Consider the following 57,671-nt stretch of genomic DNA (forward strand, 5'->3'; position numbering starts at 1 on the left):
TTATACGATTCAATTAGGCGTTCAACGACTTGTACAAGGAAAGCCCCCTCTCCAGTAGCTGGTTCTAACAATGAATATTCAAAGAGGGGTTTTTCTGACGTATAACCTAAAATGTCGAGAATTAGCGAAACAATTTCAGGTTTTGTATAGTACGAACCGCTACGTTTCTTTTGGTCTAATTCAATCATAGTCATATCCTCTCCATTTATAGGTCTGAACATAGCTCTGGGTAGTAGTTAACGCAATGGATAGCATATCAGAACGATTTTCACTCAGCAATATTATCATAGGAACGTAGGTTCGTCCATTTTAAGCGAATCAGGTTCTGGATTTATAGCGTATGTTTTAGGTGAATCGGCAGGGTCAAATACAATAACATACAGACAAAACGTCAGCAGAAAGCTATATCATAACTACACAATTTTTGCGCTGAATTTAGAGTTTTTGCTCTGTTTAGTAAACCCCTTCCTATCAATAACTCAATGAAGGACAAATATGAAGGTCTGATAGGGGAGGAGCTTTACTGCTCTTGTAAATGAAATGGAGATTTCATTGGCGGTGAAGGAAAATGAATCGAACTTCGAATAACTAAAATTATCATACTGTAAGAAACATTATGTACAAATGAGGAATGATTATATATAATTTTATAGTGGTTATATTTGACATGTTATTTACTCTTCGACATAGAAATTTGTAATAGGGGGTCATTGTTATGACTACGATTGAACATACAGCTACTGCTACAATCGGTAAAATTCCGATTGGGAGACGAATATTAGAGTTAATGCAAGAAAGAGGGGATGCGTTCTCGATTCGAGCCTTTGCGGAGAGATTAGGGGAAAATCGTGAGACATTCAGACAAACACTTTTGGGTAATCGGCCGATTTCACTGTCCCTGATCGAACGAATTGCGGATGGTTTAGGTGTCACAGAAGAACGTTTGCGGCAATTAGACACGTTTAAGAGGGAAGAAGAATTGGTTTCGCTGCTGACTTCAAACAGTCGCACCAAGGTCATGTTGGTGCGAGCGAACTCTATTGCGCTTGAACTCGTTCATGTGGCAATTGGTGATACGGAACGGGGGTTCGCATACAACAACTTGGGTAGGTCACAACTACTCTTAAAACAGTATGAGGAAGCACGAGCAACTTGGAAAAAGGCTTTGGTTCACGCTAGAAACATCCATAAAAACTTTGATGATGCCCGGCTGTTGAAGATTGCATATGCCAACTTCTTCATGACATGTGCTGAACTCAAAGACTATGAAGGTGCAGATGAGTTACTACATTTTGTTGAAGAAATTTCCAGTGATGATCATAAGGTATTAGGTGTGATTGCTTATTCAAGAATGGCCATGTATGGAGATTACGGCAATCTTGAATATGCAAGAAAGTACGCATATCAATCGCTTGGGCATTTTATTTTGTCAAATGATCAAAAACAAATTGGTCATGGTCGAATCAACGTGGCAAGAGCCGAATATCTATTAGGGAATTTTAAAGCTTCTGCTGAGGTATTGGCAACTGCTTTGGAACATGTGGGCGAATTCGATCATATTCTTGTTCGAGTAGTAAAGGACTACGTACGGTCACTTCTGAAACTCCAGAACTATGAAACAGCAATTAAAGTGGTGGAGAGACACGAAACTATATTAAAGCAATTCCCGGAGTACTGGGACAAAATCAAGATCATGAAAACAGTAATAAAGGACGACCCTTCCTACGCAAACGAAGTGATTCATGACTTACAAGTGAGTGCAGCAATTAGAGCCCTAGCTTGTAAATGTCTTTTCGAGTATTACGCTAAACGTGGTGACTCTGAAACATCATTACGGTACTATGAACTTGAGCGTAAATATTCGCGAGACAATTCAGAGTTTATTGATAAGGAGGGATTCTAAGATGAAGCGTAGGTTGGCATTTGCTCTATTAATAATATGCGCACTAGTTAGTTTGACTGCAAAGAGCTCAGCGATTACACATTCGGCAAGTTGGTCTACTCCCGAACCGTTGGGTATAATTGCTAACGCCAAATAGTACTTAACTCCCTCGTAATTAGGTTACGAGGGCTTTTTTATGTCATATAATGAATTGACATCACGATTTGTTGTAAATCTCACGACAAGTTAATTATTTTGTAAATCACCTCTGGTTGGTTTTGTTGGTTTATTGTGATTACAAACATAACTATTTGGAGGTGGCCTATATGAATTCTCTTGGTCAACGCATTCGTGAATTTCGATTGAAAAAGGGTCTCACTCAAATTGAGCTTGCTTCTGGCTTATGCACAGCAAGCTTAATCTCGCAAATTGAAAGCGACCGGGCGCGTCCTTCATACAAAACATTAGTTGCTCTAGCATCTCGTCTTGATGTTCCGCTTGAACATCTCTTAAAAGAGGTAAATTTTGATTTGGAGTCTTCGAGTAAATCCAAAATGGCGAGAAGCATGGTTCGAGCGAGAGAGTATCAAGCTGCCATTCCACTGCTGAATGATCTCTTGGAAATTCAACAGCAACGGATTCCGAAAGAGGGATTGTTTTTGGAACTTGTGCAATGTCACATTGAGTTGGGAAATGCGCTGGAAGCAGAAAGCTTGCTGAACCAGTTGTATCAAATTTGCAACACGGAACGGAACGATTTTTTGCTGGCTGATGTGCTGTATTATCTTGGAAAAGTCGCTGCGTTGAAAAATGATTACCCAATTGCACTTTTCCATACGAATCGTGCTTGGGAAGAGCTAAAAACGGTAGAGGAGATCGACGCAGATTTTCAAGCAAAGGTTCTCATGCAATTGGCTTCTCTCCATGAGCGGGTTGGAAAGGTAGCAGAGGCGGCGAAGTTGTACGAGAGGGCGTTGTTGCTCAATCAGTGTAATGGTGAAGAGCGAGGGAAGGCATACCTTCGTTTGGCAGAAGTTTATGATCGGCAAAAGAAGCATGAGCAAGCACAAGAATTTGCAATGAAGGCAACTATTCTTTTGGAGGAAGAATCTACGAAAGAGCACATGCAGGAAATGCAACGCCGTTTGCTTATGCTTCAGCGCGATTCGAGCGATTGGAACAAGTCTGTTCAAACTCTTATGTCAATGGCGGAACAGTTTGAGCAAGATGGTAAGAAACAGAAGGCTGGTGAAGTATACGCCGACCTTGCTCTAATCTGTTTGGAAAATCAAGAATATGATGAAGCATGGGCGTATGCTGAAAAAGCGAGAATGGCTCTCTCTGATACGGATTCTATGATGGGGGAAGTTCACCGCGTGCTATCATTTGTCTATTTTCGTCGCGAAGATGAGAATAAAGGGAAGAAGCATCTCGAGAACGCGGTCAAGATTTTCGAGCAGCACGGCAAAATTGCGGAACTTGAAACTGTTACATTACACATGTGCCGATACCTGAGCGACAAAGGGGATCACCGGGAAGCATACGAGCGGATGGAAGCGTTTCACCACTACATGATCAAGCAGTTAGAACAACGTGGGATCATTTTGTGAAAATAAAACTGATGACTCCCTACGAAAGACATAATTGGGAGTGTTATTCTCGAACGAAGGTGAGGATCGGTAACCAAATAGGTTGTCGGTTCATCCACCAAAAACATCGTGATCGTTGGTATTTTCGCGGTTATCGAGTGGAAGCAGATGGGTTTTATGAAGCCATGACCAAACTAGAGGAGAGAATTTTCGGCGTAGAAGGATTGTCAGACCGGGCTCTATGGGAAAGAGTTGGCGCGATGATCGGTGTGAATGGTATCTGGGGTTATCTGTATAAGAGCAAAACGAAGCAAGGTACTTGGGTGTGGTGCGGGCATGAATTTGAAGCGGAGACAGAGAAGAAAGCAAGGGAGCATTTGCAAAGTTTGAGCAAGGACTCGTGAGCGTTGAATTGGGCGACCCGAAGGGGTTGCCTTTTCTATTTTTGCGGGGTGGTGATCAGATTAGAGGTCAAAAGTAGCAAAAGAACACTCCTGTTTGAAGTAATTTGTTTTATACCGATTCCAATAATTTGGGGTATTTTTAGGCTGTTTTGGGCTTAGAACGTAGTGAAATGGGGAATCTACCGAACGCGATTTCATAAGTACGTCAGAGATCGAATGTAACACAGTAGACAAAGAGTTACATTCGGAAAAGTGCCGCCACCCCTTGATATATAAGTGTTTTAAGCAGATATAGAAATATTAGTTATAGCATGATCCTGTTACATTAGAAGTAACAAAGCGTTTAACAAAAGGAGGAAAGAAATGTAATTCGTACACCCTATTCGAGACAAAAAGCAGATCGACGAGATGAAGAAGGTACTCAGAAAACAATCGTTTCGTGATTGGTTTCTGTTTGTCCTTGGTATCAATACAGGATTACGGGTAAGCGACGAACTCACTTTGAAGGTTAAGAATGTACGCAATCAAACACACATCACCATCAAAGAGAGCAAGACCGAAAAGGACAAGAGGTTTAGAATCAACGGGACTCTGCGTGAATGCATCGATGAATATATAGAAGGGATGGAGGATGAAGCGTGGTTATTCCCTTCTAGGAAGGGCGATAAACCAATTTCGAGGGTGCAGGCCTACCGAATCCTGAACGCTGCTGCAGAGAAGGTCGGGGTGGATGAGATCGGGACTCATACCATGAGGAAGACATTCGGCTACCACCACTACAAACAGAACAAAGATGTTGCCATACTACAGAAGCTCTTTAATCACTCTGCTCCGTCCGTCACGCTTCGCTACATAGGTATCGAGCAAGATGAAATGGACGCATCAATTGAAGATTTCAGCCTATAACCACCCGGGAGGGTGGTTTTTATGTAGGGGGGTAGGAAAACATAGGTATAGGAATTTTCTGATTATGATAAAAGTATAGGACTTCTATTACTATTCTATTATAATAATTATATAATATTATTATGGATGCATTCGGAGGGGATAAGCATGGGTAAAGAAAATTACCGCATATATAAGTTGGAGTCAAAAGAGGATTTCATAATATACTTGTGGTCATTGATTGTAAGTGTTGATAGGCATCTAGTGCAATATAAGAAATACCTCGACCAACTTGAAGCTCTGATTAAAGAAAACAACATTATTGACAAGCCAGGTATAAAAGTTCCAAAAGATTACTATGAAGAAATGAATGATAAGATTCAGAAACGTAGCGGACATCTTCTTAATTTGATCGGCGATTACACAATAGAAGGTTTGTCTTATAAAAGATTTAGAAATATTGTTGCTTCGAATAAAAAAAGGGGAATTGATTACGGATTACCTGAGTTGGACTTAGAAATAACAAAAGCAATTACTGATTTTCATAATTCAAGAAACTGGGGCATGCATGAGCCTGCATCGTTATTGAATGCGCAATTAGAGGAAATACGAGAACAAACAGGGGAGGATCCAAAAAGTTATTTACTTAGTAGAATTGTGCCGGAGATCAGTTGGCATGATTTTACGAACTATGAAGGGTATTGGTTAATTGATTTATTTACTGAATCGCAACATATTTATGGTGGATTTAGGATGGTACACCAACAGATGAAAAAAGATTACTCTATCCTTATAGGAGAGAGAGTAAGAATTAGAAGAATCAAGACAGAGGTCAGACCATTCCAATCAGAGTTTACCTTGCCAAAGACGTCAATGGCGATGCAAACACAAGTTTATAAAAAAGAAATTGAATCCGAAGAGTAAGTCAACGACCCGTATTTGACACAATTTTATATAGTAAGTGTTAGTGTAGACGGGAATTGCTTCGAGTAGTTTTTATTCTTAATAAAACTAGAGGTGATAGATATGGATGTAAAGAAAATAACTAGAGATTTTTTCGACGGATACAACAGGATTAGAAAAAAGTCACTTTGGAAAGGTTGTTTTATCGAAGGTAAGGATTGCTCAACTGATATTATTCACGCACATTCAATTCAAAATAATAAAATTCTATCAAAGATTTCTGAGAATGGAGAGGTACTTCAATTTGGACAAACGTTAGATGATGATCTTGACTTTATGATCACGATGAAAAAAGAGGGACGTAAAAAAGCAACGACTTTTACTGGATTCTGTGGTTATCATGATGGAAAAGTTTTTTCTCCTATCGAAAATCATGATTACATTATTGGCAATAAAGAACAAGAATTTCTCTATGCTTACAGAGCATTAGCAAAAGAATATCACTCCAAAAGAAGTGTAAAGAAAATATCGGAGAATATAAAAGGATTATTGGAAGAGGGGGAGTTTACGAAGATTAATAATATTTTCAAGGAGATTGGAGATCCCTCTGAAGAACATAAACAATTCATGGAGTCGATAGTGGCAGGGCATATTTGGGGTTCAGAAGATGCACTTGATAGATTGGAAAGTTACCGAATAGCAATGAATATTAACCTGAATAAAGGAAGGTACTATAAGGTACTTACCGATGTAATTGAGTTTGATGAGGAATATCATATTGCAGTATCTTCGTTATTAAATATCGAGAGAGATTTAGAAGGGAATATCGTGAATGATTTAGAGGACTTCAAGTCACATTTGACACCCCTGTTTTTCACAGTGTTCCCTCAAAGTGGTAAAACATATGTATTAATGAGCTATTTTAAGGTTGATGAGCACCGTTATGCTTTTATAAAAGAACAAATATTATCGAAAGATACTGAAACACAAAAAAGAATAATTTCAAACCTAATCGTGAAGTATGTTGAAAACTTTGCTGCTTCACCTATTCGTTGGGCTCAACTTACCATGGAACAGCAAGAAAAAATTAATCAAGCCTTTCTAAACACTATTTTTGAGAAAGGTAAGAAGCTCGATACATTAGATATTAATGTTTTTGTTTAAAAGTAACACAACGATAGGATATGTGCATTTCGTAAAGTAACCGTATCATTATGGGTACGGTTTTTTTTTGTTTTGTCTTATAGGGGACAAATTTTCTGAGGGTTGATCATCAATTTAATAGACATATAATACTCTATGGAGACCGCAAGGCTACTCCACATACCAAATCACCCATACAACGACATATCCGCGTGATAACAGGCTTTCCAAAGAGAGGTACCGAAGTGCTCATAACGGGTCGGTCTTGAAAACCGTTAGGGTCATACTCGATATATAAATAAGAAACCGCATCCATGGTGGGAGGCGGTTTTTTGTTAGAATGTGATCGAGTTTATAGGCTTTGAGATTGCTTGAGTTTTACAAAACTAGTAAAGTTGTAGTAATCCAACCAAGTTTTGAAAAACCACCTACTAACTAAACAGTGAGATTGAAGAAGTTCCTTCTAAACAAGCTAAAACCCTTGCAAAATCCTCCCCCAACGTCGACTCGATCCGCAACCTTTTCGGCAACACGGTCAACGTGGGCAAGGCGAAACCGACCAACTCGGAGTTCATTGCTAATGTCGCGAAAAAGTTGTGCATCGAGTCGAAATGTTATAGCCGATACTAGATAACCAAAAGTTGAAGCTATGGCCTATTCAAAGGTTGAAGGAAAAGATACCGTTCGCTTCTAGTTCGAATTCATCAGATATTACATTCGAATCTTACTGTGTAGGTCATCCAAGCGATAAAAAATATATAGGAAACGGGGATTAATCTTGATAAACGGCGCAACTCATAGTAAATTTGTAATAGAGTTCGCTAGGGCTTTACGCACGATACGCCATGACTAACAAGTCCAAAACGCCAAAAATCCTTGCTACATCTGACCTCTCGCCACTACCACATGGAGAGGTACCGAAGTGGTCATAACGGGGCGGTCTTGATAACCGTTAGGGTTCATGCATTAAAATCCACAAACAAGAACCAGCTTACGATTCTTGCAAGAGTCCGCTCTTAGAGGTATAATGAGTTAAACCAAATGGACTTTCGGCGTTGTGAAATAGTGGACGAACCTTTATATAATAAGGATTCTTTCTCTCACTTAACCTTAAATATAGCGCAGCCTGGTAGCGCGCACCCTTGGGGTGGGTGAGGTCGTGGGTTCGAATCCCGCTATTCCGACCATATTGTAAGAAAGCGTGTCGGGACTTAGTTCCGGCACGCTTTTTTGTTTTAGGGGATGCAGGAGAAGAGTCGAAAGGCGAGGTTCTTCGTTCAGCAGGGGGTTCCTCCTATACAACGCTCTTCTATTCGGTGACGACTTGCGCGGCGAGGATGGAGGTTGCTGCCGCAAGCGATACGCCGACCGCTTCGGCTGGCAGGGCACAGTGCGCGGCGTTGCCGATCAGCAGCAAACCGTCTTGCGTCCACTCTTTGACAAAATGCAGGAGGGCTAGCAAGATGTGGAACGGTTTGAAGTCGCTCAATGTCTCGGCGAAATCGGCCAGCGTAGGTGTGGCCGCGTGCAATTCGTCCGCGCCGCGATCGGTGATCTGCTTCCACTGCCTTATTGGCAGCATGATCCCGGCTTGCAACTGGCCGCGGTGGCGATTGTGAACTGGGTGGACTGGAAGAAGCTGATGCAGGAGAGACAGGGGCGGAAGGATCGGAGTTTCGTGAGCTGAGTTACAGTTGTGGGGGAAGGGGTATATATGCTATTCTGTTGCTGGTTGCAACATTCTCGTACGACAAAGGAGCGTTTCGCACATGTCTAACGAACTGGAAGCGAAAAAAGGCACCCATTATACACTGATCGATGCAGGTCCGTTTACGGAGCTGGGAAAGTACAAGTTCGAAGTCGGTCCCTATCAGTTCCCAGGTAAGCTGTTTTTGAACGAGCTGCTCGGGTTGACAGGAATGGAAGTCAGCTTCGGGAAGATGTTCCCCGGCACGGGATTACCATATTCGCATAAGCATGTGGAGAATGAAGAGCTTTATATTTTTATCAAAGGCCAAGGGCAGTTCTTGATCGATGGCGAAGTGATTGACGTTCGCGAAGGGACTGCGATTCGCGTAGGCACGGAAGGCGTGCGGACGTGGCGGAACAACTCGACGGAGGAATTGCACTATATTGTGATTCAAGCGAAGCAAGGCAGCTTGGGGCAGTATACGCTGCAGGATGGGAAGATCGTCGAGCCGAAGGTGACGTGGCCAGGCGAAGAGGCGTAGTGTTTTCATGATCTTTGGGGGAGGGGTGTCATTTCATTCCTCTCGCTGAATACGGTCTGTTCGTAACTCTCTATGATAATCATGGGGGGTTATTTTTATGTTTGGAGCTAAGACAAAACGTAAGGGCGCAAGAAATTCAACTAGCATCAATGGCCGTTCTTTCGTGGGAGGGTGATCGCTGGTCGAAATGTTCGGAAGGTATATGTTGCAGGAAAAGGCGGATGGCTTGGCACGGAAAACCCATAAAGACTATGAAGTACATTTAAGATACTTGTTAGACTCTAAAAGGCGGTGACATCGCGGGGGAAGACATCACTGCCGATTTGTTAAGAGCCAATATTGACTGGATGATCCATGACAAGGGACTTTCCCCAGTAACGACAAATGTGAGGATCAGAACGATGAGGGCTTATATTCGTTTCGCATTTAATATGGCGTTCTGAGAGGGGATTGAACAACAGCCTCATTCTTATAAATGAAAAGAGGATTTTATAGGAAACAAAAATGCACCCATCGGGGTGCAAGGATAAATCAGTTACGAGGATTGGAGATAACTCCATGCGGTTTTGGGTCGAGGTCAGCTACAACGTTTGAAAGGTTACTTCCGTTGCTGACGAGAACAACAAATGCACACAGCGCTAACAGTGCTAGGATCTTTTTCATTTCGACTCTCTACTCCCTTGCTAAGGATTCAAAAAGATCACTTCGTTTGCTTTGCAAGTCAAGAGCTTCTTCCAAATTCCCTGTCTTACGAGAAGATTCCACGGCAATTTGGAGGGCAGCAGCTTGATCTCTCATAAAACCTATTATAGCAAATATGTTAGAAGATTTTAAAGCGAGTTCGTGGGCTTGAATATAATTCTGAATTTTAAAGTGGTATTTAGCGAAAACAGCATATAGTTCTCCTAATTCTAGCGTTGTAGATAGTTCGGTTAATGATGCCATGTTTTGCGCTTTGCAAAGGTACTCATATGCTTCTTCGACTTGCTCAGTAAGTAGAAGAATTTCTGCGATTTTAGCATAAACAAAAACCACTCCTGCAGGATAGTTGTCCAATTCAAATTGGTTGGCACACTGAATCAGATCTTGAATTGCTTGAACAGGATTCTCTTTGTATGTAATGGATGCGGCCATCGTCACCTGAACACGACTAAATAATGAGTTGTTGTTCAGAGTTTGATATAAGGTCTTTGCTTGATCAAAGAATTCAGATGCTCTTTGAAAGTCATCTGTGTTTTTGTATGCAATACCTAACACATATAATGCATCGGCTAGTTTCCTTATGTCATTTATTTTTTTGTAATATGCCCCTGCCTTTTCAATATACGGGAGAGATTCACGAATACACCCTTTTCTGCGTAAGGTTAACCCAACATTGAATGAAATATAGGCTGCGAGATGATCGAATTCAATGAATCGGTTTATATAATCATAAGCGCGTTTGTAGTTGTAAAGCGCTTCCTCGGTTTCTTGCAATTCTGTATAGTTATTTCCGATCTTGTTTCTGATCCAAGCCAGTACATACGCATCGTGAAAATTGGAAGATTCAAGACTTAGAATCATTGGTTGCAAAATCGACAGAGCTTGGTCCGACAAGAGAGGAAGAAAGAGGGAAACGAGCGAAATACACGATAATTGGGGGAAATTACTCAGGCATCGTATGGGCGGTACTCTTACAATTACGAGCCAACCTACTCATCGGCAGGTGGATGAACCGCTATATGGCATTCGAAGACACAATGAGTGGCTACACGTAAAATTTGGACGGAGTGTCAGGCGTTCAAGCGAAATATTGAGCCTTGTACGAAGGATTAGTAATTTCGGGAGGGAAAAACATGCGGCCGCTGGCGAATAAAATTGTGCTTTCCTGCTGTCTGATTGCTGGCATTGGGTTATCAGTGTTCGCTGTGATCTCGTTACTTGCGACTGACTTCGAAATAAATAGAATAGCAATGATTGATTCTGTTGCACCAGACTTCGAGTTCGTCAAGGAGTCGGAGTACCTTACGACAGCAAATCAAGCAAGTATGGAAACCTACGGAACGTTAGCTGAAATGAATGATCGAGCGGTAATGATAGCTGAAGTGCAAATCATTGATCAACAGATCGAGAACATTTTGGAGGCTCCACCACTACCAGTAACATGGTCGGTGGCTGAGGTTAGAGAAGTTTATAAAGGGGATAACACGACTAAGTCAATTGTGATTGGCGAAATTGGAGGTATGGTGGATAGAGCGACTTCTAAAACGATTGAAAAAGAGTCCAATGGCATACCAATAAATAGCGAAAACGTTTATGAATATACAATTCAAGGTTCTCCTGTAATGAAAAAAGGTAACACGTACATTGTATTATTGGAACAAGGGACGAAAGAAAACACATATGCGATAGTTGGAACGGTGCAAGGGAAACTTCGGATCAGCGATACAACGAACAAAGGGGTTGTCACAATTGATCCGGAGATTTTTGCAAAACAGATGAATGAATTGTTCTGGTTCCAACGAAAGTTTGCAGGCAAAGATAAAGCGGATATTGCCGCAGCATTGAAGAATTATTGACAAAAGGTATCGGCAAAAGCCGAGGCCTTATTCGTGTGAATATCGGTTGTAATATCCTCAATATTAACGGTTGATATTTCCCCACTTCGAACGGACAATCTCTCCTAGAGGAGAGAAATCATGGTCAAGATTGGGGCGAGTTTCGTGTGGATTGGAACGGGAAGAAAAAACGTCGCTATGCGTTTGTCATGGTTTTGGGACTCTACCGCTCAATGTTCGTGGAATTCACAAAAGATCAACGGTTAGAAACTCTAATACGAAATTGGTGAATCTCAAGTGATCGTCGCTGGGACAGTATAAGAAACCTGGCCGAGCAAATGGTTCAATCCGAACTTTGAGCGCGGACAAAATATTTCCAATGTGATTCAGAGTGATGTTATAATTAATGTTGCAAAAGATATAAGGGGTTAACCTTACAGAACGAAAGAAGAGACTGTTGACATTGACAAAGGTCAAGTCGGTAACGCCGTTTGAAAATTAGAAGATTTTCCTGAATTTAACTACTTCCGTCGGAAATACCTGAGGAACTAAAAAATACTTGAAACTACCGAAAATGGCTGATCCGAAAAATCAACCTTAACACGTTGATTCTAATCAATATGCTTTGAAGACGTAGTTGTATCTACGTTGCATTGAGTATTGATCTTAACAGACTTTAGCCGCCCAATTCGAAACTCTGGGAAACGGGCGGTGTTTATTTTATAAAAAAGTAAGGAGAAGCATGATGGAAACGTCTTATTATGTCATTGGTGGTTTGATTGTACTGTCTATTTTGCTGGAAAGAGCATCGAAAAAGAAAAAGCGAAAAGGAAAACGCAGCAACAGCAATCGAAACGTTGCACCTAAAGTCAAAGCAACTTCCAGCCCTTCAACTGAAGTACGCGCAGATTCGGTCATTCTTCAAACCCCGCTGCAAGAACTTTCAGGATTCGAGTTTGAACGGCTGCTCGCGCTCTATTTTCGCGACCAAGGCTACAAAGTGGAGGAGACTGGTGTAGGTGGGAACGACGGTGGGGTTGATTTGGTTTTGATTGATCGAAGGGGGAGCGTACGGCGGTTCAGGCTAAGCGGTATGCGGATCATAATAAGGTACCAGTACAAACTGTGCGCGAATTGGTGGGAGCTAAGCGCAATCATAATTGTATCCTCACCCTTCTGATCACCACATCTGACTTGACAGAGCCTGCCAAGAAGGAGGCGGAGCAACTTCATGTGGATTTCTGGCACGGTGCTCATGTCGAACGAAAATTGGCCATATGGGGGAAATACAAGCCCAAAAAACAGAAGCAAAGAACGGCTCGTCAAGAAGTGGCCATTGCACGGGAAGTAATTTGTAAGTGCGGTCATTCGATGGTGATCCGCCAGAACAAGCAAGGTGTATCCTTTTATGGTTGCTCCCGTTTCCCGAATTGCCGGCATACAAAGTCAATCTAATTCGAGCAGCCTGTTTGCGTGAATCCTCTGATTAGCTAGTGCCGCGGGAGAGGTATGATCCCGTGATGCCAATCGGATTTTAACAGCTATCTTCGGTTTGACGAAATGACGAATCGAGGGTGCGTTCTTGTGTGATTACTAGGGGAGGAAGTTGAATGCGCAACTTTGCTGAAGAATTAGCCTACTGGTATTTTCGATTAAATGGCTTTTTCTTGATCGAGAACTACGTACTACATCGGCAGGGACATGAAATGCCTTACAACGCTGATATTGACTTACTAGGAGTTAGGCATAAATATTCCTATGAAGCAGTTGAGAGACGACAATTTGACCCAGACCCCAATCTGATGCGGCACTTTCAGCCGAATAAACACATCGGTATTCTGTGTGAGGTCAAGTCGGGAAATGCAACGCCAGCCAATATCAATCTCAGCAAAAAAGAACGATTGCTGTCGGCAGTTGAAAGGATTGGGTTCTTCTCACGTGATAAGTCTGATGCGATCGCCAGCGACCTCGTGCATAAAAAAACGTCAGCGGGTACCTATCATCAAGTTGGAAAAATATTACTTACAAAAGATGGTATCCAACGTGATGACTTTATCTGTTTGAAGCTTCTGGATGTTGAGCAGTTTCTCATTGCACATTTGCAAAAGAATTTGCGAGAAAAGGCGGGAGGGAAATTATTCTTTCCTGCAGGATTGATTCAGTATTTGATGTGGAAAGTGGAGGAAGGGCTAGGATAGAAGTTCGTCCAAGATCCATGAGTAGTGAATAGTTAGCATGGGCGAACCGAGGGATTGCCTTTTTTGCTTCCGTTCGACCACAGTCGTGGGAGAGATCAATATCATTCGAACTTTTCGAGTGAATCGATAACGAAATTTTTATAATTTATATATTTATATTACTATTGGGATGAGGGCGAGTACATGTTCCAACCACCAGTCCAGACGCAAAGCAGCTCTGTTCCCATCTCGACCCCGATTCAGGGGCAATCGGAAAGGCCAGCACAAAGCGGGCTTGAGCGGAGATCGCCAGGTGCTGACGGGGCACCGCTGTCAGCGGCTCATATCTTGCAACTGCAAAGAACGCACGGGAACCGAGCCGTCGCACAGATGCTACAAAAGCAAGATGATTTGCGTCAGAAGCAAGGGAACAGCTCTGACACACTGCAACCTAGATAGACTGTTACAGCCGATTCTAAATGACCGAAAGCTGACGCTATTGCCTGTCCTAAGGCTGACGGATATAATGACCACCATACCTATCCTAAAAAAGGAAAAGGACGCCTCCGAAAGATGTGCCACTGCTCCAACAGTAGCACCAGAGTCGTCCCCCAAATAACCATATGGTTATTGTATCAATTTATCAACTACAAGAAAAGCATGGTGTTTTTCGCACGGAGTGCAGAACAACATATTTGCCCAATATGTGAAGATGAATTGTACACAATCGGGAGCCTACATCTCACGCCATTTAGAATATGCAGGCGTTAACCGGGATCTTTTCACGAACGGTGCCATCGATGAGATTTATCGTTATTCGAGCGGTACGGTTCGCTTGGTGAACAAAGCGGCGACACATAGTCTGATCTACGGCGCAGCGAACAAGCACCGAATCATTGACGACCACATGATAAAGCGGGTGATTGCGGGAGAGTTGACTTGACTCTCTCGTTTTTCTTATTCTAATCGCTAGGCCATTTTATCCCTCAACCCTTGGACATTTGATGCAGTCAGTTCTCGGACATTACATGGCAGTAGTAACAGTAGGCATACGAAGTCAATCGATAAGGGTTCTTATCTCATTACAGAGAAACTTGCTCCATGATCAGTAACGCTTTTCTTCTTGCAGAAATCTGCATCTCCTGAAACATGTGATATCCTAGGTTAGGAATTGTATACATAAATTTGCAGAATAATTTGATCAAGACGACCGAACGAAAGGCCCCTGTAAACGAACTTCACAGGTGCTTGCCTATTTGCATCGGTGTCAATTTTTCCATCGTCGAATATAAAGTGTGAAGAAATACACATCCTATCAAGGCGTGGACTGAGCACTTGTGTTTACCCGTGACCGATGAAGGCAGACAAATCATTCGTAAAAGGAGATTGATTATGAGTTATCAAAAGATTATGGTAGCTGGTAGCGGCGTGCTTGGAAGCCAAATTGCCTATCAAACTGCCTTTAAGGGATTTTCTGTTACTGTGTATGATATAAACGACGAGGCGTTGGAGCGTGCAAAAGACAGAATCACGAAATTGAAACCCCTTTACCAAGCGGATTTGGGGACGACCGAGGAAGAAGTGAACGAAGCGTACGGTCGCATTTCCTTTTTTAATGATTTGTCAAAAGCAGTTGCTGATGCCGATCTGGTCATTGAAGCGATTCCTGAGATTGTTCAAGTCAAATTGGATTTTTACAAGGAATTAGGAAATGTAGCTCCTGACAAAACAGTTTTTGCGACGAATTCCTCTACTCTGTTACCCAGTCAATTTGCGGACGCGACAGGACGACCGGAAAAATTCTTAGCACTACACTTCGCCAATACAATTTGGAAAAACAACACTGCTGAAGTGATGAAACATCCTAGTACAGATCCGAAAGTGTTTGACGCTGTGATTGCATTCGCAAGAGCAATTGGAATGGTACCTTTACCGTTGTACAAAGAGCAGCCTGGTTACATTTTGAATTCGCTACTCGTTCCTTTTCTGGATGCGGCTCAGATGCTACTCGTAAATGAGATAGCAGATGCTGAAACGATCGACAAAACCTGGATGATCGCTACCGGAGCACCGCAGGGTCCGTTTGCCATCCTGGATGTCGTAGGCATTCGAACCGCTTATAACATCACACTTGCAAAAGCGAAGGCTACAGGCAACCAAGTGTATGAAAAAGTGGCGGAGATGCTCAAAACAGACTATCTCGATAAAGGGAAACTCGGCATCGAATCGGGACAAGGATTTTATAGCTATCCGAACCCAAGTTTTATGAAACCTGATTTTCTAAAGTCGTAATTACCTTTGCGTCCGCATCCATCGTGTCTGGGCTGAGCAATTGACGGTCGAGAATCGCTTGGAAGAAGCAAGACAGGGCGTTTTCGTAGGTAATAAGCATATCTTAGATCCTCGACTTCGGATCGGCGGTTGAGGTATAGTGGGTATCAATAAGCAGGAAAAAACCAACGATCTGATCGATCGTTGGTTTTTTTTTGGTTAAATCGCCAGTTTACTTCCTTTTTCCAACCGCAGAATGGTCTGTTCTCCAGTGTCAGCAAGCTCTCGAAACTGATTGATCGTTTCGCGCATTTTGGGAAGAGCTTCTTGCTTATAGGTACTGATCGAGTCAAGAGCCGAGAGGACATCGCTGAAGGCTTGCTTGAGAGTTTCAGCGGACACGCCGGTCTCGATCGCCTGTTTCTGGATAGCAACACCTTGATCTTTTAATAATCGCGACGTGCTGGCGATCAGGTCATTGGTGGTTTGATTCAACAGTTCGATCTTTTTCAGGACGACTTTTTGATTATATAACGCACTTGCGACCGTCACTGCGATTTTCAAGGCTGAGATGGTGACCGTCTTTGCACGTTCAACCCCACGGATCAACTCACGGTTGTTGCGGATGACCACCTCAAAGGCCATGACTCCCTGTTGGTTGATAACCATCATCTGCTGCATATCCATGACGCGTTGGCGTAGTGGAAACAAGACTTCCTCGGTGATGAACCGGATCTTGTCAGGGTCTTCATCCCGCACTTTTGCTGCTTCAATTTGAGCTTCAACGGCCTCATCCATAAACGCACCAAGTTGAATCTCTTGTTTCAGTTTTTTGGTGAGGGTACGAAGCGAATGCTGCTCGATCTCTAACGTCGTGTTGTCGTTTTTGAGAATTGTTTTGCCTTTGTCCAGGGACAAGACGATGTCGGAAATTACATCGTCTGCTTTTTGGTACTTCAGGAAGTAAGCACGAAGGGGATTGAAGAGTTTCCCGAGAAACCCCGTCTTAGTAAAATCGATGACACTCGGGTCCAAATCCTTCAGTTGTGTATGCAGATCTGTCAATCCTTTGGCCACTTGCCCGCCTTCATCACCTTTCTGAGAAAGCACACCAACCGATACCTGGAGCAGAGAGTTTTTCTCAGAAGACGTTCTCATTGTCTGCATCCCAAAGCTTTCAATCGAGGACAGAATCTCTTTACGTTTATCAAGTGAATCTACATCTAATTCCATGATTGAGACAACGTTGGAGGTGGCGAGCTCCTTGAGCTTGATCAGCTCTTCCGGAACTGGTTTGATCTGCTCCTCAATCACAACCTTGATTTCTTCTTGACTCGGAACTTCCATCGAGAAAGACATGCGAAGCTCCCTCCTTTATTTAGAATAAAAGTCTACATTTGAACATTGAAGAGATTTCCAAGTTTGTATACCACATCATCTGTGTCTGCGTTGATGCTTGCCGCTTCATTGATGCTGGAAATGTTTTGGAGTGCCTGAATGTTTGCATTGTACCCGACCGTGTAGACGGGAACCTTAAACGCTTCGATCAATCCTTTGACATCTTTGAGTGAATGGCCTTTGTTGGTTTCACCATCGCTCAGAACGAAAATCAAAGGCTTTTGATCAGGGCGCTCTTCCAACTCATCTTGCAACATTTTTAAGGCTACGACAATTCCGTCAAATGTTGCGGTTCCTCCGCTGGCCTGCAGGGAGTTTACAGCCCCGACAAACATCGATTGCTGGTTGGTATCGTATTTTCCGAGCGGCAGGTTGATCGTGACATCGTCCGAATAGGAAACGAGACCAATGCTGTTCCCTTTTCCGAGGTACTTTTGAGCGGTGAGAAGAGACTCTTTCAAGCGATTGAGCGGAGTGCCATTCATACTTCCCGAAGTGTCTGCTACAAAAATCGCCGCAATTGATTTATTTCCGTCTTTCTTCGCTTTCCAAACTTTCTGTGCAGAAGTTAACAGGTTGCCGTCAATTGTGCCGAGTTCGGACTGGTAGTCGTCAAGACCATTAAATCCTTTTTCTTGAGCTAAGTTTTGGTATTTCTCTTGTGTTGCAAAATCAGAGAACTTTTTTAGAATTTCGAGCTTATTTTGAGGGAGATCACCGAGCGCATACAAAGGACTGTCGTGTCGAACCCCAAATGGAGTGAAAACATATTCACTCTTCAAGTCCGGGATGTTGGCAAAGGTTTGATACTCAAGAACGAATCCATCAAGCGCCCCCGATTTAGCTGCCTCACGCATTTGAATGGTGGTGGATGCTGTGAACGGGACATTTGCTTGGAACTTCTCAAAGCCTTGGACCGCTTTTTCTCCCAAGATGTTGGAGCTATCGAAGGTGTTCAGCGCAGTGACAAGGAAGTTCAAACCTGTAGAGCTTGCGAACGGATCGGTATAACCCATTGCCATTTCGTTATTGGAAATCGCATCAGTTATCGTTTTGACATTCACCGCACCGTACTTCGAAATCAACTGGTCGTACTTGGCCTTTGACATCACAATCCCTGGCACGTTTCCGGTAAGTCGTTTCGTCACAAGCTGAGTCTTCATCCCATGCGACTTTACCATCTCGCCCCATAGTTCATTGGAGGGGGTGTAGGCGTCAGGTTTGTACTTTCCAGAAATGATGTAATCGGCTGCAGTACCCGAAGCGATATTTCTGATTTTCAGCGAAACAGGTCGTCCATCTACCAGGATTCCTGCTTTGTTAAATTCTGTTGCTACTTCATTGAGCCAACCGTCAACACCAGTACCCGATTTTTCTGTTGACGAGAAGATCTCGACAAAATTGTCGGTCGAATTCTCTACAGAAACAGGAAACTTAGAAATGTCGGGTAGAGACTCTCCGATGTTCACTGGATCAAGATCAATTTGACCTTTGGGAGCGGAGACTTCATTTACATTGATGTCGTAGTAAAGATCCACTAAATTCTGACTTGCTTTTTCAGACGTAATCTGCTCGTTTGACTTACCGAAGTTCTTTGTCAAAATCACGCCGATATAGACGAGCAAGAAAACGATGACCAAGATTCCCCCCATGTAGAGAAACGATTTGCTCTTCTTTGCCATTCAAAATCACCCTTTCACTTGTACAGCTTAGTTTGCTTGATCAGAGAGTCAATCTCTTGTATGCAAGCCATGTTTTCAATATCTTCGTGTTCAAGGCTATCCAAGTTCGATATTTCTAATAGGAGCTTATCGAGGCGCAGCATGATTTCTTCATTTGTTTGCAAAGACTCATGGATGAATTTCAAATATTCATTATGAACGCTCGCTTTTTCATTCTGTAGTTCCCGAGAAAAAGAAGAAGAAGTGCGTGCGCTGCTCTTTGAAATATCGGTTGAATGAAACACAGTGAGCCTGTTCAGCATGCTCTTCATATTACGGTAGAAGAGGTTCTCGACAGATGTGATTACAGAGGCAAACTTCATGAAACTCATTTCAGACTCATCGAATCTTTGCTTCAACACTTCGAACAAGGTGGTAGTTTTCATTTCGATTCGTTCAAGTTGATCCAGCGCAAGATCGATATCTTTTTCCAAACCTTTTACACGTTTGAAACGGCCCAACGCATCTACAAAATCTTCTCTGGTCTTCAATTCTTTTGTAGAGGGGAGCGGTGTTGGCTTGAACAAAAGATTGTAGCTAACAGTCAACAGAATCAACAGACTGGCAACGATGAATGTTACCCCGAATGCTGTTTGTAAAGCGCCTTCTCCCGTTAATTTCAGCCCTAGTAAACCGGGCGAGAAAACAAAAATATTTGCTACCGTTACTCCTACAATAAGCCCCCCTAGTTTAGCGAGGTTATAAAAAGTAAACTCTTGCAATCTTCTCTCCCTCCTCAGTGAAGATTAACCTTACGTTATAGCATGATTTTTGAAATCCTCATCTTACATAATAACTTTGTTTGGAGAAAATAGTCTATCCCAATTTAACAATAAGGCTTGGAACAATTGCCATGATCAGGGAGGGGAGGCACGGAAACGAAAAGATCGAGGCTCGCTGAGCTGTGGCTGGATGCGAGCTTGCGGGTGTAATGATGAAGAATAGGGAAGTTGACCACGCGGACATTGCGCACTCGGTTGCCAGTATATTTTATGGAAGCGTACTCATTGTGGTTCGTTTTGTTACGTAGACGGTGGTTTGGGTAAGTAGAGGTGTCCTAGGCAGATCGGTTGCTCAAATCATGACGAAAGCGGTAGTCAACAAGTAAGGTCATGGCAAGGTGCAAAAAAAACAGAACCTAAATGACGGCACGGCTGCTGTCCTCAAAGTTCTGTTTTTCTGTTGTCACAGGATGTGGCGACTTGGCAGACCTATTTAAGGATTCCTTTTGCTCGTGCTTCTTTCAGCCAGAGCGGGAACTCATCTAACAGCCGATCATAGAGCTCATCATCGGATACTTGCTCGATGTCATCAAAATGGAAGAAGTTTGCGTTATCTACAAATCGGCCTTCCATCGTATCTAACTTTTGTAATACATCAAAATTAGAGTCGCCAATACCGACGAATTGCCAAAAAATTGGCTGAATTGACGAGTTTACGATGAATTTTTTAATACCTGATTTGCAGCCGCCATCGTTGATAAAAACTAAGAAGACAGGCAATTCGCTGGGTTCTTCGGTCAAATATTTCTGCAACACGTCTTTCATCACTTTTGGTTCGTCATTTCTTCCATATTTGTGGATCGAGTCGTCAGCCAGAATGCGTTGGTTTACATAGTCAACAAAATCTTTTTCGGTCACGGCTGGCAAGCGAGAAAATTCATTGTCATAGACCCAAACATCTAATGCACCATCATCATCGAATTGACTGGCCACCGCTAAAATTCGCTCAACCACTTTCTGCACGGTTCCATTTTTATAGAGGGCGCGCATTGAACCACTAATGTCTAATACCAACCCTACTTTGGCCACAACATTGTGCAGTTGCTTTTTCTCAAGCACGACCCGAACCGTGTCTTTCATTAAAGAAATTGTACTCATGCGATCTGCTCCTATCCATTCGTTATTGAACTAAAAACATTGATGACAAGATATGTTTAGTCTATCAAAAGTGTCTCTTTAATTGAATAGAGAAAGGAAAAGATGGAAATGAAAGTGAGGAAGATCACCAGCTTGCACCTTTTTACGCAGTGGACTTGGCATGCCCTAGCGTGAAATCGACCGATTGAAGAGAAATAGGCGCATCTTGACGCGATAAGTGAGAATCGATACAAAAGCCTCTTGGGAAAACGCCCAAGAGGCTTTTGGTGTGTGAACAGCAGGAGCGAAGCGTTGCAGATTCGCTCCGTTTCTTGCTCGTGGATTGGTTAGCGAGAGGTGATTTTTAGGGGGGACCCGTGTTTGATTTGCAAGAGCTCAGATACGGTCAGAAAACGATACCCTTTCTTCACGAGCTCGGGCATGATCTTTTCCAATGCGCTGACTGTCTGCGAGCGGTCTCCTCCCATGTCATGAAAGAGTACGATCCCTCCATTGTGCACATTGGACAGCACTCGATCCACGATCTTATCGACGCCAGGGTTACTCCAGTCGCGCGTATCCTGGTTCCAGGACCACATGACAACAAGGTAGCCGGCCGTTTTGGCGGTGTTCACCACCGTGTCATTATATACACCGCCTGGGGGACGGAAGGTGCTCGGCTTGGTACCTGTGACCGTTGTCACGACCGCTTCCGCTTTGTCGATTTCCTCCCGTAGACTTTCCGCTGAAATTTTCGTCATCGTCGGATGACCATAGGTGTGATTGGCCAGTTCATGTCCTTCTTTAACTTCCCGTTTGGCGATCTCGGGAAATTTTTCGACCCTTGATCCGACGACGAAAAAGGTTGCTTTGGCATGATATTTCTTTAAGATCTCTAAGATTTGTGGGGTATATCTTGGATCGGGTCCATCATCAAACGTCAAAGCGATCACTTTTTGCTCAGTTGGAACTTCCCACACCACTTCTCCGCGCCGTTCATAATAAAAACGTCCTCTTTTCTGAGCCAGGGCGGAGTTGCGATCGGAAATCAAGAGTGCGATGAGACAGCAACTGATCAAAAGTACGATTCCGACTGATCGTCTACTCATACGTACCATCCCTCCTATGCAATGGTTAGTCTGCCCAACTAAAAAAAAGCCACCCCATCTCCAGGCAAAGGAAATGGGGCGGCTAAAGAAAATCGTCAGCTGCTGAGCGTTCAGGATGATATTGATACTGCGCCAAATTGATGAAGCTTTCGTTTGTAATTTCTACACCTTCGATCTGTAGCAGCAGTTTTTGCTCTTGAAAACCTGCTTCCTCACGCAAGCCGATCTGACCTTTTGAATTGATGACGCGATGCCAAGGCAGATTGTGCTTTTGGCTCATCGCATGAAGAATTCGGACAACCTGTCGGGCCGCCCTCGGACTGCCGGCCACTTTGGCGATTTGGCCGTAGGTCATCACTTTGCCCGCGGGTATGCTTTGGATAATTTCGATGGTTCGCTTCGTAAAAGGGTTCATGGGATTTATTATGACACATCACAGGAGTATAGCCAGCCAATTATTGGAGAATATTTTTCTTGGAGGTGTAACCATGAAGGAGTCAGCAAATGGGAACAACGAACAGGATAAAATTTTGACCAATCGACAGGGGCATCCGGTCACAGATAATCAAAATGTTCGAACGGTAGGTAATCGAGGACCGGTAACTCTCGAGAATTATGATTTTCTGGAGAAGATTTCACACTTTGACCGAGAGAAGATTCCGGAGCGGGTCGTGCATGCAAGGGGTGCCGGGGCGCACGGTTATTTTGAATCCTATGGCAAGGTGGGAGACGAGCATGTGTCCACCTACACTCGCGCCAAGCTTTTCCAAAAAGCGGGGAAACGGACACCGGTCTTTGTGCGTTTTTCGACGGTCGTGCATGGTGGACATTCATCAGAGTCGGAGCGAGACCCGCGCGGATTTGCGGTGAAGTTTTATACGGAAGATGGCAACTGGGATCTGGTCGGGAACAATTTGAAAATCTTCTTTATTCGCGATCCGTTGAAATTTCCCGACATGGTGCACTCGTTCCGTCCTGACCCAGTCACGAACTTGAGCAATCCGGAGCGGATGTTTGATTTCTTGTCGCTCAGCCCTGAAGCGACACACATGGTGACCTTCCTGTTCTCACCGTGGGGCATTCCGGCCAACTATCGCCAGATGCAGGGATCGGGTGTCAATACCTACAAGTGGGTCAATCAAAATGGGGAAGCGGTGCTGATCAAATATCATTGGGAACCGCTGAAGCAGGGCATTCGCAACTTGAAGCAACATGAGGCGAGCGAAATTCAAGGCAAGACCACCACCCATGCTACACAAGACCTTTATGAAGCGATTGAGCGCGGTGAGCATCCCGAGTGGGAGCTGTGCGTGCAGATCATGAGCGATGGTGAGCATCCGGAATTGGATTTTGATCCGCTCGACCCGACCAAACTTTGGCCGCAGGATCAGTTTCCGTTCCGAAAGGTCGGCAAGATGGTGCTGAACAAGAATCCGGAAGACTATTTTAATGAAGTGGAACAGGTTGCTTTTGGCACAGGTGTGCTCGTCGATGGGCTGGACTTCTCCGACGATAAATTGCTCCAAGGTCGGACTTTCTCCTACTCGGACACGCAAAGGCACCGTGTGGGGACGAACTATTTGCAATTGCCGATCAATGCTCCGAAAAATCGGGTCGCGACCAATCAGCGCGGTGGGCAGATGGAGTATCATGTGGACAAAGCGCCAGGACAGAATCCGCATGTCAATTACGAGCCATCCTCGCTGGGTGGCTTAAAAGAAGCGTCACAGTCAGGGGACCTACATCAGCCGCACTATGATGCGAAATTGGTGCGGGAGAAAATTGACCGCCCAAACGACTTTCAACAGGCGGGAGAGACGTATCGCGCTTTTGAGGATTGGGAGCGTGACGAACTGGTCGCCAACCTCGGCCAGGTCCTGTCGATCTGCCAACAGCAGATTCAAGATCGCATGATCGGCTACTTCACAGAGGCCGACTCGGAATATGGCAACCGCGTTCGGGCGGAGCTGGAGAAAGTTCTCGCTGCGAAGCAGGACATAGATCACACCAGTAGCAAGACGGCAGATGAAATGACCGAACAAGCGCGGAAAATGGGTCATACGACGGACGGCTACTAAACGGTTCGCATGAGTGTTGCACTTGCTGCACTTGTTCTTGAGACAAGAGCAAACGCTGAGTGGTAAGTCGGCAGATGTGAGGATCGAGCGAGCAAATACAATAGGTCACAAGTATGAGAAAATCCCCTCCGGTCAACAAGAGTAGGCCCATCTACAAGATGATCCTTTCTCTTGCTACACAGGAGGGGATATTTTCATTGAAAACGTATCGATTGTTCTAAGTCCCGATTAGAGGGTCGAGATGCCGCGAGCTGCCCAGATTGCAGTGATTGTCGTAGCGTTTGCACCACCGTTGAGCAGAGCGTCTGCAGCTTTGATCGCAGCAGCGCCGTTGTTAAAGCCGGAGCTCGGGGTGAGGGAGAAGTGAGATTGCAGGATGATCTTCGTAGCGACATCTACGCCAAGCTGCTGCGCCATTTCGTATGCACCTTGCGACCAGATTTCGCCGTCTGCATGAACTTGGCCTTTCCAGCTACCCGGCATGACTTTGTTGTTATCGAGACGACGCAGGCACGGAGGGTTGCTGGAGCTATCATAGGTTACAGCATCCCACTCGCCGACGCATGCGGTGCCGAAAGAGGACGGAGCGAGCTTGTCTTCCCAGATCGCGCCGAGGTAGTCGCCAAAGCCTTCGCCCATCGCGCCGCCTTGCAAGGTGTTGCCAAAGCCCGGCACTTGGTTGTCATGGATGGAGTGGCCGTATTCATGCGCGATGATACCTGCGTCCTCTGCATCGTCAACGCCGCCGGTGCCGAAGGTCAGTTGTTTGGTGGACGGGGAGTAGAAAGAGTTGTCTGCCGTCGTCCCGTTTACGTTTACATAGATCTGACGGTTGTTGATGTTGGTGAAGCCAAGCGATTGGATGTAACGTTGCAGTTCGTCGATATGGTAGTACACCATTACGTTTTCAAAGTGCTTGCTGTTGCGGGTGTAGTTGAATGTGTTGGTTGCCGAGAACGAGTTGAAACCCGATTGGTTGGTGCGAACATATTGACCGCGCAGGTAGCCAGAACCGTCCAGACCTCTCAGTGTGACCGTTTTCAGTTGATTGGTCAATGCGGTGGAGTCTGCATCGTTGTTGTCAGCGAAGCCGACTTTGGTGCCAGCAGATTCGAGCGGATTCGGCAGGAACACTTTACCGGTGCCGTCTACTTTTCGGTTGACGTCTTTGTTCTTGAGGATTGTGCCGTCTTCTGCACTGACGAACGTTTCCCAAGTAGCGAGCGACTCATCATCTACTGCAGTTACTTTATAGGCCGGAACTGCTTTACTGCCTTCCACATAATAACCAAAGATCCGGGAAACCAATTCTTTGGTCTTTTTCACTTTGTTATGGCCTAATGCTTTGCCTTCCGCATCATTTTCGTTCAGTTTGCTTTTCGTCTTCAGGCCAGTCAGGTTCGGCACGTAGTCGGATACGATCAGCACCGGTGTGCCTTTTGCATCCAAGGTGACGGTCACTTGATGATAGAACACATCAGAGCCTTCTACCGTCTGCTGATAGCGAACGTATGAAGCTACGTCCGTCTTGGTCGTGGATACGTGTTTCAGGTCAGACAGATTTGCTTTGAACCCGTATTGGTCAGCGTTTTGCTTGAGGTAATTGTCTGCAGCTCCTTTAAAATCGATCTTTACGGCTGCTGCTGCGGCCTGTGCCGGTTTCGATTGTACCGTTTCTGCCATCGTTTGCGGTGCAAGCATCGTTAACATCATGGCAGTTGCAACTGCTGTTACAAAAGTTTTGCGATTTTTCATGACCATTTAAACCTCCCTATTTTTGTTTTCATAATTATCTTATTATTGCTCCGAAAGAAATGCAAGTGTTTTTTATCAACAAAATATGATTATTTCAAAACAAATATTTATATATAGTATATACCGCTAATAAAAGGAGGCATAAAAAAACCGCATACCCAATGCGGGTATACGGTAGAGCGATCTTTCTTATTGGTTGTCCATCAACGGTCGTTGTCAGCCATTCCTCGGTCGCCCCGGAACAAGAGCGAGAGGCCGTACAAGCCGGAAATACCAACCAACGTGTAAATGAGTCGGCTGAGCCAAGCTGATTCACCGCCAAATAATGCGGCAACCAGGTCCCATTGGAACAGGCCGACCAACAGCCAGTTGAGAGCACCGATGATGATCAGCGTCAGTGCGGTTCGATCGAGTGTGCTTAAGCGGTTCATATGCGCCTCCTCCTTTCGACTCCGACTTATCCGTTAAGATTCCCTACAGGAAATCCTGTATTAGCGGAAGTTACTGGAGTGTGGCAGGGATGGGGGAGGCGCGTGGTCGATCTCATCCGCTTTGGGATTGGCGGTGGGCAGATAGCCTTTGGCATATTCGTAGTGCAGCGGCGTCGTCTCTTTTGTTGCTTCGGGTCGCTGGCGGTGTTCGGCTGCCGATGTTTCTTCTGGTCTCATCATTCGACACCTCCGCTCCTGTTGATGATCTAGTGGTGATTTGGCCTAGACTTTCGAAAATAGTATGTTCAGTTGATCGATGAATAACATTGCAAGTTCTTACCACAAGATGGTATACTAAATAACGAAATTTTGGAGGGCGGGGATTAGATGTCTAACGAGTATTTCGTCATTAAAGCCCAAGATAATGGAGTTCAGGTGATCGGTTTAACACGCGGTCAAGATACAAGATTTCACCATGCGGAGAAGTTGGACAAAGGTGAAGTGATGATCGCAGAATTTACCGATCACACTTCGGCTGTGAAAGTGCGCGGCCGCGCAACGATCTGGACCAAATTTGGCAAAATTGAAGCAGGCGAGACCGATTCAGAATAATGTGTAGCAAAGAGGCGAGTCAGGTGACACACAAGCACCTGGCTCGTCTTTTTTTGTGCGATTGCGCATATCTTCCTAGTAATGAGCACGATGGGAGAGGGGGAGAGCCTGATGTCGAAAGGTTTGATCACGGCACTGTTGATCTCAACGGTGCTCGCACTCGCCCTGTCGTTCTTGCCGGCACAAGCGCTGGAACGTTGGGGAGGACAGCAGTTCGAAGCTCGAACCAGCGGGGATGTGACAGTGATGAGTATGGACAAGGTCGTCGATGAACTGGGCACGCTACAACTTGGCAGCCATCTGCAACAAGTGGTATGGGAACAAGACCGCTTGGTGATCATGCTGGCCGTCCCAGCCTCCAAACTGCGCCAAAATCAACACAAACCGTGGAGCGACATCTATAAAATTGCACACCGCTTTTTAGTAGAAGTACCGCAACATCGGGCGGTGGAAGTGCGGGTAGTCACGTATGAACATCCGGAGCTGGTGCAGTTGTCAGTTTCAGCCGATCGCTCCGACATGGTGGGAGCACCAAAACCAGATTCACAGGCAATCGCTACCTTTGTGCAACAAAAGTTGGATGTAATTGAAAAAAATATGCAGTCAAAATGACGCGGCGACTGCCTGCGTCTTTTTTCTCTTCCTAGATAGAAATTGTGTATGCTATACTTAGTCTAATGAATACTGTCAGGGACTTTCATATTTCCTGTCGAAAAAGCTCATGTTAAACTTGGTTTAGTAGCTTTGTATCCTAGGGCTGGTCGGGCCTTTTTCTTTTGTAATGGGGTTTGGCAGCCAGTCTGAGTAGGAGATGGAACCATTGCAAGTACAACAACGCATCGAAGAGACCTGCTTGCAGGACATCCGGTTGAAGATTTCTGCCGAAATGGATCATACGTACTTATCTGCGATCATTATGCGACCAACCCCGGAAAGACTGCAGCTGTTGCTCGGTGAAGCGATCTGCAAGGCGGCCGGTCTTTGCAAAGAGGAAACGGAAACGATCGTTTCCACCTTACTGCTGATCTACGAGGGTTTGGCCATTCATGAAGAGATTGAAACGCTGGCTGCGCACTCGGATGAGCGCTACCGTCAACTCGGTGTGCTTGCCGGCGCCTACTATTCCAGCAAATATTACCGACTCTTGGCCAAAAGCGGACAGATCAGACTGCTCGGTCAGTTTGCGCTCGCCATCCAGTCGATCAATGAAGCGAAAGCAGAACTTGTCCGTGTTCCGGGTGATTTTACGCTCAATGTGGAACGATATCTGCAACTGCAGGAGACGATTCATGGCACACTGCTTCACGCTTTGCGGGCGACGCTGTTGCCGCAGGGTGATGAGTGGGAGCAGCTCGTTTCGCATCTCATTCGCACAAGCGTCCTCAAGTCCGAACTGGACAAGATGACCGACCCGATTTGGCAACGCCAAGCGGTCAATCTCTCGGTGTGGCAGAAAGCGAACAACGAGGAGAAGAAGTGGCTGAAAGTGCTGAAGTCAAGTGGTGGAACAGATCATCGACTCCAGTCGCTCTATGTGAAATATGGCGTATCGACGTACTTGTTCTCCTTGCTGGAAGAAGCGGCTTCCCTCGCCGAGATGGTGATGATGTCGTTGAATGGGCTACGCGATGAGCTGCGCGCCATTCCCGGTCATCTGATCATCTGATCACGCCTGGGGCATACCCGCGTCGAGTTTGCGAAGAAGGTTGAGGGGAATTTTATGGATAAGTTCGCATCAAAAGAAGAGAAAGTTCATTATGTCTTTGAACACATTGCTAAGCGTTACGATCTGATGAATTCTGTGTTGAGTGCTGGTTTTCATAAGCGCTGGCGTAAAATTACGATGAAGCGCATGAATATACAGCCAGGACAATCGGCGATCGACGTGTGCGCAGGTACCGGCGACTGGACGATTGCTTTGGCCGAGAAGGTCGGTCCGACGGGCAAAGTGGTTGGACTTGATTTCTCACAAGAGATGCTCAAATACTCGTATCCGAAGATCGAGAAGGCGGGCGTGGAGAAACAGACATCGATGATCTACGGCAACGCGATGGAACTGCCTTATGAAGACGATACGTTCCAACATGCGACGATCGGGTTTGCGCTGCGCAACGTGCCGGACATCAAAAAAGTGTTGTCCGAGATGATGCGCGTGGTCAAGCCGGGTGGACAAGTGGTGTCGCTCGAGCTGTCCAAACCGGTCTGGAAGCCGTTTCGAGCCCTCTATTTCTTCTATTTTTACAAAATCTTGCCGGCGATCGGCAACTTGGCATCCCGCGACAGTATTTCCTATTCGTGGTTGCCTGAGTCGCTGACCAATTTCCCGGATCAACAAGAACTGAAGAAGATCATGGAAGATGCCGGCATGACCGACGTGAAGGTATGGAACTTCTTTGGCGGCATCTGCGCTTTGCATATCGGCAAAAAGCCGGTTGCTAAGGATTCACGCCATGACTAAGGAATATGTCGTCGGAATGACGGGAGCAAGCGGTGCGGTGTATGCGATTCGTCTGGTACAGGAGCTATGCCGGGCCGGACATCGCGTACACCTTTTGCTCTCCGAGTCGGTCTGGCAGGTCTTTACGTTGGAGATGGGGTGGAAGGTGGAGCATGGCGATCTTGCAGCGGTGCCCACATTGTTCGGACTGCCGGAAGATGCTGACTTACAGATCCATGGCAGCCGCGATTACGGAGCGCCTGTGGCGTCCGGTTCGCACCTCACGGCCGGTATGGTCGTGATCCCCTGTTCGATGGGAACGCTTTCAGCTATTGCGAACGGTTCCTCTGACAACCTGCTGGAACGGGCAGCGGACACGCACCTCAAAGAGGGGCGTCCGCTCGTTCTTGTGCCTCGGGAAACACCGTTTAATAAGATTCACCTGAAAAACATGCTTGCGACTGCCGATGCTGGTGCCAAGATCGTTCCGGCGATGCCGGGCTTTTATCACCGCCCGGAGACGATGGACGACCTGATCGATTTTGTTGTCGGCAAAGTGCTGGACGCGATGCATGTGGAACATACTCTCTTTCGTCGTTGGGGCGATCGAGAGAAGGAGTAGACGGGGGGAAGTACTGTGGAAATCATCACCAAAGACCACCCATTTGCAGAGATTTGGGAGAAGGTTCAGCGTGCAGAGCGTTTGACTTTCGAAGATGGTGTTAAGCTGATGTCCTCCAATGACATCACAGCACTGGGCTTTATGGCGAACTATGTGCGGGAGAAGAAGCACGGCGACCAGACGTTCTTCAACACCAACCGCCACATCAATCCGACCAATATTTGTCAGACGTTGTGTGATTTCTGTGCATTTGGTGTCCGGATGAAAGACCCGGCCGCTTACACGATGACGATGGAAGAAGTGGAGCATCGCCTTGACATGATCGAACCGGATGCCACCGAAGTTCATATCGTCGGCGGCAACAACCCGGCACTGCGTCTGGACTACTATGAGAACATCCTGCGCAAAGTCAAAGAAAAACGTCCGAACCTGCATGTCAAGGCGTTCACTGGCGTCGAGATCGACCATTTCACCCGCGTGAACAAACTTTCGATCGATGAGGTGCTCGACCGTCTGATCGCAGCCGGCCTCAATTCGATGCCAGGCGGTGGTGCGGAGATTTTTGCTGACGAACCGCGCTCGATCATCTGTGACCACAAGACGAGCGGAGATCGCTGGTTGGAAATTCATGAGATCGCCCACCAAAAGGGGCTACGGACCAATTCGACGATGCTCTACAACCATGTTGAGTCGAAGGAAGATCGTATCGATCACATGATCCGCCTGCGCGATCTGCAGGACAGAACGGGCGGTTTCCAAACGTTCATCCCGCTTTCTTGGCACCCGGAAAACACCGTATTGATCGAAAAATACCCGCACCTCAACTTCTCGACCGGTTTTGAAGACCTGAAAGTGATCGCTGTTTCCCGTCTGATGATCGACAATATCGATCATATCAAGACCTATTGGATGCAAGTCGGTGAAAAACTGGCGCAAACCGCGCTGTGGTTTGGCGCAGACGACCTCGACGGCAACGTCGTAGAAGAGAAAATTTACCATGCTGCGGGCGCGCAGACATCTCAGGGAATGGCAAAAGCAGACTTGGTCAAATTGATTCGCGATGCAGGCCGCACGCCTGTCGAGCGCGACACACTGTACAATGTCGTCAACACCGATTTTTCCTATCTTGACGACAAAGTGAAAAAAGAACAAGTTGAGGAGCTTCCCGTTCTCTAATGGATAAGTCTCAACATGTGCGGATCGGCCATATCAAGTTTACTAACGCACTGCCGATCTGCCATTTTCTCGAAAAGTCTGACCCTGAGATCGAATTTTTCCCTGGAGCTCCCAGCGAGCTGAACAAATGGCTCGCGGAAGGCTCTGTGGATGCGGGGCTGTGCTCCTCGTTCGCATATGCAGAACTTGCTGAACAATTTGTGGCTTTGCGCGGGCTGTCTGTCTCTTCGCGCGGTCCGGTCGGCTCGATTTTCTTCTTCTCGAAGCGCCCGTGGGAGGAGTTGAACGGCTGTGTGGTGGCTTTAACCAACATCTCGGCCTCGAGTTCGAACCTGTTGAAAATTCTGTTGGCCGAAACGGGGATCACACCTGCAAAATATGTGACGCTACCGTCCGATCTGCCCTCTATGCTTGAGGAAGCGGACGCTGCGCTTTTGATCGCTGATGACGCGCTCTATTGGTCGGTCCAGGAACACGGCTGTTACCTGTATGACCTTGGCGCCGAGTGGAACGAACGCACCGGTCATTCGATGACCTTTGCGGTATGTGCTGTCCCGAAGCGACTGATTGAAGAAAATCCGGAGAAGGCGCGCAAGATTCATCGCTTCTTCTTAGATGGCAAGAAGAAGGGACTGGCCGATATGGACGCTGTGATCGCGGAGGCGATGCGGATGCTCGGTCAGACAGAAGAGTTTTGGCGATCCTATTTCAATAAATTACGTCATGATTTGGACGAAGACTGGGCGGTTGGCGCCAATGCGTATTTTGATGCCGCATACCGTCATGGTCTGCTTTCCAAACCGGTCAAGCTGGAACTGTGGGGTGACGAGGAATGAGTTTTGTAAACACAAAATCGACCAAAGCGGATGAAGTTCTCGACAAGGCGCTGCAAGGCGAACGCCTTTCGCTTGAAGAAGGAACGATCCTGTATCAATCTGATGACTTGATCAAGCTTGGCGCGGCTGCCAAGAAAATTATGCAAAAGCATGCCCCGGACAACTTGGGGACTTTTGTGATCAATCGCAATATCAATTACACGAACATCTGTGACACGTACTGCCGTTTCTGCGCGTTCTACCGCACGGCAAAAGATGCAGACTCGTATGTTTTGTCTGATGAAGTGATTTTTGATAAAATTCAGGAGACGATCGACCTTGGCGGCACGGAGATTCTGATGCAGGGCGGTACCAACCCGAACTTGCCGTTCTCGTACTACACCGATATTTTGAAGAAGATCAAGGCTCGCTTTGACATCACGATGCACTCGTTCTCTTCGGCTGAGATCTTGAAAATGGTCGAAGTGTCCGGCCTGCCGCTTGATGAGGTGATCAGACAACTGCGTGAGGCAGGATTGGACTCACTGCCAGGTGGCGGTGCGGAAATTCTCGATGATAGAACCCGCATGCGCATCTCCAAATTGAAAGAATCTTGGACGAAGTGGATGGAAGTGCACGATGTTGCACAGCGCCAAGGCATGAACACGACGGCTACGATGGTGATCGGCTTTGGTGAGTCGATTGAAGAGCGCTTGCTGCACTTCATTCGCGTGCGCGAACAGCAAGATAAGACTGGCCGCTTCACCGCGTTTATCTCTTGGGTCTATCAGCCGGACAACACGGCGCTCAAAGGGACTCGCGCAACAGCTGTCGAGTATTTGAAAAATCTGGCGATCTCTCGTCTGATGGTCGATAACGTGCGCAACTTCCAATCTTCTTGGGTGACGATGGGCCATAAAATCGGCCAGCTGGCGATGGAGTTTGGTTGCAACGACATGGGCTCGACGATGATCGAGGAAAATGTTGTCTCGGCAGCAGGTGCGCACAACCGCAGTGATAAAGAACAATTGATTCGCTTGATTCGTGATGCAGGCCGCATCCCGGCACAGCGTGATACGCAATACAACATTCTGGAAATTTTCTAAGGTGGATTTTGAATGAAGTTGATGGACATCTATTTTTCGCTCAAATCGGATCTCGACTTGGTGGAGCGTCGGCTCCTTGATGAGGTGCACACTTCCCAGTACAACCTGAAGAAAGCATCTTCCCATCTGCTTAAGGCAGGAGGGAAGCGGATTCGTCCTGTCTTCGTCTTGCTCGCTGGGAAGTTTGGCCACTACGACCTGCCCAAGCTGACCCGAGTCGCCGCTGCGCTTGAGCTGATTCATATGGCGTCGCTCGTTCACGACGATGTGATCGACGACGCAGCCACGCGGCGGGGGACTCCTACTGTCAAGGCGGAGTGGGGCGACCGGATGGCGATGTACACAGGCGATTACATTTTTGCAAGGGCGCTTGTTTTGCTCGCGGAGTTTTCAGATGTACGGATCCATCAACTTCTTTCGGAGTCAATCGTCTCTATGTGTGAAGGGGAGATTGAGCAGATTCGCGATTTTTACAACAAGGAACAAACGTTGCGAACCTATCTGCGCCGTATCAAACGCAAAACGGCATTGCTGTTGTCGATTTCCTGCACATTGGGTGCGATGGTGGCCGACTGTCCGCCGCGTACGGTGCGTCTGTTAGAGCGCTACGGCTATTATGCCGGTATGGCTTTTCAGATCATCGACGACATTCTTGACTTGACCTCAACTCCGAAAAAGCTCGGGAAGCCGGTCGGTTCCGATTTAAGCCAAGGCAACTTGACGCTTCCGGTGTTGTTTGCTTTGCAGCATTCGCAGGATGCGGTGCGGTTGCGCGATTTGATCTCCCGCGAGATGACTCGAGCGGAAGTCGAGGAAGCGGTGAAGATTGTCAAAGCATCGGGCGGGATCGAATACGCCCGCAAGATGGCCGACCGCTATATGGAAAAGTGCCTCGATGCGTTGTACAAATTACCGAACATGGATGCCCGCAACAAGCTGGAAGGCATCGCTCACTTCATCAACGAACGCGATCATTAATCTGATCGCGTTCGTTTTTTGTAAGAGTTTGCTGCTCTCCCTTGCTTCTCGGGTATGACCTTGGTAAAATGGACAAGGATTGTAATGAATGTGTACATAAAAGGAGTTGTCTGAAGCAATGGCAGTTGAACAAACTTTCCTCATGGTAAAACCGGACGGCGTACAACGCGGTCTGATCGGTGAAATCGTTTCCCGCTTCGAACAGAAAGGCTTCAAGCTCATCAACGCGAAACTGATCCAAGTTCCGCGCGAACTGGCTGAATCTCACTATGCTGAGCTGTCCGACAAGCCGTTCTTCGGCGAACTGGTTGATTTTATCACTTCCTCCCCGGTATTCGGTATGATCTGGGAAGGTGAGAACGTGATCACCACCGCTCGTGCGATGATGGGTGCTACCAACCCGTCTGCAGCTGCACCGGGCACGATCCGCAATGATTTTGCAATCTCCGTCGGCATGAACATCATCCACGGCTCCGATTCCCCGGAGAACGCAAAACGCGAAATCGACCTGTGGTTCGGCGGCGAAACTTTGTCCTACGACAAAGCGATCAACAAATGGATCTAATCGGCGAATAGCCAAAGCCCGCTCCCTTGATGGGGGCGGGCTTTTTATTTTAGGTATTTTTTGAGGGCGGCCATCTTGTTCAGTGCTTCCTGACGGCCCAGCTCGATGCAGTATTCGATCTTGTCAAATGAGGTGAAGCCGACCCCTTTGATCATCGGTTGCAGGGCAAAAACATTTTCATCCATCAACTGCAAGGCGATGATCTCATTTTGCATGATGTCCACGCCGCGCATAAACATGTCCAGAAAGGTCTTGGGCGGCTCGGTGACATTTTTCATCTCGGTTTCGTGGAGATCGACGACGATCACTTTGTCACAGCCCGCATGTACCAAGACTTCGGCTGGAATGTTCATGCGCACCGCTCCGTCAACTAAGGAGCGTCCGTCGATCACTCTGGGCGTAAACAGGCCAGGGAGTGAGCAGGACGCGCGTACACAGGCGCCTTTGTCCAGCATGGGCAGGAATAACCAGTTGCCCAACTCATAGCCTCTGCTGAACAGGGGATCGGTGAAGATGATCGACTCGGCGGTGACGATATCGACCGTGGTGATGAACAGCGGGATTTTGGCGTGGGCGGCTGGTAGGGTGAATAGCTGGTTGAGGTAGCGTTCAAAATTGGTGCCGCGAATTAAGCCTTGTGGCAACAGGCGCGTCCAGTCTTTGTTGAGGCCGAAATACTGAAAAGGTAGCAAAGTGAGCAGTTTTAAAATGTCAAAGGTGCTTGTTGTCCAGTCGATCAGATCGCGCCCTTTAAAGTTGAGGGCGATCTTTCGAATCGTCGCAGGCGAGAGTCCGTGCGCGTAGAGAGCGGCGACGACCGATCCGGCCGAAGTACCGGCCACCATGTCCGGCTTGATGCCCGCTTCGTGCAAGGCTTCCAACACACCGATGTGCGCCGTGCCGCGAAAAGTACCGCCACTTAGGGCGAGGCCGAGTTTCACTTGATTTCCTCCTTCAGCAACCGGGTGGCTGGCAGGACTTTCGAGCGATAAAGCGAATATATGTCAAGATATAGATGGAAATGGGGAGGTACTCGCTTTGCCGATCGATGATTTTGATTTATTTATGGAAAATATCTGCAGATACACAAACATTGATCTTCGTAAATATAAACGGCCTCAGATGCAGCGGCGTTTGACGGCGTTGCGTGACAAGCGGGGCTTTCGCGATTTTATGTCCTATTTTGAAGCGTTGAAAAAGGATGATGCGCTGTTTGGCGAGTTTCTCGATCGCATGACGATCAACGTCTCCGAATTTTTCCGCAACCCGAACCGCTGGGATGTGGTTCGTGACCGGCTGGTGCCGGAGCTGATCGGAAACAAACGGCGCTTGAAGGTCTGGAGTGCAGCTTGCTCGACCGGTGAGGAACCGTACACGCTGGTCATGCTGCTCAGTCAGTTCATGCCCTTGTCTGACATTCAGATCCTCGCGACCGACCTGGACGAAAATGCTCTGCAAAAGGCCAAACAGGGCTTGTATTCGGAGCGTTCTCTGCACTTTGTACCACCTGAACTGAAACGCAAATATTTCACGGAGACGGGCAACCACCTGTTTGCAGTCAGCGATGCGGTCAAGCGCTGTGTGACCTTTAAGCGCCACAACTTGTTGGAGGATCGGTTTGAAAATGATTTTGATCTGATCGTCTGTCGCAATGTGATCATCTACTTTACGGAGGAGGCCAAAGACGTCCTGTATCGGAAATTTTCGGATGCACTGCGTCCCGGAGGCGTCTTGTTCGTGGGCAGTACGGAGCAGATATTTAACCCGCAGTCGTTTCAATTTACGACTTACGACACCTTCTTCTATCAGCGTCAATAGTACCTCACTACCTTATGTGTGAGGTGCTTGTCCTAGCACGTTTTTGGAGTGTCAGAATCGCTCGAATTTTGAAGTTTGATTGACTTCCAAAAATTTTGCAATCCTGCTGATTTCCTATTTACTTTCAAGTGGTTTCGACTTAGAATGAAATAGGAAAAGCGAATGGATTTCAAAACTGAGTCATATTAATTTAAAAATGATTAAGTTTTAGTCCATCGCATAGAGAGCCCCACAAAAGGGCCCAGGGAGGCACGCCTTACAAATATTGCACCATTGCTTAGATGAGCTACTATATATACTCTGTATGCAGCAACATAATACAGGGAAGAGGACTGTCCGCAACGGACAGTCCTTTTTCTGAGCGGTGGGCAAACAAAAAGGATTCTTGCGGTACTCGCAGGAATCCTATTGTTGTTATTTTTCGAGATTGGTAATGTAATTGGCTACCGCGCTAATTTCTTTATGGTCTTTGATAATTCCGCCCGGCATGTTCGGAGCAACACCGTCAGCGATGATCTGTTGGATCGTCTCAGCAGACAGCTTTTGACCTTTTTCGTACAGGCTTGGAGCGGTCTCCGTGCCCTTCAGATCCTTGCCATGGCAGGACGCGCAGTTTTGCATAACGAGCTTTTCAGCGTCAATTGCTTTTTCTTCCTTGTGTTGGAAGGTGTCTGCAGAATAAGATGCGAAGCCGCTAAAGGCGACGCCCAGTACAAACAGCACAAGTACGATACCGATACCACGTAAGCTCATATCTCACACTCCTTTCTTTATACTCAACCATTTTACCATGATCAAAAAGAAATACGTACACTTGATTTTTTGGAAACTTGTGTCCAAAATCGTACTTTTTATTGAGAATGACGGCGATATATCATGCAATTTCGCGCCAAACCTATAAACTTTCCAACTCAACCTATCACTTTGATTTATTTTTGTGTTAAGATTAATCTAGTAGAACTGTATCGGCAGAATGGATGTGACGTTCCATGACGGAGACCCTGCAGAAATTGGTGGACACCGGCTATACCATTGTGGAGCAAATCGGGGCTTGCCCCTATTTTGGTGAACACTTGGCAGGTTTGGATAAGACAGATGAAAAAGTACGGCTGGTACGTTTGGCACCACATGTGGTGTCGTTTATTGGTCATGACCAGATCGCTCTGCGTGCTCGCCTTTTCCAAGAAGTTGGTCTGCCGATGGCACGGGTGCGCGAAGTTTTCTCCGTAGACGGGGCCAGCTTCGTCGCCTATGACTGGCAAGAAGGAGAGCAGTCGCTGTTGGAGTATACGGCAGGCAAGCCGCTGCCGGTCATACTAGAAGTGCTCAAGCAGCTCTGTGACGCGATCGCGATTCTGCACAGCCGCACGATGTGGCATGGTGGGATCTCGCCCGATTACGTGTTGGTCCGACCGGATGGCAGTGTGCGGTTGCTCACCATGCTGACCGACGCGCCATTGTCGCTGTACAACGCGCGCGGTGCGGATGACTCTTTACAATATTTTGCTCCGGAAACGATGACGATGAGCCCGCTCGATGCGCGAACGGACATTTACAACCTCGGCGTACTCTTCTATCTCGTCTTGACCGGGCACTTCCCATTTGACGAGAATGGGGACGGGACTTTGTATCCGCCATCTCGCTTTAACGAACACATTCCGCCGCATGTAGATCGCTTGGTACTGAAGATGATCAATCGTAGACCAAGCAAGCGATTTCAGTGGATTGGACAGATCATTGATGAGTTGACTCGCACGTTGGGTCGCCATGACTCGATCTGCCACGTCGATTTGCAAACATACGGCTCCCAATATCTGTTCTCCGCCGAATTTACCGGGCGTGAGCAAGAGGTTCAGACGTTGTCTGCGTTCTATGAGCGGATGATGCTTGGCAGTCGCCAGTCCTTGTTGATCACAGGTCAGGTCGGTGTGGGCCGCAAACGTTTGATCTACGAAGTGTCGGGGCACTACGTGCACGACGTGTCGGTCATCTCAGCGACGGTGCGCGAGACGCCGTTTGGGGCGGTCGAACTGTTGATCATGAAGTTGTTCCTGCTGTGTTTTGCCGTACCGAAGTTGGAGCGTTTGGGACGCTTGTATGTGAACCGACTGAGCAGCGTGTTGCCGCGCGTTGCGTTTGAGTACCGAGATATGGTTACCCCAGACCCTGGCGAACAGAAGCAACAAGAGCCCGAAAATTTGTTGTTCGAATTTTTCGCAGAGATTTTGGAAGCGTACGGTGAGCCGATGGTATTCGAGTTGTACGATGCACACCTGCTCGATGCCGATTCACTGCAATTTTTCAAAAAGTTGCTCGCTCAGGAGAACTTGGCGTTGGGGTTTGTCGGCGTGACAGACGCACCGACTCAGGCATTGTCCGTATTGTTCCAAGAACAGCTGCATCTTGAACCACTGCCGCTCGATGTGATGCGGGAGGCGGTGCGCTCGCGCTTTGGCAGCGCCGACTTCCTGAGCGATGAGTTCATTCAGTGGCTCAACTATCACGGGCGCGGATCGACCGATCAGGCGTTCCAACTTCTCGAATATCTCGCTGACACCAAACAGATCTATCAAGAGCGCTACATATGGCACATGGTGCCCGAATCGGTGGAAAAGTTTGAGATTCCGCAGTCGATGGAATCGTTGATCCTCTTCCGGTTGCAGGCCCTGCCACCTCATGCAAAAGAAGTTTGCCAAGTGCTGTCCTTGTTCAAAGGCTCGATGATCGTCGAGGCTGCGGCCCGAGCGGTCGGCTATGCTAAGCCGCAGGATCTGCTGCCCGTACTGCGTCAGTTGGAAGAGCAAGGGTTGATCTGGCAGATGCACAATCTGTACGGCTTCACTTCGAACAACATCAAGGATCACATCTTCCAGACGATCTCGGAGGATCGGAGATCGGAGATGCATCGGACTCTGGCCGACTGTTTGCTCCAAATCGGTTCCACCTCGTATATGGAAGTGGCTTATCACTTTGAAGCGGGTCACGAGTGGGAGCGGGCGATCTATCTGAACATCATCGGAGGACGCCGCTGGTACCATCGCGGTCTGTTTGCAGAAGCGGACTCGCAGATCAAGAAGGCGATCGAATTGTACGAGCAAATTCCGCATCGCAAGTGCCCGAACTCCCTGTATCTATTCCGAGCGCGGATTTTGCGCCTGCTCGGAATGCTGGAAGACTCAGCCGCTGTGATGACCGATCTGTATGAGCGTACCGAATCGTTGTCTGTGCTGATCTCGCTGTTGCTCGTCTATGTCAACATCGGTGACTTCCAAGCGATCAAGCCGCATGTGCAGTACTTAGAGGAACAGATCAAGACGTGCACCATCGCCGAGCAGGACAAGCTCTATGGGATGGTCGCTCTGGCGATGTACTATCTGGAAAGTGGCGCTAACTACGAGTTCATTCGCGAGATGGAGCGCTACCAACAGCAGCATGGGCATCGTTTGCGTGAGACTTTGAAAGTGCGGCACTACGTATCTTGGCTCTATAACCTGCAAGTGCTTTTGATGAGCGTGCCGGGCGTGTCGTTTGAAGATCGCTCGCGCTATTTGCATGAAGCGGCGTCGCTCGCAGAGCACTCGAACAACCGTCAGGCGCTGGTCGGGATCTACAACTGCATGGCGATCGGTTTTCAGGAAACCGATCCGTTGCGTGCGAAAGATTACTACTTGCAGTCGGCCAACCTCGCAGCCGATCTGGGCAACCGCATGAAAGAGGCGATCGCCTACATCAACTTGGTCGAGACCTATCGTCTGCTCGGTGATATGTACCATTCACAGCGCTATATCGAAAAGGCGCGAGAGACTTGCCAGACCGTTTTCCCAGGGGAAGAAATCGCTTTGCTGCGCCATGAGATCGAGCATTTCATGTTCATTGAAGAGTACGAGAAGGCGGAGCGAGTGATCGACACCTTCGTACGTGTTGCAAAAAAGCAAGGTCGTAAATTGATGCGCGATCACGCGTTTCTCTATCGCTTTCGCACCGCGATTTCCCTCGGAAAGCGGAAGCGGTGTCAGCGGATGTGGCCGATTGTAGAACGGATCTGCGAACAGCGTGACTTTGAGATCGAGCATCAATTGTTGCGCGGGTACTACTACATTTTCATCGGACGCTGGGAGGAACTGATCGAGGAGTTCAGTCAATTGGTACTGGAACTTGAAGTGCCGACCGAAGTACGGATCAAACGTCTCTTGATGCTGACGACCGCCTGTCAAAAGGCCGGTCGGAATGAAGAAGGTTTGCAAGCGGCGCATACGGTACAAAAGCTGATCCACAACACGGGCTATATCGGCTATCTGTCCTCCGCTCATTTCTATCTGGGACGGCTCTATCAGCAAACGCGTCAGTTTGTCGAAGCCAATCTCAACTACAAGCGGGCATTGATGGGATTCCGCAAACTCAATCAACAGACGCGCCTCGTGCAGTTGGATAAGCTGATGCGCCAGACCAACCAGGAACTGGTCTCGCAAGCCAACCAGATCATCGACGATATGAAGCATGTCGTCGCCGAGGCGGCACCAGGCTTGGTGAAACAGGCGGAAGTGAGCAGTGATAAACTGCGCACCTGGTCGGGCAAGATGGTCGAAGAGCGTCAAGAGCTGGTCGATACGTTGACCGACAACGAAATTCTGCTCGATGCGATTCGCCGCGTCTCTTCGTCAATCATGGTCAAGACGGTCTGCGAGAACTTGGCTGCTGTCATCTTTGAAAACATGCTGTTCGACAACATTCATCTGATGGTCAAGTTGGCCCCGGAGCGGGTGGAGCACATTCATTTGAATGAGCAGTTACAGGCGGTGCCTTTCACCAATCTGGAAGTGGAGGAAATGGTAGCGAAGGTGGTCGAACTGGAGCAGCCGATGGAAGTGGAAGGTCGTAGTTGCTATCTGTATGGTCTGCCTGTTTTTTCACATGATCAGCAGGTGATCGCCGTGATGGTGCTGGAAAAATTGAGTCTGCAAACGCCGTTCTCCGTGCGGGATAAGCGCTTTCTCAACTCTTTTGCCCAACTGGTCTCCTCCAACGTGGAGAACGCGATCATGTACGAGGTGATGATCACCGACAACTTGACCGGACTGTATCAGCGCAACTACTTCATGAAGCGTTTGTCCGAGGAGTTCAACAAAGTCAAACGCTACGGCATCGACCTGTCCTTCCTGATGATCGACCTCGACAATTTCTCCTCGATCAACAATCGTTTTGGCCACAATGAAGGGGATCGTGCCTTGCGCATCGTGGCGAAGACCTTACAGCGTTCGGTGCGAAACGTTGACATCGTTGGGCGTTTTGGCGGGGAAGAGTTGATCGTCATTTTGCCAAACACGAACGGAACGGCGGCACGGATCGTCGCTGAACGAGTGCGAAACAACTTGCGCAACATTTCGATTGAAGGCAACCGCTATCAGATTACCGCATCGATCGGCGTGTCCTCCTACGATATGGATCAGCCGTCAGATGCCACCGATTTATTTGACAAGGCGGACATGGCGGAGACGTATGCCAAGCGATTTGGCAAAGACCGTGTCGTCTGCTTCTGGGAACTCCCGCATGATGAATTTGATATGTAAGTTGACAAAAAGACCGCCAAGCAACTGCTTGACGGTCTTTTTGTTATGAAAACTGTAAAAAGTAAAGCGCGACGATCGGGAAAAGGATGTGGAACACAGCCGAAACGTACATGCCGACGCTGTAGCGGTACCAGCGAACGAAAAGCCCGCTAGTAAGATCTCCGCGTAAAGCGAGCAGGAAGCAAAGCGACTCGATGATCGTCACGATGCCGAACCAGGTCAGAGGACGTGCCACGTTCATGACGGTCAGTACGTACAGCAGGTAGAGGCCGGTGATGGCATACATGATTTGACGAACCCCGTTGCTCATGCCGGCCGCTTCTAGTTCATGAAAAAAGCCCGCTGGCTTTTGCTTGAACGTCTGCCAGAAAGAGAGGACGGAAAGCAAGAGCAGGAGATAGGATAGTACGATCAGGACAGTTTGCAAAGCAGAAGCCTCCTCAAGTGAAAAAAGTAAAACGTAACTGGGCTTATGGTACATGAAAAAGTTTGGTACGTATAGACTATCCGCTAAGGGAGAAGTCGGGAAAGGAGTACGAGATGTCTTGAAAAGCACGGAGAGAAACCCACAGGTGCTGGATGCCTATTATCGGGCGCATGAGGGCATCGTGAAGGACCTGTCTCATTATTACCAAAGCAAATCAAAGGAAGAGCTTTGGTTGATTCGGGCGGAGTTAACGCGCAGGCGGCATGTGCTCGGCAATATTCCGCTGCTCGCTTCGACGACCCCGATCGTCTTTTTGATCTTCGGTACACAGGTCAATAAATATTTTCCGCACGATTCGCTGCGTTGGATGATTGTCGCGGTCTCGTCGATTTTGATTATCGTCTGGTCGATCAACCATCATTTTCGGCAAAAGGGACGTGTGCATCTCGACTTGTGGCTGATCGAAGAGATCATGAAAGAACGTTTCCAAAATGCTGGTCGTGCTGTACAATTGGAAGAGGAAGGTACTGGGGCTTGGCCCCATCCCGAGATAGAAAGGGTGGAGCGCATTGAACATAAGCATTGATTGGCACGGCAAACGCAAATTTGAAGCGGTCGGCAATTCAGGTCATGCGATCACGATGGATGCAAAGGCAGAAGTCGGTGGTGAAGATACGGGCGCGCGTCCAATGGAGCTTTTGCTGATGGGACTTGGCGGATGCTCGGGCATCGACGTGGCGATGATCTTAGAAAAAGGCCGATTGACACTAGAAGAATTTCGCATGGAAGTATCAGGGCAACGCGCTGAGGAAATGCCGCAACGTTTCACCGACATACATATCCATTACATTCTGAAAGGTCCTGATTTGACACAGGACAAGGTCGAACGGGCGATTGAACTGTCCAATGAGAAATACTGCTCCGCTTCGGCATCTTTGAACGCGAACCTGACTGCGTCCTATGAACTGAACGGCGAGCGTTATGAAATGGGAGGCAAGGCATGATTATTAAATGCACCGACTGCTATGAAGAAAACGATGTTCGAAACAACCGTTGCTCCCGCTGTGGGCGTCTGATGGACGATGCGCGCCGCGAGCAGACTCGCGATCATTTTGAATGGCAGCATCATGATGCGCCGAACACGATCGTGCGCCGCGACAAGCGTGACGGAGGCCGGAAAGTTTGGTAAACGAGCACCCTCGCCGTTTCGGCAGGGTGCTTCTCACTAATGAACGTGTGTTAAGACTTCAGGAGGTCGAGACATGATACCGTTTCGTCGGAAGCTGACAGGGTTCCTCGAAGTTCTGATCGGATTGGGACTGATTGTTGGCTTTTTCCCCGCAACGACTTTACTTTACGTAAATCCTTCTCCTTTTTTTCTCTTTGTCATCTATGGCGCTTGGGTGGCCGGTCCATTGATCGGTGTGTTGTCGGGACTTTTGTCCTCCGTGCTCTATTTGGCAATGCTGACCACTACCACCGCTTTTCCCCTCAATGCGCTATGGACGTTCATCATCGCAGATCCGACTCACTATTTGACACCCATGTTTTTGATTGTTGCAGGTTATGCATTAGGGGAACTGCGGACCACGCTGGAGCGGCGCATGCAGCGTATGCGCGATCAGGCGTCGCTGATGCAGCAGGAAGCGTTTGAAGCGCGATCGCGTCTGCAACAGGCGGAGACCGCACTGGTGGAACTGCAAGGCCGCGTGCTTGGGCAGACCGCTACGATGACCCGTCTTTATCAGATCGCGCAGAGTTTAAATGTGCTGTCTGTCGAAAAAATCCTCACCGAACTGCTCGGTGTGCTGGAAGACCTGTTGCAAGTAGAGCAAGCGAGCATCTACCGGGTGGAGGAAGGCAACCGCTTTGCCCGCCTCGCGGTGCGGGTGGGGCCACCCGCTTGGTCGAACTCAGTCACGGCTGACACGCATGAGCTGGTTAAAATGGCGATCGAAGAAGGCAAAGTGTTGACCTTCAAAGACGCGAGCGAACGTCCGGCCCCGATCTATATGGTTCCGATCTTCCGCCACCAGCGCACCTACGCGCTGATCGCGATTCACCGTCTGCCTTTGTCAAAGGTGACGGTCGATACGACGCAATTGCTCGAAGTGGTGACGAAATGGGCGTCCGACTCGCTGGAGCGGGCGACCGCGTATGAAGAGGCTCGCATGAGTGATGCCACCTATCCGAACTCGCGCTTTTTGCGCGCTCCCTATTTTCATGAGCAGTGTGGCATCGAGCATGATCGGTTCGAGCGCTACGGTATTCCATACACGATTGTAGAAGCGACCCTGAACACGACCATCGCGGACGAGTTCGTGCCAGAGATGCTCACCGACCTGCTGCGCGCCAAGATGCGCACGTTTGATCTGGCAACATGGGAACCGGAGACGAAACGTCTACTGCTGCTGTTCCCGACGTTGGAGAAGCAATATGCGGAGGGCGTGGCACAGCGCATCTGGGAACGATTAGAGAGTGAACAGTTTGAAGTTCTTTCTTCGCGCGTTCTGCACAATGATTGTGAGATCCAGGCAGTCCAGCAGGTTGAAGTGTGATGAGAGTCGATTTGAAGCCCAGAAAAGACAAACACGGTAAGCAAAAAGCTGTCGAGCGGTTGACCGGTGCACGCCATTTGCGCTCGATCGTGGTGTTCGCCATGTTTGCAGTGTTGGATGTCCTGTTGTTCGTTTTGGCTTTGCAAGGCATGGCATGGCTGCTCATACTGCGTGGCGCGCTGGCCTTGCTGACCGCACACCTCGCGCAGCCGATCTCCTCCTTGCGACCGTGGAGTTCGCGGCAGGCTCTGATCGCGCTAACCTGCTTTCTCATGCCAGGGGTCGGCGGTCTGATGGCCGTATATTGGTCCACGCGGGTGACCAAAGTGCAAGGGGCGTGGATGGACGTACCGACGGCACAGGAGGCGTACCGTTCGCCGATCGACTGGGGTGGTGTGCTCGATGTCGTACCGTTGATCGATGTGCTGGAAGGCTCCGACCCGAAGCGAAAAAAGGGCGCGCTCTTGCAGGCACAATCGATGCAGTCTGAGATTCAGGTGCCAGTGGTACGCATTGCGCTCGATGATGATGATCCGGAAGTGCGGTACTATGGAGCCTCTCTGCTGTCACGTGCAGAAGCGGTCCACTCGATACGCATTCGTCAGTTGGAGCGCGAGTTGGAAAGCAAGCCTGAAGATGTGGAAACATGGAACAAATTGGCCGAAGAGTACGGTCAGATCATCGAGGGTGGGATCGCCGGAGCAGAGCTGTCCCGCTTTTATCTCGACAAGCGGATTGGCGTACTGAATCAATCGTTGAGCCTCGATCCCGATCAACCGAATGTGGGAATTGAGAAAGCGCAAACATTGTTTCTGCTCAACGCTGATGAAGAGGCTGAACAGGAAGCGAAGCGGTGGCTGGAAACGAGCGATTCGGACGTCACCGACCGGGCGCTAGGTGTCCTGATCCAAATCGCGTATCAGCGCAACGATCAGCAGAGCTTGGTGCGAGCGGTGCAACAGGTGTCCGATCGCAACCAGCTGTCGGAAGCTGTGCGCGGCTTGGTGCACCTGTGGGAAGGGGGAGAGAAGAAAGCATGACGAAGAAGAAGTTGCCTGCTTTTCGGATCGCCCTTTATGTGCTTTTGTTGGCGGTCGTAGCACTCACCGTGCCTACCCGCGTACAAGAGTGGGTGAACGATGACAGGCGTTGGGAGCCTCCGCTCTCCTTTGATACGATCAAGCGAACGGAAATTCCTAACGAGCCCCATCAGCGCTACCTGCTGCTCTATCATGACAAGGCGGACATCCCAGAGGCGTTGCGCACGCGCGATAACCTGTCGATGGCGCTTCGTTATTCCAAACTCCCGCATGATGTGATGTCATTTGACGAGTACAACAAGTTGAACACACCGTTGCAGCGCTATGCGCAAGGGGCGGTGATCATCATCGGTGAGCGCCAGAGCGACTTGCCGCACGTCGATCTCTTACAGCGCTATGTCACAGAGCAGGGCGGACTGTTGATCAATGCGCTGCGCAGCCCGTCTTCACCGCTCAATTCGTTTTTTGGAATCGAGGGGAATACAGATTTTCTGGAAGATTCGCTAGGTGGATTGAATTGGACCGAATCGATCTATCCAGGGCTATCCGAATTGGTGGTATCTGCTGACAAGTTCAGTTCGTCCTCGCTGTCACTGAGTTCCGGACTGTCGCAGGAATCAAAGATCTGGGCAACGGCGTTAGAACCGGAAGGCTATCCTTTGCTCTGGGTGGCGGAGCGCGGTTCCGGTCATGTGATGTACTGGAACACCACCGCTCTACAGGAGTCGCCGATGCGGGGGGCGTTCATCCAGACGATGCTGAAAGCACAAGGCGGGGCTAAGGCGACAGTCGGTGCTCAAGTTTGGTTTATCGATGACTTCCCTTCTCCTGCCTATAGCTTGGTCTCGCCTGGCAACACGACGGGGATGACCGATTACAACTTCCGCTTGAAGCGCTGGGACCCAGATATGCAGGACCTTTCAAAAAAGTATGGGATTCGCTATTCGGCAGGCGTGATCTTCATGTACAACGACACAGTCACTGGACCGTTTGACTATGTAAAAAGCGGGCAGGAGACACTGTTTGCGCTGGAAGTGCAGTTGATGAACAACGGTGGCGAGCTCGGGTTGCACGGGTACAATCACCTGTCGCTTCGTAAAAGCTATACACCATCTGAACAGGAATTATACGGATACAAACCGTGGCCGTCCGAGCATGCGATGCTGGAAGCGTTGCTCACCGCGCGGAAGCTCTGGCAACAGGAGATCAAAGCGCCGCTTCCGACGATGTATATACCGCCGTCCAACGTGTTGAGCCGAGAAGGGAAGTTCCAGCTCTATAAAGCGTTTCCAGAGTTAAAAACGATCTCTGCGCTCTATGCGACCTCCGGTAAACAAGGCGAGTTTTCACAGGAGTTCCTGCCTGATCCGGACATCCCGCAGATCATGGGCACACCTCGGGTCACATACGGTTATTCGCTGGAAGATGATGATAAATTTAATCTGTACAGCGTGATCGGGAATCTGGGGATCATTTCGCACTTTAACCACCCGGACGATGTTTTCAATGATGACCGGAACATGGGGAAATCGTGGGCCAATCTGCGCAGCGATTTTGAAGCGCTGATCGGTGAAATCAATTCGCGCTTCCAATGGTTGCAGCCGCTGACGGCGACCGAGCTGTCCGACCGCCTGCGGATGTATTACCAGACGGAGGTGCAGTTCGACCGTTCGCAAGAGGGGCGATTGACTGCCTATCTGTCGCCACTTCAAGGCCCGATGATGCTGGAAGTGCGGGTCGAAGATCCGTTCGCCTGGCAAGTCAACACCGGCGGTGAGATCGTCGCCCGCAATGAGGAGTTCGGGTTGATCTGGGTGGAAGCACGAGAGCCCAAACTGGTCCTGGAGGTGGCGAAGTGAAGATAAGCTTGCTGCTCGAAGGGACCTATCCTTACGTTCAAGGCGGTGTCTCCTCTTGGACGCACCAGTTGATTCGCACGATTGCAGACTGTGAATTTTCGATCGTCTACATCGGCGCAACGCGGCAGCCTGATGCAAAATACAAGTACGAATTGCCACCGAACGTCAGCGGCGTGCAGGAGATCTATCTGCACGATCAAGATGAGGTGAGCGGCAGTCTGTGGCGCTGGCGCAAACGCGACCGGGAAGAGATGCGCCACTTTTTCAAGACGGGCGAACTGCCCAGCCGTGAGACGCTGATGATCGTTCGTTCGAAGAAACACACGCCGACGGTGGAAGCGATCCTAGAAGAAAAGTGGGCGTGGGATGTAACATTGGAAGTGTATCGCGAACTGCCGAACGCTCCGGCGCTTGTCGATTTTGTCTGGAACTGGCGATCGATGTGGTTGCCAATCTTGCGCCTGTTGCGCGCTCCGCTACCACCAGGGCAGTTGATGCACGCAGCTTCGACCGGGTATGCAGGATGGTACGGAGCGGTGATCAACCGCTTGTCCGGCCAGCCAATGATCGTCACGGAGCATGGGATTTACACGCGGGAACGCGAAGAGGAGATCGTGCGAGCCGATTGGGTTTCGATGCCGCTGAAAAGCTGGTGGAACCGATTTTTCATCCGAGTTGGTCAGGCGGGGTATGGCGCTTCGAAATTTGTGACGACGCTGTCCCAAGGCAATCAAAAGGCACAGTTGCACTACGGAGTAGAGCCGATGAAGATGCGGTTGATCCCAAACGGTGTCAATCCAGACTTGTTTGCGCATATCGAACCGACGCCAGATCGTCCGTTCACGATCGGCGCGATCCTGCGGGTGGTACCGATCAAAGATGTCAAAACGTTACTGCGGGCGATGGCGGTCGTACTGCGCCAGAAGCCGGAAGCAAAATTGATGCTGATCGGGCCACAGGATGAGGACAAGGAGTATTATGAAGAGTGCTTGGCCTTGATCGATTCGCTCGGGATTGCGTCGGCGGTGATCTGGACCGGGCCGGTCAACATATTGAACTATCTCGCAAAGCTCGACTGTATTTTGCTGACCTCGATCTCCGAAGGACAGCCCTTGGTGATGCTGGAAGCGATGGCGGCAGGTCTGCCGATCGTTGCGACAGATGTTGGCGCTTGTCGGGAGCTGATCGAAGGGTTTGCAGGCGATGAACTTGGCGACTGCGGCTATGTCACCAAGCTGATGACGCCCGATGACACCGGGGCCGCGCTGTTGAAGCTGGCGAGCAGTCGCGAACTGCGCTTGGAGATGGGGCGGATCGGACGAGCGCGAGTGCAGCGCTATTACACGCTGCGCCATGTGATGCGCGAATATCGCAAGCTGTACGATGAGGCGGTGATGTCGTAATGGCGGGCATTGGGTTTACCCTGCGCAAAGCGCTCGGCAACATGGGCCTGCAAGGAAAATGGCGAGTCTACAGCGCTGCGGCATTTGTGGCGGCCGGACCGTGGCTTTTGACGTTGATCTCGCTATTCCTGTTATTGTCATGGAGCAAGGCGTTCGGGCTGCAAAATGATCAGCGCGACCTGTTTTTTGCGACGATCACCTATGCGATGATCAGTTCCAACTTGATCTCGACGACCGCACAGTTCTTTTTGACCCGTTATCTGGCCGATGCGTTGTATGTGGAGGCGCCAGAAAGGCTGTTGAGCGGCTTTACTGGTGTCTATCTGTACACGGGTATTGCTTCGCTGGTGTTGTCAATTGCGATGCAGTGGTTTTTACCTCTGCCGATCGCTTATAAGATCTGGACGGTCGTGCTAACCGTGATCTTGACTCAGCTCGGCCTGATCATGATCCTGCTGTCGGCCGCCAAAGCGTACTGGGACATCGCGCGAGGCTTTTTGCTCGGGCTGTTATCGCTTGGCTTGATGGCGCTGGTCTACGGCATCTACATGAAAATGGCTGGGTTGAAGGCCGATCAGACGGTGGTGCTCGGCATGTTTACGCTCGGTCAGGGCGTCGCCTTTTTCTGGCTGGGTAGCGTGGTCGTTCGCGATTTTCCAGGTCAAATTCCGGTGCTGTATGAGGTGAAACCGCAATTTAAGCGCTATCCGGAACTGATCGGGATCGGGTTCTTTTACGCGATGTCATTGTGGATCGACAACGGGATGTATTGGCTGTCCGAGGGCAGCTTGCTCGTCGGTGGCAGTTATCTGTTGTCACCGGGGTATGATTTGGCCAAGTTTTGGACGTTTTTGGCGTTGATTCCGGCGTTTACTCTGTTTTCGGTCAACGTCGAGACCGAATTTTACAAGGTGTTCCGGCGTTTCTATGATGCGATCGAAGGTGGGGACACGCTGGCTCCGGTGCGCATGTTCGAAGAGGAATTGCGCATGGAGACCAAAGCGGCTCTGCTGAGGATGATGAAAATTCAAGCGTTCGTGGCGATGCTCGCATGGGTGTTTGCCCAGCAGGTGAAGCATATCTATCCGAACGTGATCGATATTTTTCAGTGGACGATCATCGGTTCGGTGCCGCATATGGTCTGGATCACCGCCTTTTTGCTCTTGCTGTATTTTGATGCGCGCAAGCAGGCGATGTGGGCGGCGGGCATTGCGATGCTGGCCTTGTTTGTGGGCGGTGAAGTGGCGGTCCGATTCCATTGGTCACCAGGTGCGGGCTATCTGCTCGGGACGGTGCTGATGCTTGTGGTGACGCTTTGGCTGTTGAATCGCCAATTGGATCGACTGCTGTTTTATGCGTTCTATGACCCAAATGGGGTGCGCAAGCGCTGGCTACCTCCGGCCGCGAAACCGAACATTCAACAGCAACGCCTTGGCTATCCCGTGCTCGATGCAGAGGAAGAAGAGCGATTTATCCAACGCCAGGAGGAAGAGAATAGGTGGTATCAGGGGATGACGCTTCCGTCACGCAAAAAAAAGCACAGCCGCAAGCAGGCAAAGGAGGACGAAAGCGGTAAATGAAAGATGAATTGTACTCCTTAACGGTCGATGCAGAATTGGCCGGGCGGCAGATCAAAGACGTGCTACAAAAACATTTGAAAATGTCGCGCAAGGTCATTCGCAAGCTGACGCAAGGGCAGGGGGTGCTTCTCAATGGAGAACCGACTTGGACTTCTTGGCGTTTGGCGGAAGGTGATCAACTGCGCCTGCTCATCCCGGCGGAAGAGTCGGTCGATATTTTACCGGAGCCGATTCCTTTTCAGCAGGTGTACGAGGATGAGGATGTGCTGGTCGTGGAAAAACGAGCCGGCTTGATCGTGCATCCCACCTCAGGTCACTGGACGGGCACGCTGGCGAACGGAGTTGTGTATGATTGGCAACAACGGGGCATCGTTGCCCGCTTTCGCCCTGTGCATCGCATCGACCAGTGGACGTCCGGATTGTTGGTGATTGCGAAAAATCATCATGCGCATCAGTTTTTGAGTCGTCAGTTGATGGCACGCACGATCGACCGGGCCTATGAAGCGATCGTCCACGGTGTTTTGGCGCAGGATGACGGATTGATCGTGGGGCCGATCGGACGCAGCGACGATGATTTTCGAGTGCGCGTGGTTCGTGACGACGGACAGGAGGCGAGCACCGAGTATCGCGTGACGGAGCGGTTTGCTTTCGGAACGCAGATCGAGCTCAAGTTGCATTCTGGCCGCACACATCAGATTCGTGTGCATATGAAACATATTGGACACCCGTTGTTTGGAGATGCGATGTACGGCACGACAGACGATGCGGATTGGATCGAGCGACAGGCGCTCCATGCCAAGCGACTCGGATTTGTACATCCGCGCACTGGGGAGAAAATGTTGTTTGAGTCGCCATTGCCGGAAGAGATGAACGCCTTGGCGCAGAAGCTGCGCCGATCGGATGAGGGAAGGAGTGACACGCGTGTCTGAGATGGAAAAACAGTTTGTGTTGGAGTGCTGTTCGAGCAATGCGTTTTTGGACGATATCCAGACGATCGATTGGCTGTCCAAAACCTATCCGGAACTGGCGATCGAGCCGGACGGATGTCTGGACCGCTGCGGGATCTGCATGCGCTATGCGTATGTGGTGATCAACGATGATTTTCTTTATGCGAACAGCGTGGAGGAGCTAAAAGAGCAGATCATCAGCTACATCGAAAATCATCGCCAAGGTTAAGCAGACGCCAAACAGTTGTTAGACCAAGGACAGCAGAGCAAGTAAGGGGCTGGCGAGATGGAGATTCGAGCGGTTGCGGAACACGACTATGCGCATGTGGTACGGGTGGTTAACGACTGGTGGGGTGGACGCTCCATGGCCGACATGCTGCCTAAGCTGTTTTTTGTGCATTTTCAAGAGACAAGCTTTGTGGTGGAAGATGCAGGGGAAGTGGTCGCTTTTCTGATCGGCTTCGTTTCGCAGACTTTTCCGCAAGAAGCGTACATACATTTTGTTGGGGTACATCCGCAGTATCGGAAGCAGAAGCTGGGGAAGCGCCTCTATGACCTCTTTTTTGAACGGGTGCGCGAAAAAGGCTGTACGACTGTACGCTGTGTGACCGCTCCGATGAATCATGGGTCGATTGCTTTTCATACGCAGTTGGGATTCCAGATTGAAAAAGTGGCAGAGGATTACGACGGTCGCGGACAAAACCGCGTGCTGTTTGTGAAGAAAGTAGCAGAAACCACCGCTTAGAGCGGTGGTTTTTGTATGGAGAGCAGGAGAAGGGTCAGCGCGGAGAGTAGTAGAGAGGTGACGGTGATGATCAACAGCGGGCGAGCCGCTTTTTTGCGTAGATCACCGAGCGAGATGTTGAGTCCGAGGCCCACCATCGCCATGGCGAGCAAGAAGGTGGTCAGGGTGGAAATCACGCGCAGGACAGCGTCCGGCAGCGGGAACAGGGTTCCGGCGAGGCTCAACACGAGGAAGCCAAGCAGGAACCATGGGAACTCGATCGAAGCTGAAGTGCCCTCTTTTTTGCGGAGCCAGAAGAGCAGCAGAAAAGAGAACGGGACGAGCAGTAAGACGCGACCGAGTTTGGCGAGCAGGGCCAGCGCCAGCGCATCTTCTCCGGCTGGGGCGGCAGCGAGGGCGACGTGGGCCAGTTCGTGCAAGGAAAGACCGGACCAGATGCCGTATACGCTGTCTGAGAACGGAAGCAATGGGCGCAACAGCACATAGCTGACCGAAAATAAGGTCCCGATCAGCGCGATGATGCCGACGGAGAGCGCCGAATCTTCCTGCTTGCTACGCAAAATCGGAGTGACGGCTGCGATGGCAGCTGCGCCGCAGATTCCAGTCCCGATGCCGAGCAGCAGGGTGAGGGAGAAGTCTGCTTTCCACCATTTGGCGAGCAGGATGGTCAAGCCGATCGCAAAAAGAATGACAAGAGCGTCGAGGGCCAGCAACGGCAGTCCGTTGCTGAGCAGCAGGTGGAGATTGAGTTTCAAGCCGTATAGCATGATGGCGATCCGCAGCAGACGCTTGGAGGAAAATTGGATACCGCTGCGCAGTGCTTCGGGATATCCGAATTTTTGTCGGTACAGCACGGCGAGCAGGATGGCACAGGCCAGCGGACCGATTTGGCTCAGGCCAGGCAGTTGGGCCAGTCCGAAGCCAAGAAGGGCGAGGAGTAGCGTAAAGAGGATGCCGGAGACAACCGAGAGACGGGGGTCTCGCTTCAGGGAGTGTTTGGTGATCGTTTCCATCTATGAGTCCTTCTTTCATCCATGAAGTGGTATCTTGAGTATAGCGTGAGTCCGAATTTTTCTTAAATCGAAAGTCTTTATCCAATTCATAAGGATGTCTTATGGTCGAGAGGGGGACGTTTGGTGGTGAAAAAGTGTACGGGTGTGATCTTGCTTGTCGTGATCTTGCTGGCGATAGGACTGATGTTCGCCATGGCAAATCAGAAGTTTGCTGCCGGAGTGGCGTTGTTTACGGGAGCAGAGCAAGTGCTGGTGGCAGAGTCGGAGCACGGTTCGACCTATCTGGTGCGAGCGGAACAGGGCATGGAGTGGATCAAGGCGCATTTGGCGGAACAGGGATGGGCGTATACGGACCAGATGGGGGCTGAGTTGCTTTTCGAGCGTGCAGATGGGCAACGACTTCACGCGTCTGTGCGCAGGTGGGCAAGATATTTTCAGGAAGTGCAGATCGAAATACCAGAAGCGGTCACATCGACGGGGATGTGATCGCTTTTTTATTTGCAAATCATCGCCAAAAACACAAACGAACGTAATCTTGAGGCGAGCGGTGACCCGTGTTGCATTGTGATCACTTCGAAGTTTGAATTTTTTTGAATAACTTGAAGGTTTCGATCAGGATCAGTAGGAAGTTGCGGGGTGCATCTGTAATTAAATAGTTAGGAGTTTAGCAGAGAGGATGAGAGAGATGGTTCGTGGGATGTCATCGTTGGTTGAACTGCTGCAAAAGCGCGCGATTGAGCAGCCGGAGCAGGTCGCTTATACATTATGGAGCGAGAACGGAGAACAAGAGTTGACCTATGCTCAACTCGATCTGCGTGCGCGTGCGCTGGGTGCGTTGCTGCAGGCGAAAGGCGCGGAGGGAGAACGCGCATTGTTGCTGTACCCGCCGGGGCTCGAGTATGTGGTTGCCTTTTTTGGCTGTTTGTATGGCGGCGTGCTGGCGGTGCCCGCGTACCCACCGCGGCAAAATGGGAATCTGGGGCGGTTGCAGGCGATCGTGTCCGATGCGGATGCGAAGTTCGCGCTGACGACGGAGACGATTTTGACGAGCGTGGAAAAACGGTTCGCCGAGTCGCCAGGCATGGAAGCGCTGAAGTGGCTGGTCGCGGAGGAGATCGACCCGGCTTTGGCCGACCTGTGGATCGAGCCGGATGTAGGGATGGAGACCTTGGCCTTTTTGCAGTATACGTCAGGCTCGACGTCAGCGCCGAAAGGGGTCATGCTGACACACGGCAATCTGCTGCACAACTTGGAGATGATCGAAGCGGCGTTTGGCACGAGCGCTGAGAGCCGCGGTGTGGTCTGGCTGCCACCGTATCACGATATGGGACTGATCGGTGGGATCTTACAGCCGCTGTTTACCGGATATGGAATGACGCTGATGCCACCTGTCGATTTTATTCAAAAGCCGTTGCGCTGGTTGCAGGCGATTTCGCAGACGAAGGCGACGGTGAGCGGTGGGCCAAATTTTGCGTATGAGCTGTGCCTGCAAAAAATTACGCCGGAGCAACGAGATACGCTGGACCTTTCCTCCTGGGAAAACGCATTTACTGGGGCTGAGCCGGTGCGGGCGGAGACATTGGAGCGGTTTGCCGAATTTTTTGCGCCTTGCGGATTTCGAAAGGAAGCGTTTTATCCGTGCTACGGGCTGGCGGAAGCGACGCTGTTCATTTCAGGCGGTGCGAAGGAGGAACTGCCGCATTTCGAGCGCGTCGAGGCGGCAGAGTTGACGCAGAATCGAGTGGCCGAAGCGAAGTCGGAGCAATCGTCGCGACTGCTGGTCAGCTGTGGCCATGGGGAGCGCAACGGGCAAAAGGTGCTCATCGTCGATGGGGAGAGCGGAGTTCCTTGTGCAGACGGGCAGGTCGGTGAGATTTGGGTTCATGGGCCGAACGTGGCACGCGGCTATTGGAATCGGGAAGCGCAGACCAAAGATACGTTTCAAGCCGTGCTGGCCACGACGGGAGAAGGGCCGTTTTTGCGAACTGGCGATTTGGGTTTTGCCAAAGATGGCGGAGTGTATATCACCGGGCGAATGAAAGATTTGATCATCATTCGCGGACGGAACTATTACCCTCAAGATCTGGAGTTCACGGTACAGGAAAGCCACGAAGCGGTGCGCAACAGCAACGGGGCCGCATTTGCCGTGGAAATCGACGGGGAGGAGCGGCTGGTTGTGGTGCAGGAGCTTGAGCGCGCCCACCGCAAAGGCGACCATGCAGCGGTGATCGCCAGCATGCGTCAAGCCGTATCGGAGGAGCATCAGCTACAGCTTCATGCGGTGCTACTGATCAAGCCGGCGAGCATTCCGAAGACGTCGAGCGGGAAAATTCAGCGCTATGCTTGCCGCGACCGCTACCTAGCTGGGACGTTGGAAGTGGTGGCGGGCGAAGCGTGGCAGGGAGCGGTGCAGGAAACGGTCGTCGAGCCTGCGGTGGAAGTGCGGGTCGAGGACTTGCAACCGATGGCAGAAGGAGAGCGTCAGGCGGCGCTGGAAGCGTTGTTGACGGCAGAGTGTGCGGACGTGATGCAGGTCGCACAGAGGGTGATCGAGCCTGAGCGCTCGCTTCATGCACTGGGCATGGACTCGCTGATGGCAGTCGAACTGAAGCATCGGGTGGAGACGGCCTTCACCATTGAACTTACGATGGCGGAAGTGCTGGATGGGCCGAGCGTGCGTGAACTGGCGCGGGTGGTGGAGAAACGGGCGTTTGCGGCTGACAAGCCTGCCGAACGAGCAGTCGAGGCTGTTGTCGGGACAGATGCGAGTCCCGAGCAGGTCGAGTTTCCGCTGACCTATGGACAACAAGCGATGTACTTCATGCAGAGCCTAGCACCGGACAGCGGCGCGTACCACATTTCGAATGCGTTGCGCATCGCCCAGGCGTTGGATGTCGAACGCCTGCGTGCGGCGTTCGCTGGACTGGTGGCGCGTCATCCGCAATTGCGTGCGCGGTTTGAGATGCAAGAGACGAAGCCTGTTCAGCGCGTGGCAGAGCGGGTGGACGTTTCGTTTGCGACAGAATCGGCCGCTGAGCTGACAGAAGAGCAACTGATGGCTCAGGTACATGCTGAAGCGAACAGGCCGTTCGATCTGGCAAATGGGCCGATGATTCGGATGAAGCTCTGGAGCTGTTCTGATTCTGAGCACCTGCTTCTGATCACCGCACATCATATCGCGGTCGATTTCTGGTCGTTCGGTGTGCTGTTGCAAGAGTTTGGCGAGTTGTATGCGCAGGTGGACGAGCAAAACGGAGCGCAGGAACTGGTGGCGATCGACCGGTATCGCGAATTTGTCCGCGACCAGCAGGAGCTGCTGCAAAGTGCGGAAGGAACACGCCTGGAGCAGTTCTGGCGGGAACGGGTGGGTAGGGACCTGTCCATGCTACATTTGCCGGGAGATCGTCCTCGTCCGGCGGTGCTGTCCGATCATGGTGCAGAAGTGTCGTTTGTGTTGCCTGTCGAGCTGACCGAAGCTTTGCGCGCGTTGGCAAAAGAGTTGGGGGCGACGCTGTACGTGGTTCTGCTGTCGGCGTTTCAAGTGTTGCTCCACCGCTATACTGGGCAGGAGGATGTGGTGATCGGTTCGCCGAGCGCCGGACGCAACGCGGCGAAGTTTGCCGGGACGGTCGGTTATTTTGTGAACCCTGTCGTCTTGCGCGGGCAAGTATGCCGGGAGGAGGCGTTTGCAGAGCTGGTGGAGCAGGTGCGTAAGACGGTGCTCGAAGCGCTGAAACATCAGGAGTATCCGTTCCCGCTGCTCGTCGAAAAAATGCAGCCGAATCGCGATCTCAGCTACCCGCCCTTGTTCAATGTGATGTTCAACTTGCAATCTGGCGCGCTGTGGAAGGAAGAAGGATTGGTTGCGCTCGCGTTGGGAGTTGCAGGTGCGAAAATCGAAACCGGCGGACTGGTGCTGGAAACGGTAGCTCTGGATCGGACGTTCACCCAGTTCGATCTCTCCTTGATGATGGGGGAGACGGAAGGAAGTTTGCGCGGGGTGTTTGCCTACAGCACAGCGCTGTTCGAC

The 57,671-nt window shown here is 49.2% G+C and carries 57 protein-coding genes and 2 pseudogenes (2 of these 59 running past the window's edge); 43 read left to right on the forward strand and 16 right to left on the reverse strand.

The window, feature by feature from the left end; all coding sequences use genetic code 11:
• Window positions 1-188: the beginning of an Eco57I restriction-modification methylase domain-containing protein gene (locus CIG75_RS09490; RefSeq protein WP_172844443.1), read on the reverse strand. 1,492 nt of this gene lie to the left of the window's left edge; 188 of the gene's 1,680 nt are visible here — the first part of the coding sequence; it begins with the start codon at window positions 186-188; its stop codon lies beyond the left edge, outside the window.
• A 527-nt stretch (window positions 189-715) separates the two neighbouring features.
• Between CIG75_RS09490 and CIG75_RS09495 the strand changes: the two genes are divergently transcribed.
• From CIG75_RS09495 to CIG75_RS20690, 7 genes and pseudogenes are all read left to right on the forward strand, one after another.
• On the forward strand, window positions 716-1,903 hold the full coding sequence (locus CIG75_RS09495; RefSeq protein WP_094236441.1) for a hypothetical protein: 1,188 nt from the start codon (window positions 716-718) through the stop codon (window positions 1,901-1,903).
• A gap of 305 nt (window positions 1,904-2,208) precedes the next feature.
• Complete coding sequence (locus tag CIG75_RS09500) at window positions 2,209-3,492, forward strand: helix-turn-helix domain-containing protein (RefSeq protein WP_094236442.1); 1,284 nt, start codon at window positions 2,209-2,211, stop codon at window positions 3,490-3,492.
• Window positions 3,489-3,875 carry a hypothetical protein gene (locus CIG75_RS09505; protein ID WP_094236443.1) on the forward strand — a complete coding sequence of 129 codons (387 nt, stop codon included), beginning with the start codon at window positions 3,489-3,491 and terminating at the stop codon, window positions 3,873-3,875. The genes CIG75_RS09500 and CIG75_RS09505 overlap by 4 nt, the downstream gene beginning before the upstream one ends.
• Window positions 3,876-4,256: 381 nt before the next feature.
• Window positions 4,257-4,781 (forward strand): site-specific integrase, encoded by a 525-nt coding sequence (locus CIG75_RS09510; RefSeq protein WP_265415080.1) that lies wholly within the window; start codon window positions 4,257-4,259, stop codon window positions 4,779-4,781.
• A 147-nt stretch (window positions 4,782-4,928) separates the two neighbouring features.
• Complete coding sequence (locus CIG75_RS09515) at window positions 4,929-5,684, forward strand: hypothetical protein (protein WP_094236444.1); 756 nt, start codon at window positions 4,929-4,931, stop codon at window positions 5,682-5,684.
• Between the two features lie 102 nt (window positions 5,685-5,786).
• Window positions 5,787-6,827: a hypothetical protein gene (locus CIG75_RS09520; RefSeq protein ID WP_094236445.1), complete on the forward strand. Its 1,041-nt coding sequence runs from the start codon at window positions 5,787-5,789 to the stop codon at window positions 6,825-6,827.
• A gap of 477 nt (window positions 6,828-7,304) precedes the next feature.
• A pseudogene (locus CIG75_RS20690) lies at window positions 7,305-7,436 on the forward strand (sporulation initiation factor Spo0A C-terminal domain-containing protein); the annotation flags it as partial.
• A gap of 679 nt (window positions 7,437-8,115) precedes the next feature.
• On the opposite strand, the gene CIG75_RS09530 reads toward CIG75_RS20690, so the two are convergent.
• Window positions 8,116-8,520: an FAD-dependent monooxygenase gene (locus CIG75_RS09530; RefSeq protein WP_322348611.1), complete on the reverse strand. Its 405-nt coding sequence runs from the start codon at window positions 8,518-8,520 to the stop codon at window positions 8,116-8,118.
• Window positions 8,521-8,575: 55 nt separating this feature from the next.
• Between CIG75_RS09530 and CIG75_RS09535 the strand changes: the two genes are divergently transcribed.
• A complete protein-coding gene (locus tag CIG75_RS09535) occupies window positions 8,576-9,037 on the forward strand; it encodes a cupin domain-containing protein (RefSeq protein WP_094236447.1) in 462 nt (153 codons plus the stop codon).
• 296 nt (window positions 9,038-9,333) lie between these two features.
• Complete coding sequence (locus tag CIG75_RS21610; protein WP_407701287.1) at window positions 9,334-9,480, forward strand: hypothetical protein; 147 nt, start codon at window positions 9,334-9,336, stop codon at window positions 9,478-9,480.
• Window positions 9,481-9,709: 229 nt separating this feature from the next.
• Here CIG75_RS21610 and CIG75_RS09540 read toward each other — a convergent pair whose 3' ends face one another.
• Window positions 9,710-10,513, reverse strand: coding sequence for a hypothetical protein (locus CIG75_RS09540; RefSeq protein WP_157729478.1), 804 nt, complete (start codon window positions 10,511-10,513; stop codon window positions 9,710-9,712).
• A 359-nt stretch (window positions 10,514-10,872) separates the two neighbouring features.
• Between CIG75_RS09540 and CIG75_RS09545 the strand changes: the two genes are divergently transcribed.
• The 8 genes and pseudogenes from CIG75_RS09545 to CIG75_RS09570 all read left to right on the forward strand — a co-directional run bounded on the left by CIG75_RS09545 (window position 10,873) and on the right by CIG75_RS09570 (window position 16,043).
• A complete protein-coding gene (locus CIG75_RS09545) occupies window positions 10,873-11,595 on the forward strand; it encodes a hypothetical protein (RefSeq protein ID WP_094236449.1) in 723 nt (240 codons plus the stop codon).
• A gap of 724 nt (window positions 11,596-12,319) precedes the next feature.
• Entirely contained in the window at window positions 12,320-12,754 is a 435-nt protein-coding gene (locus CIG75_RS09550; RefSeq protein ID WP_265415081.1) for a restriction endonuclease, read from the forward strand.
• Window positions 12,694-12,819 (forward strand): annotated as a pseudogene (locus CIG75_RS21615) (restriction endonuclease); the annotation flags it as partial. The gene CIG75_RS09550 and the pseudogene CIG75_RS21615, both read left to right, overlap by 61 nt.
• 126 nt (window positions 12,820-12,945) lie before the next feature.
• Window positions 12,946-13,029 (forward strand): topoisomerase DNA-binding C4 zinc finger domain-containing protein, encoded by an 84-nt coding sequence (locus tag CIG75_RS21205; protein ID WP_227874426.1) that lies wholly within the window; start codon window positions 12,946-12,948, stop codon window positions 13,027-13,029.
• 155 nt (window positions 13,030-13,184) lie between these two features.
• Window positions 13,185-13,772, forward strand: coding sequence for a hypothetical protein (locus CIG75_RS09555; RefSeq protein WP_094236450.1), 588 nt, complete (start codon window positions 13,185-13,187; stop codon window positions 13,770-13,772).
• Between the two features lie 183 nt (window positions 13,773-13,955).
• Window positions 13,956-14,210 (forward strand): hypothetical protein, encoded by a 255-nt coding sequence (locus CIG75_RS09560; RefSeq protein WP_094236451.1) that lies wholly within the window; start codon window positions 13,956-13,958, stop codon window positions 14,208-14,210.
• 220 nt (window positions 14,211-14,430) lie between these two features.
• Window positions 14,431-14,694, forward strand: a complete 264-nt coding sequence (locus CIG75_RS09565) for a general secretion pathway protein (RefSeq protein WP_227874392.1) — start codon at window positions 14,431-14,433, stop codon at window positions 14,692-14,694.
• 449 nt (window positions 14,695-15,143) lie between these two features.
• A complete protein-coding gene (locus CIG75_RS09570; protein ID WP_094236452.1) occupies window positions 15,144-16,043 on the forward strand; it encodes a 3-hydroxyacyl-CoA dehydrogenase in 900 nt (299 codons plus the stop codon).
• A 198-nt stretch (window positions 16,044-16,241) separates the two neighbouring features.
• Here CIG75_RS09570 and CIG75_RS09575 read toward each other — a convergent pair whose 3' ends face one another.
• The 6 genes from CIG75_RS09575 to CIG75_RS09600 all read right to left on the reverse strand — a co-directional run bounded on the left by CIG75_RS09575 (window position 16,242) and on the right by CIG75_RS09600 (window position 22,524).
• On the reverse strand, window positions 16,242-17,381 hold the full coding sequence (locus CIG75_RS09575) for a toxic anion resistance protein (protein ID WP_094236453.1): 1,140 nt from the start codon (window positions 17,379-17,381) through the stop codon (window positions 16,242-16,244).
• A 32-nt stretch (window positions 17,382-17,413) separates the two neighbouring features.
• A complete protein-coding gene (locus tag CIG75_RS09580) occupies window positions 17,414-19,102 on the reverse strand; it encodes a vWA domain-containing protein (RefSeq protein ID WP_094236454.1) in 1,689 nt (562 codons plus the stop codon).
• Window positions 19,103-19,116: 14 nt separating this feature from the next.
• Window positions 19,117-19,863: a hypothetical protein gene (locus CIG75_RS09585; RefSeq protein WP_094236455.1), complete on the reverse strand. Its 747-nt coding sequence runs from the start codon at window positions 19,861-19,863 to the stop codon at window positions 19,117-19,119.
• A 489-nt stretch (window positions 19,864-20,352) separates the two neighbouring features.
• The gene (locus tag CIG75_RS09590; RefSeq protein ID WP_094236456.1) at window positions 20,353-21,021 is read right to left on the reverse strand and encodes a vWA domain-containing protein; all 669 of its coding nucleotides are present in this window, start codon (window positions 21,019-21,021) and stop codon (window positions 20,353-20,355) included.
• 326 nt (window positions 21,022-21,347) lie between these two features.
• The gene (locus CIG75_RS09595) at window positions 21,348-22,109 is read right to left on the reverse strand and encodes a polysaccharide deacetylase family protein (RefSeq protein WP_227874393.1); all 762 of its coding nucleotides are present in this window, start codon (window positions 22,107-22,109) and stop codon (window positions 21,348-21,350) included.
• An 82-nt stretch (window positions 22,110-22,191) separates the two neighbouring features.
• On the reverse strand, window positions 22,192-22,524 hold the full coding sequence (locus tag CIG75_RS09600; protein WP_094236458.1) for an MGMT family protein: 333 nt from the start codon (window positions 22,522-22,524) through the stop codon (window positions 22,192-22,194).
• A gap of 73 nt (window positions 22,525-22,597) precedes the next feature.
• On the opposite strand from CIG75_RS09600, the gene CIG75_RS09605 reads away from it, so the two are divergent.
• Entirely contained in the window at window positions 22,598-24,187 is a 1,590-nt protein-coding gene (locus CIG75_RS09605; RefSeq protein WP_094236459.1) for a catalase, read from the forward strand.
• A 228-nt stretch (window positions 24,188-24,415) separates the two neighbouring features.
• Here CIG75_RS09605 and CIG75_RS09610 read toward each other — a convergent pair whose 3' ends face one another.
• The 3 genes from CIG75_RS09610 to CIG75_RS20695 form a co-directional block, all read right to left on the reverse strand.
• Window positions 24,416-25,942: a M36 family metallopeptidase gene (locus CIG75_RS09610; protein ID WP_322348610.1), complete on the reverse strand. Its 1,527-nt coding sequence runs from the start codon at window positions 25,940-25,942 to the stop codon at window positions 24,416-24,418.
• Between the two features lie 203 nt (window positions 25,943-26,145).
• Entirely contained in the window at window positions 26,146-26,373 is a 228-nt protein-coding gene (locus tag CIG75_RS09615) for a DUF378 domain-containing protein (RefSeq protein WP_094236460.1), read from the reverse strand.
• A gap of 60 nt (window positions 26,374-26,433) precedes the next feature.
• Entirely contained in the window at window positions 26,434-26,613 is a 180-nt protein-coding gene (locus CIG75_RS20695; RefSeq protein WP_157729479.1) for a hypothetical protein, read from the reverse strand.
• A 147-nt stretch (window positions 26,614-26,760) separates the two neighbouring features.
• On the opposite strand from CIG75_RS20695, the gene mtrB reads away from it, so the two are divergent.
• From mtrB to ndk, 10 genes are all read left to right on the forward strand, one after another.
• Window positions 26,761-26,985: a trp RNA-binding attenuation protein MtrB gene (gene mtrB / locus CIG75_RS09620; protein WP_094236461.1), complete on the forward strand. Its 225-nt coding sequence runs from the start codon at window positions 26,761-26,763 to the stop codon at window positions 26,983-26,985.
• Between the two features lie 111 nt (window positions 26,986-27,096).
• Window positions 27,097-27,597 carry a hypothetical protein gene (locus CIG75_RS09625; RefSeq protein ID WP_094236462.1) on the forward strand — a complete coding sequence of 167 codons (501 nt, stop codon included), beginning with the start codon at window positions 27,097-27,099 and terminating at the stop codon, window positions 27,595-27,597.
• Between the two features lie 208 nt (window positions 27,598-27,805).
• Window positions 27,806-28,651, forward strand: a complete 846-nt coding sequence (locus CIG75_RS09630; protein ID WP_157729480.1) for a heptaprenyl diphosphate synthase component 1 — start codon at window positions 27,806-27,808, stop codon at window positions 28,649-28,651.
• Window positions 28,652-28,705: 54 nt separating this feature from the next.
• Window positions 28,706-29,443: a demethylmenaquinone methyltransferase gene (locus CIG75_RS09635; protein WP_094236464.1), complete on the forward strand. Its 738-nt coding sequence runs from the start codon at window positions 28,706-28,708 to the stop codon at window positions 29,441-29,443.
• Window positions 29,436-30,044 (forward strand): UbiX family flavin prenyltransferase, encoded by a 609-nt coding sequence (locus CIG75_RS09640; protein ID WP_094236465.1) that lies wholly within the window; start codon window positions 29,436-29,438, stop codon window positions 30,042-30,044. Before CIG75_RS09635 ends, CIG75_RS09640 begins: the two co-directional genes overlap by 8 nt.
• 15 nt (window positions 30,045-30,059) lie before the next feature.
• Window positions 30,060-31,220 (forward strand): aminofutalosine synthase MqnE, encoded by a 1,161-nt coding sequence (gene mqnE, locus CIG75_RS09645; protein ID WP_094236466.1) that lies wholly within the window; start codon window positions 30,060-30,062, stop codon window positions 31,218-31,220.
• Complete coding sequence (locus CIG75_RS09650) at window positions 31,220-32,056, forward strand: menaquinone biosynthetic enzyme MqnA/MqnD family protein (protein ID WP_094236467.1); 837 nt, start codon at window positions 31,220-31,222, stop codon at window positions 32,054-32,056. Before mqnE ends, CIG75_RS09650 begins: the two co-directional genes overlap by 1 nt.
• Entirely contained in the window at window positions 32,053-33,141 is a 1,089-nt protein-coding gene (gene mqnC, locus CIG75_RS09655) for a cyclic dehypoxanthinyl futalosine synthase (RefSeq protein WP_094236468.1), read from the forward strand. The genes CIG75_RS09650 and mqnC overlap by 4 nt, the downstream gene beginning before the upstream one ends.
• A 12-nt stretch (window positions 33,142-33,153) precedes the next feature.
• The gene (locus CIG75_RS09660) at window positions 33,154-34,119 is read left to right on the forward strand and encodes a polyprenyl synthetase family protein (RefSeq protein ID WP_094236469.1); all 966 of its coding nucleotides are present in this window, start codon (window positions 33,154-33,156) and stop codon (window positions 34,117-34,119) included.
• 118 nt (window positions 34,120-34,237) lie between these two features.
• Entirely contained in the window at window positions 34,238-34,684 is a 447-nt protein-coding gene (ndk, locus tag CIG75_RS09665; RefSeq protein ID WP_094236470.1) for a nucleoside-diphosphate kinase, read from the forward strand.
• Between the two features lie 44 nt (window positions 34,685-34,728).
• Here the strand turns inward: ndk and CIG75_RS09670 are convergent, their stop codons facing one another.
• Window positions 34,729-35,625 (reverse strand): patatin-like phospholipase family protein, encoded by an 897-nt coding sequence (locus tag CIG75_RS09670; protein ID WP_157729481.1) that lies wholly within the window; start codon window positions 35,623-35,625, stop codon window positions 34,729-34,731.
• A 103-nt stretch (window positions 35,626-35,728) separates the two neighbouring features.
• On the opposite strand from CIG75_RS09670, the gene CIG75_RS09675 reads away from it, so the two are divergent.
• Window positions 35,729-36,502, forward strand: a complete 774-nt coding sequence (locus tag CIG75_RS09675) for a CheR family methyltransferase (RefSeq protein WP_094238398.1) — start codon at window positions 35,729-35,731, stop codon at window positions 36,500-36,502.
• A 414-nt stretch (window positions 36,503-36,916) separates the two neighbouring features.
• On the opposite strand, the gene CIG75_RS09680 is transcribed toward CIG75_RS09675, so the two are convergent.
• Window positions 36,917-37,255: a c-type cytochrome gene (locus CIG75_RS09680; RefSeq protein ID WP_094236472.1), complete on the reverse strand. Its 339-nt coding sequence runs from the start codon at window positions 37,253-37,255 to the stop codon at window positions 36,917-36,919.
• A 236-nt stretch (window positions 37,256-37,491) separates the two neighbouring features.
• On the opposite strand from CIG75_RS09680, the gene CIG75_RS09685 reads away from it, so the two are divergent.
• Entirely contained in the window at window positions 37,492-42,069 is a 4,578-nt protein-coding gene (locus CIG75_RS09685) for a diguanylate cyclase (RefSeq protein ID WP_094236473.1), read from the forward strand.
• Window positions 42,070-42,112: 43 nt separating this feature from the next.
• Here the strand turns inward: CIG75_RS09685 and CIG75_RS09690 are convergent, their stop codons facing one another.
• On the reverse strand, window positions 42,113-42,496 hold the full coding sequence (locus CIG75_RS09690) for a hypothetical protein (protein ID WP_094236474.1): 384 nt from the start codon (window positions 42,494-42,496) through the stop codon (window positions 42,113-42,115).
• A 118-nt stretch (window positions 42,497-42,614) separates the two neighbouring features.
• Between CIG75_RS09690 and CIG75_RS09695 the strand changes: the two genes are divergently transcribed.
• The 11 genes from CIG75_RS09695 to CIG75_RS09745 all read left to right on the forward strand — a co-directional run bounded on the left by CIG75_RS09695 (window position 42,615) and on the right by CIG75_RS09745 (window position 52,628).
• Window positions 42,615-43,082, forward strand: a complete 468-nt coding sequence (locus tag CIG75_RS09695) for a hypothetical protein (protein WP_094236475.1) — start codon at window positions 42,615-42,617, stop codon at window positions 43,080-43,082.
• Window positions 43,066-43,500: an OsmC family protein gene (locus CIG75_RS09700; RefSeq protein ID WP_227874394.1), complete on the forward strand. Its 435-nt coding sequence runs from the start codon at window positions 43,066-43,068 to the stop codon at window positions 43,498-43,500. Before CIG75_RS09695 ends, CIG75_RS09700 begins: the two co-directional genes overlap by 17 nt.
• On the forward strand, window positions 43,497-43,685 hold the full coding sequence (locus tag CIG75_RS09705) for a hypothetical protein (RefSeq protein ID WP_094236476.1): 189 nt from the start codon (window positions 43,497-43,499) through the stop codon (window positions 43,683-43,685). Before CIG75_RS09700 ends, CIG75_RS09705 begins: the two co-directional genes overlap by 4 nt.
• A 73-nt stretch (window positions 43,686-43,758) precedes the next feature.
• Complete coding sequence (locus tag CIG75_RS09710; protein ID WP_094236477.1) at window positions 43,759-45,054, forward strand: GAF domain-containing protein; 1,296 nt, start codon at window positions 43,759-43,761, stop codon at window positions 45,052-45,054.
• On the forward strand, window positions 45,054-46,094 hold the full coding sequence (locus tag CIG75_RS09715) for a tetratricopeptide repeat protein (protein WP_094236478.1): 1,041 nt from the start codon (window positions 45,054-45,056) through the stop codon (window positions 46,092-46,094). The genes CIG75_RS09710 and CIG75_RS09715 overlap by 1 nt, the downstream gene beginning before the upstream one ends.
• Window positions 46,091-47,953 carry a DUF2194 domain-containing protein gene (locus CIG75_RS09720; RefSeq protein ID WP_094236479.1) on the forward strand — a complete coding sequence of 621 codons (1,863 nt, stop codon included), beginning with the start codon at window positions 46,091-46,093 and terminating at the stop codon, window positions 47,951-47,953. The genes CIG75_RS09715 and CIG75_RS09720 overlap by 4 nt, the downstream gene beginning before the upstream one ends.
• On the forward strand, window positions 47,950-49,356 hold the full coding sequence (pelF, locus tag CIG75_RS09725) for a GT4 family glycosyltransferase PelF (RefSeq protein ID WP_094236480.1): 1,407 nt from the start codon (window positions 47,950-47,952) through the stop codon (window positions 49,354-49,356). Before CIG75_RS09720 ends, pelF begins: the two co-directional genes overlap by 4 nt.
• On the forward strand, window positions 49,356-50,936 hold the full coding sequence (pelG, locus tag CIG75_RS09730) for an exopolysaccharide Pel transporter PelG (RefSeq protein ID WP_094236481.1): 1,581 nt from the start codon (window positions 49,356-49,358) through the stop codon (window positions 50,934-50,936). Before pelF ends, pelG begins: the two co-directional genes overlap by 1 nt.
• Entirely contained in the window at window positions 50,933-51,865 is a 933-nt protein-coding gene (locus CIG75_RS09735; protein WP_094236482.1) for an RluA family pseudouridine synthase, read from the forward strand. Before pelG ends, CIG75_RS09735 begins: the two co-directional genes overlap by 4 nt.
• Window position 51,866: 1 nt before the next feature.
• Window positions 51,867-52,112, forward strand: a complete 246-nt coding sequence (locus CIG75_RS09740) for a YuzB family protein (RefSeq protein WP_227874427.1) — start codon at window positions 51,867-51,869, stop codon at window positions 52,110-52,112.
• 57 nt (window positions 52,113-52,169) lie between these two features.
• A complete protein-coding gene (locus CIG75_RS09745) occupies window positions 52,170-52,628 on the forward strand; it encodes a GNAT family N-acetyltransferase (protein WP_094236484.1) in 459 nt (152 codons plus the stop codon).
• On the opposite strand, the gene CIG75_RS09750 is transcribed toward CIG75_RS09745, so the two are convergent.
• Complete coding sequence (locus CIG75_RS09750) at window positions 52,625-53,641, reverse strand: YeiH family protein (RefSeq protein ID WP_094236485.1); 1,017 nt, start codon at window positions 53,639-53,641, stop codon at window positions 52,625-52,627. The genes CIG75_RS09745 and CIG75_RS09750 overlap by 4 nt on opposite strands.
• Window positions 53,642-53,767: 126 nt before the next feature.
• Here CIG75_RS09750 and CIG75_RS09755 point away from each other — a divergent pair, with 126 nt between their 5' ends.
• Complete coding sequence (locus CIG75_RS09755) at window positions 53,768-54,127, forward strand: hypothetical protein (protein WP_157729483.1); 360 nt, start codon at window positions 53,768-53,770, stop codon at window positions 54,125-54,127.
• Window positions 54,128-54,317: 190 nt separating this feature from the next.
• Window positions 54,318-57,671, forward strand: partial view of a non-ribosomal peptide synthetase gene (locus tag CIG75_RS09760; RefSeq protein WP_094236487.1) — the 5' portion only. The gene runs 1,974 nt beyond the window's last position; the window shows 3,354 of its 5,328 coding nt (coding positions 1-3,354); it begins with the start codon at window positions 54,318-54,320; its stop codon lies off the right edge, out of view.

It is taken from the genome of Tumebacillus algifaecis (assembly GCF_002243515.1).
GTDB classification, from domain to species: Bacteria; Bacillota; Bacilli; order Tumebacillales; family Tumebacillaceae; genus Tumebacillus_A; species Tumebacillus_A algifaecis.

Bases quoted from the DNA above. Each gene is read 5' to 3' on its own strand.
- CIG75_RS09500 (WP_094236442.1), top strand. From the start codon at position 2,209: ATGAATTCTCTTGGTCAACGCATTCGTGAATTTCGATTGAAAAAGGGT.
- CIG75_RS09685 (WP_094236473.1), top strand. From the start codon at position 37,492: ATGACGGAGACCCTGCAGAAATTGGTGGACACCGGCTATACCATTGTG.
- CIG75_RS09660 (WP_094236469.1), top strand. From the start codon at position 33,154: ATGAAGTTGATGGACATCTATTTTTCGCTCAAATCGGATCTCGACTTG.
- CIG75_RS09555 (WP_094236450.1), top strand. From the start codon at position 13,185: ATGCGCAACTTTGCTGAAGAATTAGCCTACTGGTATTTTCGATTAAAT.
- CIG75_RS09595 (WP_227874393.1), bottom strand. From the start codon at position 22,109: ATGAGTAGACGATCAGTCGGAATCGTACTTTTGATCAGTTGCTGTCTC.
- CIG75_RS09750 (WP_094236485.1), bottom strand. From the start codon at position 53,641: ATGGAAACGATCACCAAACACTCCCTGAAGCGAGACCCCCGTCTCTCG.
- CIG75_RS09580 (WP_094236454.1), bottom strand. From the start codon at position 19,102: ATGGCAAAGAAGAGCAAATCGTTTCTCTACATGGGGGGAATCTTGGTC.
- CIG75_RS09740 (WP_227874427.1), top strand. From the start codon at position 51,867: ATGGAAAAACAGTTTGTGTTGGAGTGCTGTTCGAGCAATGCGTTTTTG.
- CIG75_RS09610 (WP_322348610.1), bottom strand. From the start codon at position 25,942: ATGAAAAATCGCAAAACTTTTGTAACAGCAGTTGCAACTGCCATGATG.
- CIG75_RS09545 (WP_094236449.1), top strand. From the start codon at position 10,873: ATGCGGCCGCTGGCGAATAAAATTGTGCTTTCCTGCTGTCTGATTGCT.
- CIG75_RS09720 (WP_094236479.1), top strand. From the start codon at position 46,091: ATGACGAAGAAGAAGTTGCCTGCTTTTCGGATCGCCCTTTATGTGCTT.
- CIG75_RS09570 (WP_094236452.1), top strand. From the start codon at position 15,144: ATGAGTTATCAAAAGATTATGGTAGCTGGTAGCGGCGTGCTTGGAAGC.
- pelG (WP_094236481.1), top strand. From the start codon at position 49,356: ATGGCGGGCATTGGGTTTACCCTGCGCAAAGCGCTCGGCAACATGGGC.
- CIG75_RS09715 (WP_094236478.1), top strand. From the start codon at position 45,054: ATGAGAGTCGATTTGAAGCCCAGAAAAGACAAACACGGTAAGCAAAAA.
- CIG75_RS09680 (WP_094236472.1), bottom strand. From the start codon at position 37,255: ATGAGCTTACGTGGTATCGGTATCGTACTTGTGCTGTTTGTACTGGGC.
- CIG75_RS09605 (WP_094236459.1), top strand. From the start codon at position 22,598: ATGAAGGAGTCAGCAAATGGGAACAACGAACAGGATAAAATTTTGACC.
- CIG75_RS09520 (WP_094236445.1), top strand. From the start codon at position 5,787: ATGGATGTAAAGAAAATAACTAGAGATTTTTTCGACGGATACAACAGG.
- CIG75_RS09735 (WP_094236482.1), top strand. From the start codon at position 50,933: ATGAAAGATGAATTGTACTCCTTAACGGTCGATGCAGAATTGGCCGGG.
- CIG75_RS09515 (WP_094236444.1), top strand. From the start codon at position 4,929: ATGGGTAAAGAAAATTACCGCATATATAAGTTGGAGTCAAAAGAGGAT.
- CIG75_RS09590 (WP_094236456.1), bottom strand. From the start codon at position 21,021: ATGAGTACAATTTCTTTAATGAAAGACACGGTTCGGGTCGTGCTTGAG.
- CIG75_RS09625 (WP_094236462.1), top strand. From the start codon at position 27,097: ATGTCGAAAGGTTTGATCACGGCACTGTTGATCTCAACGGTGCTCGCA.
- CIG75_RS09600 (WP_094236458.1), bottom strand. From the start codon at position 22,524: ATGAACCCTTTTACGAAGCGAACCATCGAAATTATCCAAAGCATACCC.
- CIG75_RS09745 (WP_094236484.1), top strand. From the start codon at position 52,170: ATGGAGATTCGAGCGGTTGCGGAACACGACTATGCGCATGTGGTACGG.
- CIG75_RS09615 (WP_094236460.1), bottom strand. From the start codon at position 26,373: ATGAACCGCTTAAGCACACTCGATCGAACCGCACTGACGCTGATCATC.
- CIG75_RS09495 (WP_094236441.1), top strand. From the start codon at position 716: ATGACTACGATTGAACATACAGCTACTGCTACAATCGGTAAAATTCCG.
- CIG75_RS09550 (WP_265415081.1), top strand. From the start codon at position 12,320: ATGGAAACGTCTTATTATGTCATTGGTGGTTTGATTGTACTGTCTATT.
- CIG75_RS21205 (WP_227874426.1), top strand. From the start codon at position 12,946: ATGGTGATCCGCCAGAACAAGCAAGGTGTATCCTTTTATGGTTGCTCC.
- mqnC (WP_094236468.1), top strand. From the start codon at position 32,053: ATGAGTTTTGTAAACACAAAATCGACCAAAGCGGATGAAGTTCTCGAC.
- CIG75_RS09560 (WP_094236451.1), top strand. From the start codon at position 13,956: ATGTTCCAACCACCAGTCCAGACGCAAAGCAGCTCTGTTCCCATCTCG.
- ndk (WP_094236470.1), top strand. From the start codon at position 34,238: ATGGCAGTTGAACAAACTTTCCTCATGGTAAAACCGGACGGCGTACAA.
- CIG75_RS09535 (WP_094236447.1), top strand. From the start codon at position 8,576: ATGTCTAACGAACTGGAAGCGAAAAAAGGCACCCATTATACACTGATC.
- CIG75_RS09650 (WP_094236467.1), top strand. From the start codon at position 31,220: ATGGATAAGTCTCAACATGTGCGGATCGGCCATATCAAGTTTACTAAC.
- mtrB (WP_094236461.1), top strand. From the start codon at position 26,761: ATGTCTAACGAGTATTTCGTCATTAAAGCCCAAGATAATGGAGTTCAG.
- CIG75_RS09710 (WP_094236477.1), top strand. From the start codon at position 43,759: ATGATACCGTTTCGTCGGAAGCTGACAGGGTTCCTCGAAGTTCTGATC.
- CIG75_RS09575 (WP_094236453.1), bottom strand. From the start codon at position 17,381: ATGTCTTTCTCGATGGAAGTTCCGAGTCAAGAAGAAATCAAGGTTGTG.
- CIG75_RS09705 (WP_094236476.1), top strand. From the start codon at position 43,497: ATGATTATTAAATGCACCGACTGCTATGAAGAAAACGATGTTCGAAAC.
- CIG75_RS09635 (WP_094236464.1), top strand. From the start codon at position 28,706: ATGGATAAGTTCGCATCAAAAGAAGAGAAAGTTCATTATGTCTTTGAA.
- CIG75_RS20695 (WP_157729479.1), bottom strand. From the start codon at position 26,613: ATGATGAGACCAGAAGAAACATCGGCAGCCGAACACCGCCAGCGACCC.
- CIG75_RS09640 (WP_094236465.1), top strand. From the start codon at position 29,436: ATGACTAAGGAATATGTCGTCGGAATGACGGGAGCAAGCGGTGCGGTG.